The 54,259-nt window shown below is 69.3% G+C and carries 57 protein-coding genes and 1 tRNA gene (2 of these 58 running past the window's edge); 19 read left to right on the top strand and 39 right to left on the bottom strand.

Features of this window, described 5'->3' with window-relative positions:
* Positions 1 to 71: the final stretch of a tetratricopeptide repeat protein gene (locus tag J2X21_RS23780; RefSeq protein ID WP_310332609.1), read on the top strand. It extends 559 nt beyond the left edge of the window; only the last 71 of its 630 coding nucleotides appear in the window; its start codon lies off the left edge, out of view; the stop codon is at positions 69 to 71.
* Here J2X21_RS23780 and J2X21_RS23775 read toward each other — a convergent pair whose 3' ends face one another.
* The 6 genes from J2X21_RS23775 to J2X21_RS23750 are packed head-to-tail and all read right to left on the bottom strand — an operon-like array spanning position 72 to position 4,042.
* Positions 72 to 356, bottom strand: coding sequence for a DUF493 family protein (locus J2X21_RS23775; protein ID WP_310332608.1), 285 nt, complete (start codon positions 354 to 356; stop codon positions 72 to 74). It lies immediately after the preceding gene.
* A gap of 13 nt (positions 357 to 369) precedes the next feature.
* Positions 370 to 1,515, bottom strand: coding sequence for a D-alanyl-D-alanine carboxypeptidase family protein (locus J2X21_RS23770; RefSeq protein ID WP_310332607.1), 1,146 nt, complete (start codon positions 1,513 to 1,515; stop codon positions 370 to 372).
* Positions 1,516 to 1,524: 9 nt separating this feature from the next.
* The gene (locus J2X21_RS23765) at positions 1,525 to 2,148 is read right to left on the bottom strand and encodes an alpha/beta hydrolase (RefSeq protein ID WP_310332606.1); all 624 of its coding nucleotides are present in this window, start codon (positions 2,146 to 2,148) and stop codon (positions 1,525 to 1,527) included.
* Positions 2,145 to 2,471: a (2Fe-2S) ferredoxin domain-containing protein gene (locus tag J2X21_RS23760; protein ID WP_310332605.1), complete on the bottom strand. Its 327-nt coding sequence runs from the start codon at positions 2,469 to 2,471 to the stop codon at positions 2,145 to 2,147. Before J2X21_RS23760 ends, J2X21_RS23765 begins: the two co-directional genes overlap by 4 nt.
* Positions 2,472 to 2,500: 29 nt before the next feature.
* Entirely contained in the window at positions 2,501 to 3,601 is a 1,101-nt protein-coding gene (locus J2X21_RS23755; RefSeq protein ID WP_310332604.1) for a VanZ family protein, read from the bottom strand.
* A gap of 12 nt (positions 3,602 to 3,613) precedes the next feature.
* Complete coding sequence (locus tag J2X21_RS23750) at positions 3,614 to 4,042, bottom strand: CopD family protein (RefSeq protein ID WP_310332603.1); 429 nt, start codon at positions 4,040 to 4,042, stop codon at positions 3,614 to 3,616.
* Positions 4,043 to 4,325: 283 nt separating this feature from the next.
* Between J2X21_RS23750 and hemB the strand changes: the two genes are divergently transcribed.
* Positions 4,326 to 5,342, top strand: coding sequence for a porphobilinogen synthase (gene hemB / locus J2X21_RS23745; RefSeq protein ID WP_310332602.1), 1,017 nt, complete (start codon positions 4,326 to 4,328; stop codon positions 5,340 to 5,342).
* 4 nt (positions 5,343 to 5,346) lie between these two features.
* Positions 5,347 to 6,450, top strand: a complete 1,104-nt coding sequence (locus tag J2X21_RS23740) for a magnesium transporter CorA family protein (RefSeq protein ID WP_310332601.1) — start codon at positions 5,347 to 5,349, stop codon at positions 6,448 to 6,450.
* Here the strand turns inward: J2X21_RS23740 and ybeY are convergent.
* Complete coding sequence (ybeY, locus tag J2X21_RS23735) at positions 6,447 to 6,890, bottom strand: rRNA maturation RNase YbeY (RefSeq protein ID WP_310332600.1); 444 nt, start codon at positions 6,888 to 6,890, stop codon at positions 6,447 to 6,449. The two genes, J2X21_RS23740 and ybeY, sit on opposite strands and share 4 nt — an antisense overlap.
* Positions 6,887 to 7,846: a PhoH family protein gene (locus J2X21_RS23730; protein ID WP_310332625.1), complete on the bottom strand. Its 960-nt coding sequence runs from the start codon at positions 7,844 to 7,846 to the stop codon at positions 6,887 to 6,889. The genes ybeY and J2X21_RS23730 overlap by 4 nt, the downstream gene beginning before the upstream one ends.
* 87 nt (positions 7,847 to 7,933) lie before the next feature.
* On the opposite strand from J2X21_RS23730, the gene J2X21_RS23725 reads away from it, so the two are divergent.
* From J2X21_RS23725 to ruvB, 4 genes are read left to right on the top strand one after another with little or no spacing between them, the layout of a single operon-like run.
* A complete protein-coding gene (locus tag J2X21_RS23725; RefSeq protein ID WP_310332599.1) occupies positions 7,934 to 9,346 on the top strand; it encodes a sensor histidine kinase in 1,413 nt (470 codons plus the stop codon).
* A 15-nt stretch (positions 9,347 to 9,361) separates the two neighbouring features.
* Positions 9,362 to 10,015 (top strand): response regulator transcription factor, encoded by a 654-nt coding sequence (locus J2X21_RS23720; RefSeq protein ID WP_310332598.1) that lies wholly within the window; start codon positions 9,362 to 9,364, stop codon positions 10,013 to 10,015.
* 27 nt (positions 10,016 to 10,042) lie between these two features.
* Complete coding sequence (gene ruvA / locus J2X21_RS23715; RefSeq protein WP_310332597.1) at positions 10,043 to 10,612, top strand: Holliday junction branch migration protein RuvA; 570 nt, start codon at positions 10,043 to 10,045, stop codon at positions 10,610 to 10,612.
* Positions 10,609 to 11,667 carry a Holliday junction branch migration DNA helicase RuvB gene (gene ruvB, locus J2X21_RS23710; protein ID WP_310332596.1) on the top strand — a complete coding sequence of 353 codons (1,059 nt, stop codon included), beginning with the start codon at positions 10,609 to 10,611 and terminating at the stop codon, positions 11,665 to 11,667. Before ruvA ends, ruvB begins: the two co-directional genes overlap by 4 nt.
* Before the next feature lie 32 nt (positions 11,668 to 11,699).
* Here ruvB and J2X21_RS23705 read toward each other — a convergent pair whose 3' ends face one another.
* From J2X21_RS23705 to J2X21_RS23665, 9 genes are all read right to left on the bottom strand, one after another.
* A complete protein-coding gene (locus tag J2X21_RS23705) occupies positions 11,700 to 12,635 on the bottom strand; it encodes an IS1595 family transposase (protein ID WP_310332595.1) in 936 nt (311 codons plus the stop codon).
* Between the two features lie 146 nt (positions 12,636 to 12,781).
* Positions 12,782 to 13,714: a porin gene (locus tag J2X21_RS23700; protein ID WP_310332594.1), complete on the bottom strand. Its 933-nt coding sequence runs from the start codon at positions 13,712 to 13,714 to the stop codon at positions 12,782 to 12,784.
* A gap of 153 nt (positions 13,715 to 13,867) precedes the next feature.
* Complete coding sequence (locus J2X21_RS23695) at positions 13,868 to 14,509, bottom strand: histidine phosphatase family protein (RefSeq protein ID WP_310332624.1); 642 nt, start codon at positions 14,507 to 14,509, stop codon at positions 13,868 to 13,870.
* Between the two features lie 2 nt (positions 14,510 to 14,511).
* Positions 14,512 to 14,835: a DUF1840 domain-containing protein gene (locus tag J2X21_RS23690; RefSeq protein ID WP_310332593.1), complete on the bottom strand. Its 324-nt coding sequence runs from the start codon at positions 14,833 to 14,835 to the stop codon at positions 14,512 to 14,514.
* Positions 14,836 to 14,861: 26 nt separating this feature from the next.
* The gene (locus J2X21_RS23685) at positions 14,862 to 17,000 is read right to left on the bottom strand and encodes a putative bifunctional diguanylate cyclase/phosphodiesterase (protein ID WP_310332592.1); all 2,139 of its coding nucleotides are present in this window, start codon (positions 16,998 to 17,000) and stop codon (positions 14,862 to 14,864) included.
* The gene (locus tag J2X21_RS23680) at positions 16,997 to 18,325 is read right to left on the bottom strand and encodes a cyclic di-GMP phosphodiesterase (protein ID WP_310332591.1); all 1,329 of its coding nucleotides are present in this window, start codon (positions 18,323 to 18,325) and stop codon (positions 16,997 to 16,999) included. The genes J2X21_RS23685 and J2X21_RS23680 overlap by 4 nt, the downstream gene beginning before the upstream one ends.
* A 299-nt stretch (positions 18,326 to 18,624) precedes the next feature.
* Positions 18,625 to 19,983, bottom strand: a complete 1,359-nt coding sequence (locus J2X21_RS23675) for a GH1 family beta-glucosidase (protein ID WP_310332590.1) — start codon at positions 19,981 to 19,983, stop codon at positions 18,625 to 18,627.
* Between the two features lie 388 nt (positions 19,984 to 20,371).
* Entirely contained in the window at positions 20,372 to 21,409 is a 1,038-nt protein-coding gene (locus J2X21_RS23670; RefSeq protein ID WP_310332623.1) for a LacI family DNA-binding transcriptional regulator, read from the bottom strand.
* Between the two features lie 12 nt (positions 21,410 to 21,421).
* Positions 21,422 to 21,883 (bottom strand): HU family DNA-binding protein, encoded by a 462-nt coding sequence (locus tag J2X21_RS23665; protein WP_310332589.1) that lies wholly within the window; start codon positions 21,881 to 21,883, stop codon positions 21,422 to 21,424.
* Here J2X21_RS23665 and J2X21_RS23660 point away from each other — a divergent pair.
* On the top strand, positions 21,878 to 23,935 hold the full coding sequence (locus tag J2X21_RS23660) for a putative bifunctional diguanylate cyclase/phosphodiesterase (RefSeq protein ID WP_310332588.1): 2,058 nt from the start codon (positions 21,878 to 21,880) through the stop codon (positions 23,933 to 23,935). The genes J2X21_RS23665 and J2X21_RS23660 overlap by 6 nt on opposite strands.
* 173 nt (positions 23,936 to 24,108) lie before the next feature.
* On the opposite strand, the gene J2X21_RS23655 is transcribed toward J2X21_RS23660, so the two are convergent.
* The 3 genes from J2X21_RS23655 to J2X21_RS23645 form a co-directional block, all read right to left on the bottom strand.
* Positions 24,109 to 24,193, bottom strand: a tRNA-Leu gene (locus tag J2X21_RS23655).
* A gap of 55 nt (positions 24,194 to 24,248) precedes the next feature.
* The gene (gene amaB, locus J2X21_RS23650; RefSeq protein ID WP_404667401.1) at positions 24,249 to 25,781 is read right to left on the bottom strand and encodes an L-piperidine-6-carboxylate dehydrogenase; all 1,533 of its coding nucleotides are present in this window, start codon (positions 25,779 to 25,781) and stop codon (positions 24,249 to 24,251) included.
* Positions 25,782 to 25,786: 5 nt separating this feature from the next.
* Positions 25,787 to 26,881, bottom strand: coding sequence for a saccharopine dehydrogenase family protein (locus tag J2X21_RS23645; RefSeq protein WP_310332586.1), 1,095 nt, complete (start codon positions 26,879 to 26,881; stop codon positions 25,787 to 25,789).
* 120 nt (positions 26,882 to 27,001) lie between these two features.
* Between J2X21_RS23645 and J2X21_RS23640 the strand changes: the two genes are divergently transcribed.
* The 3 genes from J2X21_RS23640 (at position 27,002) to J2X21_RS23630 (ending at position 29,022) form a co-directional block, all read left to right on the top strand.
* Positions 27,002 to 27,466 (top strand): Lrp/AsnC family transcriptional regulator, encoded by a 465-nt coding sequence (locus J2X21_RS23640; protein ID WP_310332585.1) that lies wholly within the window; start codon positions 27,002 to 27,004, stop codon positions 27,464 to 27,466.
* 162 nt (positions 27,467 to 27,628) lie between these two features.
* Positions 27,629 to 28,198, top strand: a complete 570-nt coding sequence (locus J2X21_RS23635) for an NnrU family protein (RefSeq protein WP_310332584.1) — start codon at positions 27,629 to 27,631, stop codon at positions 28,196 to 28,198.
* A 68-nt stretch (positions 28,199 to 28,266) separates the two neighbouring features.
* Entirely contained in the window at positions 28,267 to 29,022 is a 756-nt protein-coding gene (locus J2X21_RS23630; RefSeq protein ID WP_310332583.1) for a substrate-binding periplasmic protein, read from the top strand.
* Positions 29,023 to 29,026: 4 nt separating this feature from the next.
* On the opposite strand, the gene J2X21_RS23625 is transcribed toward J2X21_RS23630, so the two are convergent.
* Entirely contained in the window at positions 29,027 to 29,998 is a 972-nt protein-coding gene (locus J2X21_RS23625; RefSeq protein ID WP_310332582.1) for a 2-dehydropantoate 2-reductase, read from the bottom strand.
* Between the two features lie 79 nt (positions 29,999 to 30,077).
* Between J2X21_RS23625 and J2X21_RS23620 the strand changes: the two genes are divergently transcribed.
* From J2X21_RS23620 to J2X21_RS23610, 3 genes are all read left to right on the top strand, one after another.
* Positions 30,078 to 32,270 carry a C1 family peptidase gene (locus tag J2X21_RS23620; RefSeq protein ID WP_310332581.1) on the top strand — a complete coding sequence of 731 codons (2,193 nt, stop codon included), beginning with the start codon at positions 30,078 to 30,080 and terminating at the stop codon, positions 32,268 to 32,270.
* Between the two features lie 230 nt (positions 32,271 to 32,500).
* Positions 32,501 to 32,935 (top strand): VOC family protein, encoded by a 435-nt coding sequence (locus tag J2X21_RS23615; protein ID WP_310332580.1) that lies wholly within the window; start codon positions 32,501 to 32,503, stop codon positions 32,933 to 32,935.
* Positions 32,936 to 32,945: 10 nt separating this feature from the next.
* On the top strand, positions 32,946 to 35,507 hold the full coding sequence (locus J2X21_RS23610) for a serine/threonine-protein kinase (protein WP_310332579.1): 2,562 nt from the start codon (positions 32,946 to 32,948) through the stop codon (positions 35,505 to 35,507).
* Positions 35,508 to 35,511: 4 nt separating this feature from the next.
* Here the strand turns inward: J2X21_RS23610 and J2X21_RS23605 are convergent, their stop codons facing one another.
* From J2X21_RS23605 to J2X21_RS23570, 8 genes are all read right to left on the bottom strand, one after another.
* Positions 35,512 to 36,756, bottom strand: a complete 1,245-nt coding sequence (locus tag J2X21_RS23605; protein ID WP_310332622.1) for an NAD(P)/FAD-dependent oxidoreductase — start codon at positions 36,754 to 36,756, stop codon at positions 35,512 to 35,514.
* Positions 36,756 to 37,031 (bottom strand): c-type cytochrome, encoded by a 276-nt coding sequence (locus J2X21_RS23600; protein WP_310332578.1) that lies wholly within the window; start codon positions 37,029 to 37,031, stop codon positions 36,756 to 36,758. The genes J2X21_RS23605 and J2X21_RS23600 overlap by 1 nt, the downstream gene beginning before the upstream one ends.
* A gap of 77 nt (positions 37,032 to 37,108) precedes the next feature.
* Positions 37,109 to 38,188 (bottom strand): class I SAM-dependent methyltransferase, encoded by a 1,080-nt coding sequence (locus tag J2X21_RS23595; RefSeq protein ID WP_310332577.1) that lies wholly within the window; start codon positions 38,186 to 38,188, stop codon positions 37,109 to 37,111.
* A complete protein-coding gene (locus J2X21_RS23590) occupies positions 38,185 to 40,251 on the bottom strand; it encodes a putative bifunctional diguanylate cyclase/phosphodiesterase (RefSeq protein WP_310332576.1) in 2,067 nt (688 codons plus the stop codon). Before J2X21_RS23590 ends, J2X21_RS23595 begins: the two co-directional genes overlap by 4 nt.
* On the bottom strand, positions 40,248 to 41,039 hold the full coding sequence (locus J2X21_RS23585; RefSeq protein WP_310332575.1) for a uracil-DNA glycosylase: 792 nt from the start codon (positions 41,037 to 41,039) through the stop codon (positions 40,248 to 40,250). Before J2X21_RS23585 ends, J2X21_RS23590 begins: the two co-directional genes overlap by 4 nt.
* 2 nt (positions 41,040 to 41,041) lie before the next feature.
* Positions 41,042 to 41,527: a ribosomal protein S18-alanine N-acetyltransferase gene (rimI, locus tag J2X21_RS23580; protein ID WP_310332574.1), complete on the bottom strand. Its 486-nt coding sequence runs from the start codon at positions 41,525 to 41,527 to the stop codon at positions 41,042 to 41,044.
* The gene (tsaB, locus tag J2X21_RS23575; protein WP_310332573.1) at positions 41,524 to 42,210 is read right to left on the bottom strand and encodes a tRNA (adenosine(37)-N6)-threonylcarbamoyltransferase complex dimerization subunit type 1 TsaB; all 687 of its coding nucleotides are present in this window, start codon (positions 42,208 to 42,210) and stop codon (positions 41,524 to 41,526) included. Before tsaB ends, rimI begins: the two co-directional genes overlap by 4 nt.
* 49 nt (positions 42,211 to 42,259) lie before the next feature.
* On the bottom strand, positions 42,260 to 42,781 hold the full coding sequence (locus J2X21_RS23570; protein WP_310332572.1) for a TspO/MBR family protein: 522 nt from the start codon (positions 42,779 to 42,781) through the stop codon (positions 42,260 to 42,262).
* Between the two features lie 156 nt (positions 42,782 to 42,937).
* On the opposite strand from J2X21_RS23570, the gene J2X21_RS23565 reads away from it, so the two are divergent.
* Positions 42,938 to 43,111, top strand: a complete 174-nt coding sequence (locus J2X21_RS23565; RefSeq protein WP_310332571.1) for a hypothetical protein — start codon at positions 42,938 to 42,940, stop codon at positions 43,109 to 43,111.
* 6 nt (positions 43,112 to 43,117) lie between these two features.
* Here the strand turns inward: J2X21_RS23565 and J2X21_RS23560 are convergent, their stop codons facing one another.
* Both J2X21_RS23560 and J2X21_RS23555 read right to left on the bottom strand, forming a co-directional pair.
* The gene (locus J2X21_RS23560; RefSeq protein WP_310332570.1) at positions 43,118 to 43,324 is read right to left on the bottom strand and encodes a hypothetical protein; all 207 of its coding nucleotides are present in this window, start codon (positions 43,322 to 43,324) and stop codon (positions 43,118 to 43,120) included.
* A gap of 193 nt (positions 43,325 to 43,517) precedes the next feature.
* Positions 43,518 to 44,033: a GNAT family N-acetyltransferase gene (locus J2X21_RS23555; RefSeq protein WP_310332569.1), complete on the bottom strand. Its 516-nt coding sequence runs from the start codon at positions 44,031 to 44,033 to the stop codon at positions 43,518 to 43,520.
* A 98-nt stretch (positions 44,034 to 44,131) separates the two neighbouring features.
* Here J2X21_RS23555 and lepB point away from each other — a divergent pair, with 98 nt between their 5' ends.
* On the top strand, positions 44,132 to 44,821 hold the full coding sequence (lepB, locus tag J2X21_RS23550) for a signal peptidase I (RefSeq protein WP_310332568.1): 690 nt from the start codon (positions 44,132 to 44,134) through the stop codon (positions 44,819 to 44,821).
* Here lepB and J2X21_RS23545 read toward each other — a convergent pair whose 3' ends face one another.
* Positions 44,822 to 46,102: an ABC transporter permease gene (locus tag J2X21_RS23545; RefSeq protein ID WP_310332567.1), complete on the bottom strand. Its 1,281-nt coding sequence runs from the start codon at positions 46,100 to 46,102 to the stop codon at positions 44,822 to 44,824.
* A gap of 14 nt (positions 46,103 to 46,116) precedes the next feature.
* On the bottom strand, positions 46,117 to 47,091 hold the full coding sequence (locus tag J2X21_RS23540) for an ABC transporter ATP-binding protein (RefSeq protein WP_310332566.1): 975 nt from the start codon (positions 47,089 to 47,091) through the stop codon (positions 46,117 to 46,119).
* Between the two features lie 290 nt (positions 47,092 to 47,381).
* On the opposite strand from J2X21_RS23540, the gene J2X21_RS23535 reads away from it, so the two are divergent.
* The gene (locus tag J2X21_RS23535) at positions 47,382 to 47,957 is read left to right on the top strand and encodes a GNAT family N-acetyltransferase (RefSeq protein WP_310332565.1); all 576 of its coding nucleotides are present in this window, start codon (positions 47,382 to 47,384) and stop codon (positions 47,955 to 47,957) included.
* A 6-nt stretch (positions 47,958 to 47,963) separates the two neighbouring features.
* Here J2X21_RS23535 and J2X21_RS23530 read toward each other — a convergent pair whose 3' ends face one another.
* On the bottom strand, positions 47,964 to 49,097 hold the full coding sequence (locus tag J2X21_RS23530; protein ID WP_310332564.1) for an acyl-CoA dehydrogenase family protein: 1,134 nt from the start codon (positions 49,095 to 49,097) through the stop codon (positions 47,964 to 47,966).
* Positions 49,098 to 49,200: 103 nt separating this feature from the next.
* Here J2X21_RS23530 and J2X21_RS23525 point away from each other — a divergent pair, with 103 nt between their 5' ends.
* Both J2X21_RS23525 and J2X21_RS23520 read left to right on the top strand, forming a co-directional pair.
* Entirely contained in the window at positions 49,201 to 51,012 is a 1,812-nt protein-coding gene (locus tag J2X21_RS23525; RefSeq protein WP_310332563.1) for a PAS domain-containing sensor histidine kinase, read from the top strand.
* Positions 51,009 to 51,380, top strand: coding sequence for a response regulator (locus J2X21_RS23520; RefSeq protein WP_310332562.1), 372 nt, complete (start codon positions 51,009 to 51,011; stop codon positions 51,378 to 51,380). The genes J2X21_RS23525 and J2X21_RS23520 overlap by 4 nt, the downstream gene beginning before the upstream one ends.
* 71 nt (positions 51,381 to 51,451) lie before the next feature.
* Here the strand turns inward: J2X21_RS23520 and J2X21_RS23515 are convergent, their stop codons facing one another.
* The 5 genes from J2X21_RS23515 to J2X21_RS23495 form a co-directional block, all read right to left on the bottom strand.
* Positions 51,452 to 51,925: a MaoC family dehydratase gene (locus tag J2X21_RS23515; RefSeq protein WP_310332561.1), complete on the bottom strand. Its 474-nt coding sequence runs from the start codon at positions 51,923 to 51,925 to the stop codon at positions 51,452 to 51,454.
* Positions 51,926 to 52,113: 188 nt separating this feature from the next.
* Entirely contained in the window at positions 52,114 to 52,779 is a 666-nt protein-coding gene (locus tag J2X21_RS23510; RefSeq protein WP_310332560.1) for an SDR family oxidoreductase, read from the bottom strand.
* Entirely contained in the window at positions 52,776 to 53,405 is a 630-nt protein-coding gene (locus tag J2X21_RS23505) for a LysE family translocator (RefSeq protein WP_310332559.1), read from the bottom strand. The genes J2X21_RS23510 and J2X21_RS23505 overlap by 4 nt, the downstream gene beginning before the upstream one ends.
* Positions 53,406 to 53,410: 5 nt before the next feature.
* A complete protein-coding gene (locus J2X21_RS23500; protein WP_310332558.1) occupies positions 53,411 to 54,247 on the bottom strand; it encodes an SPFH domain-containing protein in 837 nt (278 codons plus the stop codon).
* Positions 54,244 to 54,259, bottom strand: partial view of a hypothetical protein gene (locus J2X21_RS23495; RefSeq protein ID WP_310332557.1) — the 3' end only. It continues 164 nt past the right edge of the window; only the last 16 of its 180 coding nucleotides appear in the window; its start codon lies beyond the right edge, outside the window — the gene reads right to left on this strand; its stop codon occupies positions 54,244 to 54,246. The genes J2X21_RS23500 and J2X21_RS23495 overlap by 4 nt, the downstream gene beginning before the upstream one ends.

The following is a 54,259-nucleotide window of genomic DNA, read 5'->3' as shown; positions in this document are numbered from 1 at the left end:
CGGCCCGCAATGGCGACGTCGCCGCCCGTGCCAAGCTCAAGGCGATGGAGGCCGCCGACGCGTCGACCTGATCAGAGCACCACCTTGACCATCGGGTGCGTGGTCAGCGTGCGGTAGATCTCGTCCAGCTGCTCGCGGCTGGTGGCCGTGATCGTGATGGTCAGGCCCAGGTAGTTGCCGCCCTTGCTGGGGCGCTGCTCGATGGTCGCGGCGTCGAACGCCGGGTCGAACTGCAGCGCCACATGCGTGATGGCCTCGACGAAGCCCTCCACGTGTGCGCCCATCACCTTGATGGGGAACTGCGACGGGTACTCGATCAGCGACTGTTCGGGCGGGATGTCCGGAGGCAGATTCATGCGAGGTCTCCGATCACTTGATCCACAGGCGGATGGAGTCGAACGCGCGGCCGAAGATGCCGGCGACCGGCACGGCTTCCTGCACGATCAGCGGGATCTCGGCCACGGCCGCGCCACCGGTCGTCGTCACGCGCAGGGTACCCACGCGCTGGCCCTTGTTCAGCGGCGCGACCAGCGGGTCGGTGCGCTCGACCTGGGTCTGCAGCTTGGCGGCGTCGCCACGCGGCACGGCCACGTAGACGGCGTCCGAGGCGCCCAGTTTGGCCTCCTTGGCCTCGCCCTTCCAGACCGGCACGGTCGCGATGGCCTTGCCGGCGTCGAAGACCTTGACCGCGTCGAAGGCGGTGTAGCCCCAGTTCAGCAGCTTCTGGCTTTCGCTGGCACGCGCTTCCTTGGAACTGGTGCCCATGACGACCGACAGCAGGCGGCGCTTGCCGTTGGGGAAGTCGCGGTTGGCGCTGGATACCAGGCAGTAGCCGGCAGCCTCGGTGTAGCCGGTCTTCATGCCGTCCACCGATGGGTCGCGGCGCAGCAGCAGGTTGCGGTTGTCCTGGCGGATCTTGTTGAAGGTGTAGTCGCGCTGCGAGTAGTAGGCGTAGTACTCGGGGTAGTCCTTGATGATGTGGGCCGCGATGACGGCGATGTCGCGCGCGCTGGCGCGGTGGCCGGGCTCGCTCATGCCGGTCACGTTCTTGAACTCGGTGTTCTTCAGGCCCCAGGCCTGCACCTGGCGGTTCATCAGCTGCACGAAGCCTTCCACCGTGCCGCCCACGCCCTCGGCCAGCGCGACGGCAGCGTCGTTGCCGCTCTGGATGATGAGGCCGCGCAGCAGTTCGTCGACCTTGGGCGTCATCGTCGTGTCGATGAACATCAGCGACGGGTCACCCTTGCGCTCGTCCCAGGCGCGCTTGGACACGGGCAGCGTCTGCTCCAGCGTCAGCTTCTTGTCGCGCAGCGCGCCGAATACGACGTAGGCCGTCATCAGCTTGGTGAGCGACGCCGGGTCCTGCGGCGTGTCGGCATCGCGCTCGGCCAGCGTCTTGTTCGTGGTCAGGTCCACCAGCACGTAGTTGCGTGCGGCGATTTCGGGCGGTTGCGGCGCCTGAGCCTGGGCGGTGAGCGCGAGTGCGGCGAGGAAGGAGGCAAACAGTCTTTTCATCGGATGGCTTCAGGCCCGCGCCGGATCGAAGGCGCGGATCACCAGAGACTTGAGCAGCGGCAACTGCCCGTGGAAGAAATGGCCCACGCCGGGGACGACGGTGACGGGCAGGCTCTGCGGCCGCGCCCAGTCGAGCACGGAGGCCAGCGGCACCACGTCGTCGACCTCGCCGTGGATGACCACGGTGTCGGCCGGCACGGGGGCGGTATCGAAACGGCTGGTGGCGGGGCCCACCAGCACCAGGCGCTGTGCGGGCTCGGCAATGCGCTGTGCGGCGCGCGACGCCACATAGCCGCCAAAGGAGAAGCCCGACAGGATCAGCGCCTCGCCGGGCGCGCACACGGCGTCCAGCACGGCCAGCGCGTCATCGACTTCGCCGCGGCCTTCGTCCCAGCCACCCTCGGACTTGCCGATGCCGCGGAAGTTGAAGCGCACGGCGCGCCAGCCCAGCTGGATGAAGGCGCGCGCCAGCGTCTGCACGACCTTGTTGTCCATCGTGCCGCCCTGCGTCGGGTTGGGATGGCAGATCAGCGCCGTACCCACCGGTGAGGAACCGTGGGCCGGCAGGTCGATGGCCACCTCGATCTGGCCGGCCGGGCCGGGCACCAGGCGCTTTTCGGTCTGCGAATTCATCGGCCCACGCTGTCCGGCAGCACCAGGCGCTCGACGACCTGGCCGTCGCGCAGATGGCTTTCGACGATCTCGTCGATGTCGCTCTGGTCCACCCACGAATACCAGACGGCCTCGGGGTAGACGACGGCGACCGGCCCGCCGGCGCAGCGGTCCAGGCAGCCCGCCTTGTTGACACGAACGCCGTCCTTGCCCGCCAGGCCCAACTGCTTCACGCGGGACTTGCAGTGGTCGAAGGCCGCCTGGGCGTCATGGTCGGCACAACTGGCCTCGCCATTGCTGCGTTGGTTCAGGCAGAAGAAAACGTGGCGCTGGTAATAACTCATCGAGGTCGATTCTCGCACCGGCACTGGGGTCAACCCGGCCTCTGCACCAGCCGGGCCGTCAGCCAGATCAGCGACAGGAAGGGCCAGGTCCAGGCCACCCAGCGGGTCAGGCCGTACAGGTTGACGAAGCGGCCGTGTTCCCAGGCCTGCATGTTCAGCGCCAGATACGGGTCGCTGGGCGCCACACTGATGAGGCCGATCAGCGCGCACAGCGCAAAAAGTCCCAGCGCCGCCGCCACGCGCGATGGCAGCAGGCAGGCCAGCAGCGCCAGCACCAGCCCCAGGCCCACGCCGGGCCGCGTGGCCTCGCTGAGCCAGGCCCAGGCGTGGTCCGGCCCGAAGGCCATGGCGGTCGCGGTCGCCGTGCCCAGCAGGCCCAGCAGCACCGCGCCGGCGGCCAGCACGACGCGGCGCAGCCCGGGGCGCGCGACGGTGATCATCAACAGTACCGGCGCCACCAAGCCCAGCGCGATGGCCAGCGACTGCAGCCCCGGCGGCAACTCGTGCTCCACCGTGACGGCGTCGCCCCAGTCCAGCGCCCAGGGCGTGCCGGCCAGCGCATCGACCAGCGATTCGCGCCACCACGGCAGCCATTGACCGAGACCGAATGGCAGCGGCGTGGGGTACAGCAGCGCCACCGGCCACAATGCCAGCAAGGCCAGCGCCGGCGCGCTGCTGCTGCCAAACCAGTGGTCGCGCATGTCCTCCCAGCGCTGCAGCCCACCCAGGCCGCTCAGCACGACGCCCAGCAGCGCGCCCAGCGAACTGCCTGCGGAGTTCAGCGCCCAATCCGATAGCGACGGCACGCGGCCTGGCAGGAAGAACTGCAGCGTCTCCATCGTCAGCGACAGCAGCGGCCCGGGGAGGAAGCCCAGCAGCAGCGCGCCACGCATCCCCCAGCCGGAACGCATCGCCGCCGCAAATCCCAGCAGGCCCAGCGGGATGTAGCCCAGCAGGTTGGCCTCCACGTCGAAGGCCCAGAAGCGCGGCGGCCAGGGCAGGCCGAACAGCCAGGGCAGGCCCATGCCCGGCGGCCAGCGCCAGGGCCAGAACGGATAGAGGCTCGCGTAGACGACCAAGCCCATGTGGGCCAGCATCAGCCAGGTCGCGGAGCTTTGGCGGCGGCGCACGACCGGCTTCCGTCAGAAGGGTTTGACCGTCACCAGCACGACGATGGTGGCGAACAGCAGCACGGCCGCCTCGTTGTAGACGCGGAACCAGCGGTGGCTGCGGCGGTTGGCCAGTTGCTCGAAATCGCGCAGCAGACGGCGGTTGTAGTGGTGATAGCCGACGACCGCGACGACCAGCGCCAGCTTGGCATGCAGCCAGCCGCTGCCGGCGAAGCGCGTCGCGCCCCAGCCCAGCCACACCCATAGGCCCAGCAGCAGCGCCACGCCCATCAGCATGCTGCTGAAGCGATGCAGCTTGTGGGCCATCAACAGCAGGCGCTCACGTTCCGCGTGGCTGTCGGCCGGCACCATGGCCAGGTTCACGAAGATGCGCGGCAGATAGAACAGGCCGGCGAACCAGGCGGCGACGAAGACGATGTGAAAGGCTTTGACCCAGAGCATGCAGCCATTATGGGCAGCGCTCTCCGACGCCCGTGCCAGACGGGGCCACATGCGTTTCAGGAATAAAAAAGGCCCCGGTTGAAACCGGGGCCGAGAAAGCCTTATCGCTGTCATCACGCTAAGGCTCCTGCTCAGGGAGGAAAAGCAGGGAACGACCACCTTGCGGCTATCATTCGGAGACAAGTTTAGCGCGCTTGAGCGGGGGCGTCACGAATAAATGACGCCGGGATGTGTCGTCCATCACGCGCCGGGCCGCAGCCCCCCGCAGATCGAGGATACGCCCGTGAGCCGCTCACTTCTGACACCCCCCGCTTACCCTGCCGCGCGCCCGCGCCGACTGCGCCGCGACGCATTCACGCGGGCGCTGGTGAGAGAGCATGCGCTGAGCGCCAACGACCTCATCCTGCCGGTCTTCATCCATGAAGGCGAGAACCGACTGGACGCCGTGGCCAGCATGCCGGGCGTGTCGCGCCAGAGCCTGGACCACCTGCTGCGCACGGCCGAGCAGTGCGTGGAGTTGGGCGTGCCGGTCATCGCGCTGTTTCCCGTCATCGATGCGGCACTGAAGACGCCCGATGGCGCCGAGGCGCTGAATCCGAACGGCCTGGTGCCGCGCGCGGTGCGCGCACTGAAGAAGCATTTCCCGCAACTGGGCGTGCTGACCGACGTGGCGCTGGACCCGTTCACCAGCCACGGCCAGGACGGCATCATCGACGAGAGCGGCTACATCCTGAACGACCCCACGGTCGAGATCCTCGCGAAGCAGGCGCTGGCGCAGGCCGACGCCGGCGTGGACATCGTGGCGCCCAGCGACATGATGGATGGCCGCATCGGTGCCATCCGCCAGGCACTCGAAGGCGCCGACCACATCCACACGCGCATCATGGCCTACAGCGCCAAGTACGCGAGCAGCTTCTACGGCCCCTTCCGTGACGCGGTGGGCTCGGCCGCCAACCTGGGCAAGGCCGACAAGAAGACCTACCAGATGGATCCCGGCAACAGCGACGAAGCGCTGCGCGAAGTGGCGCTGGACCTGGCCGAAGGCGCCGACATGGTGATGGTCAAGCCCGGCATGCCTTACCTCGACATCGTGCGGCGCGTGAAGGACGAGTTCCGCGTGCCGACCTTCGCCTACCAGGTGAGCGGCGAATACGCGATGGTCAAGGCTGCCGCGGCCAACGGCTGGCTGGACCACGACGCCGTGATGATGGAGTCGCTGCTGGCCTTCAAGCGCGCGGGCGCCGATGGCGTGCTGAGCTACTTCGCGCTGGACGCCGCGCGACTGCTGAAGAAGGGCTGATCCCGTGCGGGTCTTCCACATCGAACCGGACCGCTTCACCGAGCTGACGGCGCTGCCGGAAGCGCTGCCCGAGACCGGCTTCCTGTGGCTGGGCTACGGCCGGCGCGAGTTCGAGGTGGGAGAGTCCGCGGCGCAGCAGGCGCTGGCGCGCTGGGGCTGCGGCAACATCGTCGACCTGCATGTGGCCGACCTGATCAACAACCAGCTGCCCTCGCATTTCGACTACACGTCCTGGTACGACATGCTGGTGTTTCGCCGCCTGGCCGCGGCGCCGGGCAGCCAGGATCTGTTCGTCGACGACGAGCACGGCACGCTGGCTTCGGCGCAGCGCGCGCTGCGCGCCATAGACACCAGCCCGGTGGGCTTCGCCGTGTTCGACCGCGTGCTGGTGACGGTGCACCCGACCGACTGCCAGGTGCGCGAGTTCTTCGCGCAGAAGCTGGACCGGCTGACCGAAGGCCGCGACAAGCGCGACCCGCGCGGTGGCGCGCGGCTGCCCGCCGGCCCGGCCGAGCTGATGCTGCGCATGGTCAACCACATGGTGGACAGCTACCTGGAGCTGCGCCGGCTGCTGACCCGCCAGCTCGCCACGCTGCAGCGCGTGCTGCTGGACCAGAGCAGCGAGTTCAGCGACTGGCCGCTGCTGCTGGAAAGCCGCGACGCGCTGCACAGGCTGGAGGACATCTGCGAAGACCAGCGCAGCGCCATCCAGGAGTGGATTGATGCGCTGGACGAATGGCCCGTTCACAGCGACCCGCAGCTGGCCCGCGACCGCGAGCTGCTGCGCGTTCGCTCGCGCGACGTGCTGGAGCATGTGGAACGCGTGCTCAGCCATGTGCGCCGGCTGCAGTCGTCGGCCGAGTCGGCCGTGCAGATGCACTTCAGCGCGCTGGGGCACCGCACCAACAGCATCATGCGCACGCTGACGGTGCTGACCGCCATCTTCCTGCCGCTGAACCTGATCACCGGCATCTTCGGCATGAACTTCGAATGGATGCCGCTGATCAAGAACCCGGCCGGGTTCTGGGAGGCGATAGGCTTGATCCTGGCGCTGGCGTTCGGCCTGTGGCTGCTGTTCCGCCGCAAGCGCTATCTGAGCAGCCGTTAGCTCCGCGGGTAGGGGTCGGCGAAGCCCAGCCCCCGCATGATCTCGGTCTCGCGCGCCTCCATGCACTCGGCTTCGTCGTCGACCTCGTGGTCGTAGCCCTGCGCATGCAGCGTGCCGTGGACCAGCATGTGCGCGTAGTAGTCCAGCAGCGGCACGCCCATGTCGGCCGCCTCCTTCTCGACCACCTCGGCACAGATGACCAGATCCGCGCCGACGACCGGCTCGTGGCTGTAGTCGAAGGTCAGCACATTGGTCGCGTAGTCTTTGCCGCGGTACTCGCGGTTCAGCGCGCGGCCCTCCTCGGCGTCGACGATGCGTACGGCAATCTCGCCCGGCAGCTCCAGCGCCGCGCGGATGAAGCGCAGCACCTTGTGGCGCGGCAGCAGCGCGCGGTGGCGCGGGTCGGCGAACTGCAGGGACAGGCTCAATTCAGGTTTCATGCTTCGCGAGCCTCTCGTTTGGCGCGGGCCTCGTAGGCCTCCACAATGCGGGCCACCAGCGGATGGCGAACGACGTCGGCGCTGGTGAAGCGGGTCATCGCGATGCCCTTCACTCGCGCCAGCACATGCTCGGCATCGATGAGGCCGGATTGCGTGCCGCGCGGCAGGTCGATCTGGCTGGTGTCGCCGGTGACGACACAACGGCTGCCGAAGCCGATGCGGGTCAGGAACATCTTCATTTGCTCGGGCGTCGTGTTCTGCGCCTCGTCGAGGATGACGAAGGCGTGGTTCAGCGTGCGGCCGCGCATGAAGGCCAGCGGCGCGACCTCCAGCTGACCTTTCTCGAAGGCCTTGGTGACGCGGTCGAAGCCCAGCAGGTCGTACAGCGCGTCGTACAGCGGGCGCAGGTAGGGGTCGACCTTCTGCGTCAGGTCGCCGGGCAGGAAGCCCAGGCGCTCGCCGGCCTCCACGGCCGGGCGGGTCAGGATGATGCGCTGCACCGTCGAACGCTCCAGCGCGTCCACCGCGCAGGCGACCGCCAGGAAGGTCTTGCCCGTGCCGGCCGGGCCCAGGCCGAAGGTGATGTCATGCGACAGGATCTGCTGCAGGTACTGGTGCTGACGCGGCGTGCGGGCCGACAAGTCGGCGCGGCGGGTGCGCAGCACCAGCGGGTCGTCGCTGGCTGGCTTGGCGGGCTCGGGCGTCTTGGCCTCCACCAGCGCCAGCTGCAAGGTTTCGGCGGCCAGCGGCCGGCGGGCGCGCTCGTACAAGCCCTCCAGCAGCGCCTGCGTGCGCTCGGCAGCCGTTTTCGCGCCGTTGACGCGGAACTCGGCGTCGCGGCGCGTGATCTTGACGCCCAGCGCGGCCTCGATCTCGCGCAGATGCGCATCCAGGCTGCCGCAAACGCGGGCCAGGCGGGTGTTGTCGGCGGGTTCGAGGGCGAAGCGCAGGATCACGGTGGTCACGAAAAGAGCGAAGCCGGGATTGTCGCTGGTGCATTCCCCGGCGCGATCCGGGTGCTGGCTCCCGCACAATGCCGCCCCATGAAAACCAAGACCGCGCCGGAGGCCGCGACAGCGCGGCGCCTGCGCCTTTTCCCGTTGATCGCCGCGGCGCTGCTGTGCCCGGCGCTGGCCCAGGCCCAGAGCCTGGCGGGTCCGGACTGGTCCGGCACCGTGCGCGGCTGGGTGGCCGCGATGCTGGCACTGATGGCCACCGTCGTGGGACTGATCTCCAGCCTGCACTCGCGCGAGCGCCCCGCCAACTTCCTGGTCGGCATGATGCTGAGCTGGGTCGTGCTGCGGGCCGCCACCGTGCCCAGCGCCGCCGGCCTGCGCCCCCTGCTGATGACGCTGCTGGTGCTGTGCGGCGTGCAATACCTGCTGCGGCAGATGAACTGGAAGCGCGACTGGATCGACTACGCGCTACTGATCCAGTGCCTGGTGGTGCCCGCCAGCCTGCTGCTGGCCGGCGGCCAGGTCGGCGTGCTGGGCTGGATCTGGCACGACGTGCTGAGCCTGGAACTGATCGCGGCGATGGGCTGGGCGCTGTGGCTGCGCTGGCAGCGCTTGAAGGAGCAGCCCGACGCCGAGTCGGCCCAGGACTTCAAGCTGATGCTGGTGCTGCTCCCCCCCACCATGCTGGCGCTGCTGGCCGACATGGCGCTGGTGCTGGTCAGCGAGCCACTGTGGCAGATCGCATCGCCCTGGCTGACGCTGACGCTGCCGCTGCTGATGCTGGCTCTGGGCCTGCAACTGGTGAACGACGTGGCGCAGGCGCGCGTGGACGCCGAGAAGCGCACGGCCGCGCTGGATCAGCGCATGGCCGATCGCATCGCCGAGGTGGAGCGCAGCCACAGCCAGTTGGCTGAGCAAAAGCTGGAGCAGGTGACCGAGCGCGAGCGCAAGCGCATCGCCGCCGACCTGCACGACGACCTGGGTGCCAAGCTGCTGACCATCGTGCACACCAGTGAGTCCGACCGCATCTCCACGCTGGCGCGTGAGGCACTCGAAGAGATGCGACTGTCCGTGCGCGGGCTGACCGGCAAGCCGGTGCATCTGATCGACGCGATGGGCGACTGGCGCGCGGAGGTTGTTTCACGGCTGGGCCAGGCCAACATCCTGGCCGAATGGAAGAGCCCGGCCGAGGACATCGAGCACACCTTCCAGGCCCGCTCCTATGTGCAGACGACGCGCATACTGCGAGAGTCGGTGTCCAACATCATCAAGCACAGCGGCGCGACGAACGCGACCATTTCCGCCGCGGTGCAGGATGGTGACTTCATCCTGACCATCCAGGACAACGGCCAGGGCATCCCGACCGAACTGGACGGACGGTTGGACAGAGGCCACGGCATGGCGAGCATGAAGTCACGCGCCAAGCAAATGCATGGCCAGTGCCTGGTTGAATCCGGGCCCGGCTGGGGTACTGTCATCCGTCTGACGATTCCGCTCTAGATTTCCGAGGCCCCCATGAACCACATCCTGCTGCTCGAAGACATTCCAGAGATCCGCGCCTGGTTGAAGGCACTGATCAAGCAGGTGTTCGCCAATGCGCAGATCACCGAGTGCTCGCGCGTGCAGGATGCGCTGTCGCTGGTCAACGGCCAGCGCTTCACGCTGGCGCTGCTGGACCTGGGCCTGCCCGATGGTTCGGGCGTCGAAGTCATCGCCGCGCTGCGCGAGAAGCAGCCCGAAGTGCAGTCGGTCATCGTCACCATCCACGACGACGACGAGCACCTGTTCCCCGCGCTGCAGGCCGGCGCCTTCGGCTATCTGCTGAAGGAGCAGTCGCGCGAACTGCTGGTGGAGCAGCTGCAGCGCATGAGCCAGGGCGAGCCGCCGCTGTCGCCGTCCATCGCGCGCAAGGTCATCGCCTACTTTGCTGCGCAGGTGAAGAAGCCGGCCTCGACGCTGCTGCACGAGGTGTCGCTGACCGACCGCGAGACCGAGGTGCTGCTGCGCGTGGCCAAGGGCTTCACGCTGCCGGAGATCGGCGTGCAGCTGGGCCTGTCCCGCCACACCATCGCCGACTATGTGAAGCAGATCTATCGCAAGCTCAATGTGAGCTCGCGTGCCGAGGCGGCGCTGGAAGCGCAGCGACTCGGGTTGTTCGGCAGAAACTGAGCCTGAGGTGGCCCGGATAATCGGGCCATGATCGGAAGACTCAGCGGCGTCATCGCCGAGAAAACACCGCCGCAGGTGGTGATCGACGTGGCCGGCGTTGGCTACGAAGTGGACGTGCCCATGAGCACGTTCTTCAATCTCGGCGCGTTGGGCGAACGCGCCGTGCTGCTGACCCACCTGACCGTGCGCGAGGACGCGCACCAGTTGTTTGGCTTCCTCACGCACGAAGAGCGCGCCACCTTCCGTCAGTTGATCAAGATCAGCGGCGTCGGCCCCAAGATGGCACTGGGCCTGCTGTCCGGCCTGTCGGTGTCCGAACTGGCCCAGGCCGTGTCGCGCCAGGATGCCGGCCGCCTGACCAAGGTACCCGGCATCGGCAAGAAGACCGCCGAGCGGCTGCTGCTGGAGCTGAAGGGCAAGCTGGGGCCGGACCTGGCCCTGCCCACCGCCGTCGCCAACGACGCCCAGGCCGACATCCTGCAGGCGCTGGTCGCGCTGGGCTACAGCGAGAAGGATGCCGCCGCCGCGCTGAAGGCGCTGCCGCTGGATGTCGGCGTCAGTGATGGCATCAAGCTGGCGCTGAAGAAGCTGTCATGACCATCCAGACCGACGACTTCGCACCGGCGCCCCGCATCGTCAGCGCCGCGCCCGAGTCCAGCCGCGAGGAGGCGCTGGAGCGCGCCCTGCGCCCCAAGCTGCTGGACGACTATGTCGGCCAGACCAAGGCGCGCGAGCAGCTGGAGATCTTCATCGGTGCCGCCCGCAAGCGCCGCGAAGCGCTGGACCACGTGCTGCTGTTCGGCCCACCGGGCCTGGGCAAGACGACGCTGTCGCACATCATCGCGGCCGAGCTGGGCGTGAACCTGCGGCAGACCTCCGGCCCCGTGCTGGAGAAGCCCAAAGACCTGGCCGCCATCCTGACCAACCTCGAGAAGAACGACGTCCTCTTCATCGACGAGATCCACCGCCTCAGCCCCGTCGTCGAGGAAATCCTCTACCCGGCGCTGGAGGACTACCAGATCGACATCATGATCGGCGAGGGTCCGGCAGCGCGCTCCATCAAGCTGGACCTGCAGCCCTTCACGCTGGTCGGCGCGACCACGCGCGCCGGCATGCTGACCAATCCACTTCGTGATCGTTTCGGCATCGTTGCGCGACTGGAGTTCTACACGCCGGCCGAACTGCAGCGCATCGTGACTCGCTCGGCCGCGTTGCTGAACGCACCCATTGATGCCGACGGCGCGCTGGAGATCGCCCGCCGCTCACGTGGCACGCCGCGCATCGCCAACCGGCTGCTGCGCCGCGTGCGTGACTACGCCGAGGTGAAGGGCGATGGCCGCATCGTCGCCGGCATCGCCGACAAGGCGCTGGCGCTGCTGGACGTGGACCCGCAGGGCTTCGACCTGATGGACCGCAAGTTCCTGGAAGCCGTCGTGCATCGCTTCGACGGCGGCCCGGTCGGCCTGGAGAACGTGGCGGCCGCCATCGGCGAGGAGGCGGGCACCATCGAGGATGTCATCGAGCCCTTCCTGATCCAGCAGGGCTTCCTGCAGCGCACGCCGCGCGGCCGCGTCGCGACGCTGGCCGCCTACCGGCACCTGGGCCTGGCACCGCCAAGCAACAAGCACGCCCCCGACCTGTTCGGGCAATAAAAAGGCTCTTTGCGCATTGTTTGGTGACGAGCTCAAGCACCGATAGCCAAAGCTAGGAATGGCGCGGGCTGGCGAGGAGCTTGGGCTGACCGGTCCAGGGCGCGGAACCAGCCCAGGCTGGCCAAGTACGAACTGGCCACACCGTTGAAGCGGCGAATCCAGTTCTTGAGCCTGGCGTGATACGCGTTGGCGTTCTGGATGTGCCAAGCGCCTTGCACGCGCTGCCCCTTGGAGAGGTTCAGCGCTTGGTGCTCGACGCCGAGATGCCGGGCCGCCGCGCCCAGCGAGCCGCTGCAGTCCGTACAAAGCACGACGTCAGGGGCCAGCACCGAGCCCAGCACTGCGATGGTCGCAGCCTTGCCGGCTCGCTGCAGGATGAAGTCAGCCGTCGCGCCCGAACGGTCGCGCGCCACCAGCACGGGCTCCTGTTCCTCAGACAAGCCCCGCTTGGCACCGCTGCCGCCGCGGTGCCGTGCCTTGCGTGCCTTCACGCGCTGGCCCTTGCTGGAGCGCAGAAAGTAGGTCTCGTCGGCCTCGACCACGCCTTGCAGCACCCGGGCCTTCACGCCCTGCGCCAGTTGCAGGAAGCGGTGACGCCAGCGGAAGGCTGTACTCGGCGCCACCGCCAGGGCGTCGGCCGCCTGATGCACGCTCAAGCCCTGGCGCAGCACTTCGGCTTGGCGCTCCCATTTCCCCTTGTGCCGCAGCCCAGCCAGCGGCGTCTCGGTCAGCGAGTTGAAGATCCTGGCGCAGTGGCGGCACTTGTAGCGCTGCAACCCGCTGGCGTGCCCATTGCGAACCACGCGCTCACCTTGGCAATGAGGGCAGACCTGCGGGCGTGATTGCACCGTCTGCACGACCCGCTCGACCTCATTGACGTCGCTCAGGACCTGTATCAGCTCCTGCCTTTGCGCCAACGTCAGCTTCAACGCCTCGGCCATCATTCTCTTGAGCTCTCGGCTGCGCATCTGTGGCTCCTGATGCCCCGACCCTCGGGGCCATGCCAGCCAATGTCTTCTCACAATGGCTCACCAGCTGAGCCATCACGAATCAATGCGCAAAGAGCCAATAAAAAAGCGCCCCGCGGGGCGCTTTTGTTTTCTGGTCGCGAGGATCAGAAGTTGTGGCGAACGCCAACTGCCAGCGAGTTGAAGTCCAGTTGGCCCGGGGCGTTGTAGTCGGTCTTGGTGTAGAAGCCGTAGACCTTGGTGCGCTTGCTCAGGTTGTAGTTGTAGCCCAGCGTGTACTGCTTGGCGCCGCCGAGGCGGAAGGCGCCGTTGCCGCCGGACTTGCTGCCGCCGACGTTCAGGTGGAACTCGGACTGGCCGACGGCGTACATGGCAGCCAGACGGCCCACGTCACGGCTCTTGAAGCCGCTGACTTCTTCGCGCTGGTAGTAACCGCCGAAGGTGAAGGCACCCAGCTCATACAGGCCGCGGACCGCGAACTGCTTGTAAATGCCAACCTTTTCGTAGCCGAAACCGGCGTGCAGGGGGCCCATGTCGTAGTTGACGGCCAGGTCCCAGGCGCGCGGCGCCGTGCCTTCGCCGGCGGCGACGCCGACTTCAGCGTTGAAACCGGACACGGTGGGCGTGAAGTACGAAACCTTGTTGTTCGTCGTGAACTGGGTGCCGTACAGCGCATCGGCCGAGGTGCCCGTGTCATGGTTGTGCATGCTCACGTAATCGGCGGTCGCGAAGTACGAGCCCGGGAACCACTTGCCCAGACGCACGCCACCGAAGGCGCCTTCCAGCTGCACCCACGAAGCGCGGTTCCAGAACGTGTTGCCGCCGCTGGCGGTGCCGCTGTCGCTGTTGACGCCGTGCTCCAGCGAGAACGAGGCCTTCAGGCCGCCGCCCAGGTCTTCCGTGCCCTTGAAGCCAAGGCGCGAGGAGTTGTTCTGGACGCGAACGATGCGATCCTGCGAACCGGTCTTCTGGCTCTCGACGGTGGTGTTGATACGGCCCCACAGGGTGACGGAGCTTTGAGCGAACGCCGGAGCGGCCGAGATGGCGGCCAGGGCGGCGACGAGAGCGATCTTCTTCATCGTTTGCCTTTACTTAAGGGTTGCGGCGGCTTGACAAGGCCACCTTGAAGGACAAGTGACAGCCAGTATAGGAGTGGCTGTCACACAGACAGAGGTTGGCGACGCGTGGATGCAACAGTGGCTTTAGGGGCCTTGCAAGACCTCAGTTAGGCCTCACGCGGTGATGTCGTCCGCACTCAACCCCGCCAAGTGCCCGTCGTCGTTCCAGCCGATCAGGCTGAAGCCCTCGGGCGTGGCCAGCAAGCGGTTGATGCTGGCGTTACCCAGCTGCCAGCTCCGTGGGGCCTCCAGCGACACCCGCGTTGCGGCACGGTACAGGCAGTCCAGCACGCCGCCATGCGCCACCAGCGCGATGATGTCGCCGCCATGGGCGGCGCAGATGCGCCGCGCCGCGGCGACGCACCGGGCGCTGAAGAGGGTCAGACTTTCGCCGCCCCCGACCGCAAAGTCCGGCTCGCGGCGGCGCCAGCGCGCGGCATCCTCGGGATAACCCTGATGAATCTCATCCCAACTCAGCCCTTCAAAGCGGCCGAAGGCGCGCTCGCGCAGCCCGGCGTCCAGCTGCACGCCGAGCCCGTGCCTGCCGGCAACGGCGTCCGCCGTCTGGCGCGCCCGGGCCAGGTCGCTTGAATAGACGGCGGCCAGCGGCTCGTCGGCCAGCGCCTCGGCCAGCCGCTGCGCCTGTGCCAGGCCCAGCGGACTGAGCGGGATGTCGGTATGTCCCTGGATGCGCGTCGCGCGGTTCCACAGCGTCTCGCCATGGCGGATCAGCACGATCCGGGTGGCCTGCTCCAGCACTAGACGCCCCACACCACGTCGGCATCCTCACGCACGCTGCGCTGCATCAGCTCCCGCAGCGGCCAGGCGCGCTGGCGCAGGCTGATGCCCTTGCGGCGCGGCTCGGGCTCGCCGGCGGCCTTGGCCTCATCGACGGCCTTCTGGAACTGCGCCTCGTCGGCCAGCACGCCGGCCTCCAGCGCCTGGATCAGCTGCGGCAGGTCGACCGCTTGGAAGATGCCACGTGGGGCAGGCTCGCGGCCCATCAGACGCAGCAACGCGTCGCCGGATTCGGCCAGCATGGTGACATCGGCCCCGGCCTTGGACCTGAAGACGTAAAGCATGCCGCCATTGTGGCGCGCAGCGGGGCTCAGCCGTTGCCGGCCAGCCCCAGCCAACCGGACACAGCCGCGTCGACCACATGCCGGCGCGGGCGCACGCGCTGTTCGAACTCGTCGGGACGCAGCGCCGGCGCGTACAGATAGCCCTGGAACTCGTGGCAGCCGGCCTGGGCAAGGAAGTCGCGCTGGGCTTCGGTCTCCACACCCTCGGCGATGACTTGCAGGCCCAGCGCCCGCCCCATCTGCACGATGGCGTTGGCGATGCCGGCGTCGCTGGGGTCGCCGGGCAGGCCCTTGACGAAGCTGCGGTCGATCTTGAGGCGCTGGATGGGGAAGCGCTTCAGGTAGGCCAGCGACGAATAGCCGGTGCCGAAGTCGTCGATGGACAGCGTGACGCCCAGGCCGGCCAGCGCCTGCATGCGCTTGAGGCCTTCATCGGCGTCGCCCAGCAGCACGCCTTCGGTCAATTCGAGCTCCAGCATGCTGGCCGGCAACGCCGCGTCGCGCAGCGCGGCGGCGACGTTTTCGACGAAATGCGGCTGCTGGAACTGCAGTGCCGACACGTTGACGGCCACAGGCATGCGCAGGCCGCGGCTCAGCCAGTGGGCCGCCTGCTCGACAGCCTCGCGCAGCACCCAGTCGCCGATGGCGACGACGAAGCCGCTTTCCTCGGCCAGCGGGATGAAATCGGCGGGCGAGATGTCGCCGCGCTGCGGGTCGCGCCAGCGGATCAGCGCCTCGGCGCCGATGACGCGGTCGCTGCCCAGTTCGACCTGCGGCTGGAAGTGCAGCCTGAAGTGACCTTCCGCCAGCGCCTGGCGCATGTCGTGGTCCAGCCGCATGCGCGACAGCAGGTCGACCTCCTTGCGCGGCACATGGAAGCGGAAGCCGGCGCGGCCGCCCTCCTTGACCCAGTGCATGGCGCGCTCGGCGCTGGCCATCAGCTCGTCGGGCGTCGCCCCGTCGCCCGGGAACAGCGCGATGCCGCAGCTGGCGGTCACCGTGAAGCTCAGCGTGTCGAAGCTGAACGGCTGGGCCAGCAGCTGCTGAATGCGCCGCGCGACCACCTCGGCCTCGAACAGCTGCGCGCCGTCGATCAGCAGCGCGAACTCGTCGCCACCCAGCCGGGCCAGCGTGTCGTTGGGGCCTACGGCGCCGCGCAGGCGCTCGACGATCTCGCGCAGCACGCGGTCGCCATAGGTGTGGCCCAGCGTGTCGTTGATCTGCTTGAAGCGGTCCAGGTCCAGGTGCAGCAGCGCGAAAGCCGGCTGTGGCTCGCCGGTGGCCACGGCCGACATCTGCTGGACGATGCGGTCTGCCAGCGCGCGCCGATTGGGCGCGCCGGTCAGCACGTCGGACCGGCCCAGTTCTTCGATGCGCTGGTGCGCGGCAAGCTTCTCGGACAGGTCGCGGAACGAGAACACGCGGCCTATGGGCTCGCCGCGGCTCATCTGCGGCAGCGAGACCTGCTCCAGCACGCGGCCGTCAGCCAGGCGCAGCACATCGCTGGAGCGCATCAACGGCGCGTCCAGCAAGGCCTCGATGCGCAGGCGGTATTGCTCGCCGTCGCGCATGACGCGCTGCAGGCTCAGCCACAGGCCGGCGTCGCCGGGCTCGTGCTGCAGCCCCCCCGGCAGGCCCCACAGCTTGGCGAAGCGGCGGTTGAAGCTGCGCACACGGCCGCCCAGGTCCACGACCAGGATGCCGTCGGCGGTGGACTCCAGCGTCGCGCGCAGCTCGGCCAGCAAGGTCTCGCGCTCGGCCTCGGCACGGCGACGACGCGTCTGGTCGTGCAGCAGCACCAGCCAGTAATGGCCGCCGTCGGGCGTGTGGATGGGGCTGATGGCGCGGCTGACCCAGCGAGGCTGGCCGTCGCTGTGGGTCAGCACGGTGTCGGAGCGGATGCGCGCGAAGGGGTCGCGCGCGGCGCCCTGCCAGAACGCCTCATCCTCCAACGACCCGCACAGCGTCGCCGGCGCCTGGCCCAATGCCCGCTCGGGCTTGAGCCCCAGCAGGCGCAGCGCCGCGCGGTTGATGACACTGACAGTCAGGCTCTCGCCGTCCACCAGCCAGGCCGGTTCGGGCAGGCCTTCAAGCAGCGCGCCGATGACGGGCGCCGCCTCGTTGACGCGAGTGCGCGCCGGGGGCGCCTCGCGGCTGGCGCTCACGCGGTCAGCTCCCCTGGCCCGGTGCTGATCGCGTCGAAGAAGTAGGCGATGCGGGCACGCGGGCTGAGGTAGTCCAGCGACGCCCGCGGCAGGAACTGCGGCTTGAGGCTGCGCCGGATGCCGAGGTCGGGCATCTCCTCCAGGTTGAGGACCAGTGCCTCTTCCTTGGGGATCTTGATGTCGTGCACCATGACCCGGGGCTTCAGCGGCCGCGCCGAGTTCACTGAAACGACCAGCGCATAGCGGTCATCGGTGAGCTGCACGGTGGAGCCCGGCGGGTAGACGCCCATCATGCGGATGAAGGCGTTCAGCATGGTCGCGTCGAAGCGGTTGCGGCCCTGCGCGAACATCAGCGACAGCGCCTCGTGCGGCGTCATCGCCTTGGATGTGATCAACGGGTTGCACAGGCCGTCGAACCGGTTGACCAGCGCGACGATGCGTGCGCCGGTGCTCATGCGGTCCATGTTGATGCGCTGCGGGAAGCCGGTGCCGTCCGCGTGCTCGTGATGCTGCGCAATGATGAGCAGCGGCGCCGGCGCCAGCCCCATGGCCTGGCCGATGGCCACGCCCTTGGCGACGTGCTGCTGGTAGGCCTGGGTCTCGGCGGCCGTGAAGCTCTCGTCGCGATGGCGCAGCCGCGCGGCGACCTCCAGCTTGCCGACGTCATGCAGCAGCGCGCCGACGCCCAGGTCCATCATCTCGTCGCGGCCCAGGCCGAAGGCGCGGCCCAGCAGCAGCGCGATGATGCAGACGTTCAGCGCATGGGCGGTGCTGCGGTCGCCGGCCGTCTCGTTCAGCAGCCGCATGTTGAGGTCGCCCTCGACCAACATCTTGTCCAGCAGCGCGGCGGCCAAGCTTTCGGCCTGGTGGCGGGCCTCGTGCGGGTCGCGTTGGACTGAATCCATGACGCCACGGAAGCCGTCGGCCGCCTCGCCGTACTGCTCTTCACACAGGCGCAGGGCTTCGCGCTGGGCGGCCAGCGCCCGGCGATGCGCCTCGCGGGCCAGATCCTCGGGCGTGGGCACCGCGGGCTGCGCCGCTTGATCCGCCGCAGCACCGTTGGCGGCCTCGGCAGCGGCCGCATCGGCGGCGCCCGCCTCATCGAGATCCGCCGGCCGCGATTGCAGCGCCAGATCGCTCTTGGCCGGGCTCCAGCGCACCTGCGTCAGACCCAGGCGGCGCAGGATGAGCAGCTGATCCGTCGACGCGATCTTGAAACTGGACAACGGAAACGGATGCGACATCCAGCCCAGGTCGAGATGAATGAACATCCCGACCGTCAATTGACTGACGTCGATCAGTGGATCGTTTGATCTATCCTGCATTCGCTCATACCCGTTGGCCGGGCACCCTCGACCGGCTCCGTTTCGGCACCGCTGCCGAACCCGGAAAACCAGCCTCCTGCTATACGTTATTTGGTTCCAAAGCGCACAAAGGCATCAGGGGAAAATCCCCTTGTGCGTCAACTCGGAGCTTAGCGCCTGATGACGACGGAAATTCTGTCGCCTCGTCGGGGCAAACGCGAAGGAATGCAGGGCAAGAAGAGCCCTTGAAGGGCTGCGAAACGGGAGGATTTCGCGAATGCGGGCACGCGAGCTGTCGCAAGCCGGGCGCCAACAGCGGCTCAGCGCCGCGCGCGATGTGCCGAGATGAGATCCCGATACCAGTGGGCACTGTCCTTCGCGACGCGCTGCTGGGTGTCGTAGTCGACATGGAACAGGCCGAAGCGCTTCAGGTAGCCTGAGTTCCACTCGAAGTTGTCCAGCATGCTCCAGTAGAAGTAGCCGCGCACGTCGGCACCCAGGCTCATCGCGGTGGCGAGCGCCTGCAGATGGCTGTGCACGTAGGCGATGCGCTGGGCATCCGGCACGCGGCCATCGACGACGCGGTCGGCGTTCGCCATGCCGTTCTCGGTGATGTACATGGGCGGCGGCGAGTACTCGCGCGCCAGGCGCACCAGGTGCTGCGCAAACACCTCGGGGACGATCTCCCAGCCCATGTCGCTGAAGCCGCGCTTGCCCGGGCCTTTGACGGTCTTGCCGTCGGCGGCGAAGAGGCTGCGCGTGTAGAAATTCAGGCCCAGGAAGTCCAGCGGCTGGCGGATACGCTCCAGGTCGCCGGCTTCGACCTGCGGCGCATCGGCACCGACGAAATCGATCGCGTCCTGCGGATAGGCGCCGCGGAAGATGGGGTCCATGTACCAGCGCACGTTCAGGCCATCGTCGATGCGCGCGGCGCGGCGGTCAGCTTCGGTCGGCGTGGCGGGGAAGGACGGCGTGTGGTTGAGCACGATGCCCAGCTTGGTTTTGGTGACCGTGCGCATCGCCGCAATCGCGTCGCCATGCGACAGCATCAGGTGGTGGGCCACCTGCAGGCTCTCAGAACGACTCTTGTGGCCTGGAGCGAACTGGGCGGTTTCGTAGCCCAGCGTGGCCGTGCACCAGGGCTCATTGTGGGTGGCGATGCTGGCCAGCCGGTCGCCCAGGCGGCGAGCCACCTCGCGGGCGTAGTCGGCAAAGTGCCCGACGATGTCGCGCGACAGCCAGCCACCGATGGTCTCGTCCAGCGCTTGTGGCAGATCCCAGTGATACAGCGTCGCATGCGGCTGGATGCCAGCCTCCAGCAGCGCGTCGACGAGCCGGTCGTAGAACGCGAAGCCGGCCTCGTTCCAGGCCCCCTGTCCCAGCGGCTGCACGCGCGGCCAGGACAGGCTGAAGCGATAGCAGTCCAGGCCCATGCCCTTCATCAGCGCCACGTCCTCGCGGAAGCGGTGGTAGTGATCGCAGGCGATGTCGATGTTGGACGCGTCGTTGATGCGGCCCGGCTGACGGCAGAACGCATCCCAGATGGACGGGCCCTTGCCATCTTCGAAAGCGGCACCCTCGATCTGGGCGGCGCTGGTCGCGGTGCCCCACAGGAAATTAGCGGGAAAGGCCTGAGCAAGGCCGGCAGCGTCGAGATGGTCGGGGTCGAGGAGGTTCATGGTCAAGGCGAGGACAACCGCGCCTTGCGGCGCGGGCGGATGAAGCCGAAGCGGATCACCGGCCGCTGCGGAATGGAACGGGGTGGGTCGCCTGCGCGGGCCATCGGCCCATGCAGGCGTCGGCGATCACGGCAGGGCCGGCCACATCGAGGTCGGGGGCGCCCCTTGGGACCGATCAGCCGCAGCGCGGCGCGGGGGGTGAGCAAGCATGCTGTCTCCTGATCTTTGTGATCTGTCGACGCACCCGCCGCATCGGAAACCAGCAGCAAGGCATCTTGAACGCATCTTGCATGACGTCTGACAACGCTGTCAATTGGAATTGACAGCGATGTCAGATCGTATTTCAGCGGCCGACGATGCATGAGCCGGCAAGCCCGGGGAAACAGATTCAGCGCGCGCGGGTGGAGTCGCGCACGATGAGTTCGTGCGCCAGCACCTTGTGCAGGTCCGCGTCATCGACCGGCGCGACGGCGTCCGCCCGGGAGGCGCCCACCAGCATCTCCACCGCCGTACGCGCCATCTCGGCGACCGGCTGGCGGACGGTGGTCAGCGGCGGCCAGACGAGGGCAGCCGTGGGTGAATCGTCGAAACCCGCCACCGACAGCTCGCTAGGCACGTTCAGCCCCAGCCGATGCGCGGCGGCGAGCACGCCCAGCGCCATGTCGTCGTTGCTGGCGAACACGGCGGTCGGCCGCTGGCGGCCGCTGAGCAACTTGTGCGCGGCATCGCGGCCGCTGGCAAACGTGAAGTTGCCGGGCTGGATCAGTTCAGGATCGGGCTGCAGGCCATGCGCTTGCAGCGCGTTGACGAAGCCCTGGTAGCGCGCCGCGCTGGCCGACTGGTCCGCCGGCCCCTTGATGAAGGCGATGTGCCGATGGCCCAGGCTGAGCAGCAGGTTGGTGATCTCCTCGGCCGCATGCACATCGTCCATGCGCACCGACTGCACGCCGCGGATGTCGCGCTCCGGGGACATCAGCACGCAGGGCGTGCCGCTCTCGCGCAGCGCGGCGAGCACCTCGGGGTTGTCGCACAGCGGCGGCGTCAGAATCATGCCGTCGGGCCGCAGCGCGAGCACCATGCGGTCGATCTGCTGGCGCAGGTCGGGTGCATCGTTGTGAAGTGACTCGACAACCAGGTGATAGCCCAGCTCGCGGCAACGCAGCGTGGCGCCCTGCTGGACGCTGCCGACGAAGATCGCGCTGGGGTCGTAATAAAGCAGGCCGATCAGGAAAGACCGTCCACCTGCGAGGCTGCGTGCCGACTGCTTGGGCCGGTAGCGCAGCGCCTCCACCACCTTGAGCACCTGATCTCGGGTGCTCTCGTGCACACCAGGCTCATGGTTGAGCACGCGCGACACCGTCTTGATCGACACCCCCGCCTCGCGGGCGACGTCGACGATGGTGGGGCTGGAGCCGCGCGCGCTCATGGGCACGAAGAATTACTTCTTCTTGGCCTTGGCGGCCGGCTTTGCAGCGGGCTTGGCAGCGGCCTTCTTGGCAGCAGCCTTGGGGTCCACGGCGGCCTTGAAGCCAGCGCCCGGGGTGAACTTGGGCAGCTTGGCGGCAGCGATCTTGATCTTGGCGCCGGTGCTGGGGTTCACGCCGTTGCGGGCGGCACGGGCGTGCTGCTTGAAGGAGCCGAAGCCCGGGATCGACACGGAGCCACCCTTCTTCACGGTGGTGACGACGGCGTCCAGCAGCGTCTCCAGGACGCGGCCGGCTTCAGCCTTGCTCAGTTCGTGCTTGGCGGCCAGGTGTTCGATCAGATCGGTCTTGTTCATGCGGGGGGTCTCGTTCAAAACGCGCCCGAACGGCTCGGGCGGGCGCGATTGTGGCGCATGCTGGCGGGCATACTCCGTTGGCAGAGTCCCGTAGCCATCGCAATGTCCCCGCCTGTGCACTTTGCCTCCGTCCTCGACGCCCTGCCGCAACAAGTCTGGAAGGCCGACGCACAAGGCCGGCTGCTTTGGATGAACGCGCGCCTCGCCGAGGCCTTGAACCGCCCCGCCCTACCCGTGGCGCTGGCGCAATGCCTGCATGAAGACGACCGCGCCGCATTCGAGGAGCGCTGGCGCGCGGCACAGGCGGCGGGCCGCTTCGAGATGGAATATCGCGTCGGCAGCCACTGGATGCTGGCGCAGGCGCAGCGCCTGCCAGACTCGCCGCTGTGGCTGGGCACGCACACCGACATCGCCGGCCGCCGCGCCGCCGAGAACCGGCTGCACGAGGCGGATGCGATCTGGAAGCTGGCGCTGGAAAGCAGCGGCGATGGCGTGTGGGACTGGCATGTGCAGGCCGGCGTGGAGTACTTCTCCGAGCGCTATCTGCGCCTGTACGGCTTCGAACCCGGCGACGTGGACGCCACGCCCGAAGCCTTCGATGCGCGCACTCACCCCGACGACCTGGCCCAGATGGCCCAGGACCGCGACGACCACTTCGCTGGCCGCACGCCCCTGTACCGCAACGAGCATCGCGTGCTGTCCAAGGACGGCCAGTGGAAATGGATCCTGAGCCGCGGCATGGTCATCGCGCGCGACACGGCCGGCCGGCCGCTGCGCATGGTGGGCACGCACACCGACATCACGGAGCGCAAGCGCCAGGAGACGCTGGTCTGGCAGCAGGCGCGCGTCGATGCACTGACCGGCCTGCCCAACCGCCGCGCGCTGCGCGAGCGCATTGAGCGCGCGTTGGCCCAGCGCACGGTGCGGGGGGAGGAACTGGCCGTGCTGTTCGTCGACCTGGACCACTTCAAGGAAGTCAACGATTCGCTGGGCCACGACGTGGGCGACGCGCTGCTGGTGCAGGTCGCCGAGCGGCTGCAGGGCTGCATGCCGGACGGCAGCGGCGTCGTGGCGCGCATGGGCGGCGACGAGTTCACCGTGCTGCTGACGGCCGCGCAGGCCGCGCCGCAGGCCGAGCGCATCGGGCATCAGTTGCTGGAGGCGCTGTCGGAGGCCTTCCAGGTTGCGGGCGAGCGGGTCTATGTGTCGGCCAGCATCGGCGTCAGCCTCGCGCCGCGCGACGGGCTGGAGATCGAAGCGCTGTTCAAGCACGCCGACCTCGCGCTGTACGAGGCCAAGGGTGCGGGACGCAACCGCATGGCGATGTTCACGCCGGCGCTGCACGACGCCGCGCAGCGCCGCGCCCGTCTGGCCGGCGAACTGCGCGAGGCGCTGCGGCTGCAGCAGTTCAGCCTGGTCTACCAGCCCATCCTGTCGCTGCGCGATCCGACGGCCGCGCCGCGCAAGGCCGAGGCCTTGCTGCGCTGGCGGCATCCGCAACTGGGCGACGTCAGCCCGGCGCAGTTCATCCCCATCGCCGAGACCAGCGGCCTCATCGTGGACATCGGCGACTGGGTGTTCCGCGAAGCAGCCGCCCAGGCATTGGCGTGGCGCGAGGCCGGGCACGGGGGCTTCCAGATCAGCATCAACAAGTCGCCGGTGCAGTTCCTCAGCGAGCGCAGCCACCGCATGCAGCCCGACTGGATCTCGCACCTGCGCAGCCTGGGCCTGGGCGGCGATGCGCTGGCCGTGGAGATCACCGAGGGCTTGCTGCTGGAGCGCGACGAAGCGGTGGCCGAGCGGCTGCGCGCGCTGCGCGACGCGGGGCTGGCGATCTCGCTGGACGATTTCGGCACCGGCTATTCATCGCTGAGCTATCTGCAGCATCACGACATCGACACGGTGAAGATCGACCGCAGCTTCGTCGCCGGGCTGGAAAACGGCGGCAAGGCGCTGGCCCTGTGCCGGGCCATCGTGACGATGGCGCGCGAACTGGGGCTGGAGGTCGTCGCAGAGGGCGTGGAGACCGAGGCGCAGATGGTCGCGCTGCGCGATATGGGCTGCGACTGGGGACAGGGGTGGTGGTTTGGGAAGGGCGTTTCGGCGGGGGAGTTTGAGGAGAGGTGGTTTGGCGCCGCCACTGCAGGCTCGGTTGCCGCCACCACGCGCTGAACGGCCCATCGAGGGCCATTCAGCGGGGACTCGGTCACGTCCCGCGACCCCGGCAGACACATGCCTTTGCCGCGTTCCGCGTCCCACTTTGGCGCCACGCGCCAAAGTGGTCGAGTCCTCTCCTGGGCCCCAAAACGCAAAAGGCCAGCACTTGCGTGCTGGCCTTTCTTGTTTGGTGCCCAGGAGAGGACTCGAACCTCCACGGAGTTACCCGCTAGTACCTGAAACTAGTGCGTCTACCAATTCCGCCACCTGGGCTTTCAGGGAGGCCGGACTATAGCCCAGTTTTTTACCCTCCCCGACGAAGTTCAACTCAAATGTCGAACTTCACGCCCTGAGCAAGAGGCAATTCGCTGGAGTAGTTCACGGTGTTGGTGGTGCGGCGCATATAGGCCTTCCAGGCATCCGACCCGCTCTCGCGGCCACCGCCCGTTTCCTTCTCGCCACCGAACGCACCGCCGATCTCGGCACCGGACGTGCCGATGTTGACGTTGGCAATGCCGCAGTCGCTGCCGGCCGCGCTCATGAAGCGCTCGGCTTCGCGGATGTCGGTCGTGAAGATGGCCGACGACAGGCCTTGCGGCACGCCGTTCTGCAACTCGATGGCCTCTTCCAGCGTCTTGTACTTCAGCGTGTAGAGGATGGGCGCGAAGGTCTCGTGGCAGACCACCTCGGTCTGCGCCGGCATGCGCACCAGCGCGGGCACGGCGTAGTAGGCCTCGGGGAAGCGCTCGGCCAGCGCGCGTTCGCCACCCGACACCTGGCCGCCCTGCTCGCGTGCGGCGCTCAGCGCGAACTGCATCGCATCAAACGCCTGCGCGTCGATCAGCGGGCCGATCAAGGTGCCCTGCTCCACCGGCGAGCCGATGGGCAGCTGCGCGCGGGCGCGGTCCAGGCGCTCGACCAGCGCGTCATGGATGCTCTCGTGCACGATGACGCGGCGCGTCGTCGTGCAGCGCTGGCCGGCCGTGCCGTAGGCGCCGAACAGGATGCCGCGCACGGCCAGGTCCAGGTCGGCGCTGGGAGTCACGATGATGGCGTTGTTGCCGCCCAGCTCCAAGAGAACCCGGCCGAAACGTGCCGCCACGCGCGGGCCGACAGCGCGGCCCATGCGCGTCGAGCCGGTGGCGGACACCAGCGCCACGCGAGCGTCGTCCACCATGGCCTCGCCCACGTCGGCTCGGCCGATGATCAGCTCGGACAGGCCGTCAGGCGCGGCGTTGCCCGCAGCGCGATAGGCATTCACGGCGCGCTCGAACAGCGCCTGCGTGGCCAGCGCGGTCAGCGGCGTCTTCTCGGACGGCTTCCACACGCAGGCGTCACCGGCCACGATTGCCAGCGCAGAGTTCCACGCCCACACGGCAACCGGGAAGTTGAACGCCGAGATGATGCCCACGACACCCAGCGGCAGCCACTGTTCCATCATGCGATGGCCGGGGCGCTCGCTGGCGATGGTCAGGCCGTGCAACTGACGACTCAAACCGACCGCGAACTCGCAGATGTCGATCATTTCCTGGACTTCGCCCAGGCCTTCACTGGTCACCTTGCCGGCCTCGATGGAGACCAGTTGCGCCAGTTGGGACTTGTGCGCGCGCAGTTCCTCGCCAAACAGGCGCACCAGCTCGCCGCGCTTGGGCGCCGGCACCACGCGCCAGGCCTTGAAGGCCTCGTGCGCACGGCCCACGGCGGCCTGCATGTCGGCGGCGCTGGCGGTCGGGATCTGGGCCAGCACGCTGCCGTCGATGGGCGAGCGCACGGTCAGGTCGCCGCCCGAGTTCGAGGTTTGCGGCAGGTGGACGCCCAGCGCGTCCAGGATGGTGAGGGTTTGTTGCTTCATGGTCGGCATTCTCTTCAGGAGATGGACTCGACCTGGCGCGATTGCTGGTACGCCGAGCCGAAGCGGTTGGCCAGGAAGTCCGGCAGCGCGACCTCCTCCTGGCGCACAAAGCCCTGCTGCGGCAGCTTGCCTTCACGGAACAGGTCCACCGCGGCGCAGATGCCGGCAGCGGTCGTGATCTGGATGGCCGACAGCGGCTGCTTGCCATCACGCGTCGCGAAGATCTTGCGCGCGAACACCTCCTGCAGCAACACGCCGTTCTTCATGCCCGACACGGTCACGAACACCAGCACCACGTCCTGCATGGTCGCCGGCATGCTCTTGCGCATGATGTCCTTCAGGTTGCCCTGGTCGCTCTTCAGGCCCAGGTCGCCCAGCAGGAACTGCATCAGGTCGCGGTGGCCGGGGTAGCGCACGGTCTTGTAGTCCAGGTTGCGCACCTTGCCCGCCCAGGTCTCGCACAGCGTGCCGAGGCCGCCGGACGTGTTGAAGGCCTCGTACTCGGTGCCGTCCAGGCTGAAGTGCTCCAGGCCCTCCAACGGCAGCGCGGCGATGGTCTCGCCCTCGTGGATGGCCTCGCAGGGGTGGCAGTACTCGTTGATGAGGCCGTCCACCGACCACGTCAGGTTGTACTTCAGCGCATTGGTCGGGAAGGCCGGCAGTGCGCCGACGCGCATCTGCACGTCGCGCACGGAGTCGAAGCCGCTGGCCAGGTGGTGGGCCACGATGCCGATGAAGCCCGGCGCCAGGCCACACTGCGGCATGAAGGCGGTTTTGGCGCCCTTGGCCATGTCCTTGATGGCCTTGGTGGCGGCCACGTCCTCGGTCAGGTCGAAGTAGTGGCAGCCGCACTCCAGCGCCAGTTCGGCGGCGGTGATGGCCAGGTGGTAGGGCAGCGCGTTGACGACGGCGTCCTTGCCGCGCAGCTGGGCCGCCAGCGCGGCACGGTTGTCGCTGTCGACTTCCGCCGTGGCGATGCCCTCGGCGGCCAGCACCTTCAGGTAGCCGGCGTTCTTGTCGAGCACGGTGACCTGGTAGTCGCCGGTGGCGTGCAGCAGGCGGGCGATGGTCTGGCCGATATGGCCGGCGCCGAGCAGGGCAATCTTCATGAGGGGCTCCAGGCTGGTTTTGTGTTGGGCCGCACTCTAGGCAGGGTGGATGACGAAAGAAAGCATTGTTCCGACGAAATCAATTGCCGATTCGTCGAATCGTCGCGATGATTCGCCGTTATGAATGAATCACGGGTAAACCCACCCCCCAGCGCCGACGACCTCGACCGCCAGCTGATCCTGCTGCTGCAGGCCAACGCCCGCGAAAGCACCGCCACGCTGGCGCGCAAGCTGGGCGTGGCGCGCACCACCGTCGTCGCGCGGCTGGCTCGGCTGGAGGCCAGCGGGCGCATCGTGGGCTACACGGCGCGGCTGGGCGGCGATGAAGCCGGGCGCAGCGTGCAGGCCTTCGTGGGCATCACCGTCAGCCCCAAGGCCGGGCGCGAGGTGGTGAAGCGCCTATCAGAACTGCCCGAGCTGCGCCAGCTCGCCAGCGTCAGTGGTGAGTTCGACTACATGGCGCTCCTGCGCGCCGACACTACGGCCCGGCTCGACGCGCTGCTCGACGAGATCGGCGACATCGACGGCGTGCTGCGCACCAACAGTTCGGTCGTGCTGGCTTTGCGCGTTGACCGACAGACCTGAAAGAAATGAAGCCCCTCGCCCAACGATTACGTTGGTCGGTCCCCCGAGGGGACGGCGATGCTTGTGGCGTTGAGCCACAAGCACATCGCCCCAGGCGGGCCGGCTTGGGAGCGGCCCGGCGCTCGGCCCGCACGGCATGAACAACTGACAAGGAGACTTTCAATGACCTGGCTTGCCCTCGGCCTCGCCCTCTTCCTCGGCATCCACCTGACCCGCGCCATGGCGCCGCGCTGGCGCAACGCACAGATCGCCCGGCTGGGCGACAAGGGCTGGAAGGGGATCTACACCCTCGTGTCGCTGATCGGCTTCGGCCTGATCCTCTGGGGCTACTCGCAGGCCCGCCTGCACCCGATGGTGTTGTGGGCACCCATACGCGGCATGAACCACGCGGCGGCGCTGCTGGTGCTGGTCGCCATGGTCCTGATGGCGGCGGCCTACGTGCCGCGCAACCACTTCAAGGCCAAGCTGCAGCACCCGATGACGCTGTCGGTCAAGGTCTGGGCCCTTGCGCATCTGCTGGCCAACAACACGCTGGCCGACGTGATGCTGTTTGGCAGCTTCCTGGTCTGGTCCATCCTGGTGTTCCGCGCGGCGCGCCGCCGGCCGGCACCCACGACGGCGGCGCCGACGCTCGCAGGCACCGCGGCCACCGTCGCGGCCGGCTTCGCGCTGTGGGCCTTTTTCGCGTTCTGGGCGCACGCCGCGTGGCTGGGCATCTCGCCCATGGGCTAACGCGTACGGCGCGCGCATAGACTCGGGCCGACATGGCCTACCGCTCCCGTCTTTCGCGTCGTTGTTGGATGCGCCCGCTGGCCGCGCTGTTAGGGCTGGCGGCGTTGACGGCACAGGCCAGCCCCATGACCGCCTGCGGCGAACCCGGCCTGGGGCCGCCCTGGCTGTACCGCACGCCGGGCCAGCCCCAGCAGCTGAAAGGCTTTCTCGTCGACCTCTGGACGCCGCTGTTCGCCCGGCACGGCGTGACGCTGAAGCTGATCGGCGACCTGCCTTTCAAACGCTGTCTGCGCGCGGTCGCGCAGGGCGAAATCGACTTCGCGCTCGCCGCCTACCGAGACGAGGAGCGCGCGCAGACGCTGGCCTTCTCGGCGCCGTACAAGACCTTCACGCCGCAGCTGTTCTTCCGCGCCGCCAGGCCGCTGCAGGTCAACAGCCGCGCCGACCTGAAGCGCTGGCGCGGCTGCGGCAAGAACGGCGCCAGCTATGCCCACTACGGGCTGGCGCCCGGCGACCTGGACCAGGGTGCACGCAACTACCAGCAGCTCATCGAGAAGCTGATGCTGGGGCGCTGCGACTACTTCGTCGAGGAGCTGGAAGTCATCGAGCAGCTGGAGCTGGGTAAGGTCAACCACCTGGCCACGCCCGGGCTGGCGCATGCGCCGCTGCCGGACGTGCCGGCGCCGGCCTTCCATCTCGTTGCCGCACGCGACAGTGCCGCGGCCGCCCTGCTGCCACGACTGAACGCCGAGTTCGCCGAGGCCCTGCGCAAGGGCGAGGTCGCGCGCCACTGGCGGCGCCACGCCGGCAACCTGCCCTACTGACGCATCAGCGGCGGCAGCTGTCCATCAACCGCGTCAGGCCCAGCAGCGCATCCATCATGGGCGTCGCGATGCCCAGCTGCTGCGCCAACTCGCGCGGCGCGGCCAGCAGCGCGTCGGTCTCGATCGCACGATGGGCCTCGATGTCCTGCAGCATCGACGTCTTGAACGCGCCCAGCGAGCGCGTGATGACATGGCGGTCCTGCGGCGACTGCGCGATCGGGCAGCCCACGCGCTCGCCGATGACCGCCGCCTCGCGCATGATGGCCGTCGTGAACTCGCGTACCAGCTCGTCGGCCAGGATGCGGTCGGTCGTCGCGCGCGTCAGCGCCGACACCGGGTTGGTGGTCATGTTGCCCCACAGCTTGTAGAACACCTCGCGCTGGATGCTGTCGACCGCCTTGGCGCCGAAGCCGGCGCCGGCGAGCAGCGCCGCCACCTCGTCCACCGACCCGCTGCCGCCACCGCAGGCCTCGCCGATCAGCAGGCCATTGCCCATCACATGGCTGATGCAGCCCGGCGCGGTCGTGAAGCAGCTGGCGTGCACCACGCAGCCGATGACGCGCTCGGGCGGGATCAGCGCGGCGATGCGGCCGCCCGGGTCTACGCAGTCCAACGCAAGACCCGGCACCGGCAGCCCGGCCGTGAACCACCAGGGCAGGCCGTTCAGCGCCGTCAGCACGCGCGTGTGCGGCCCGCACAGTGCCGCGACCTGCGCGGCCACGCCGGCGATGGCCGGGCCCTTGACGGCCAGGATGACCAGATCTTGCGGCCCCAGCGCCGCGGCATCGTCACTCACGCGCAGCGGCACGGCCAGCGTCTGCCCGCCGCTGTCCAGCCGCAACCCGTGATCGCGCACGGCGGCCAGCGTGTCGCCACGTGCCAGCGCGCTGACGTTCAAGCCGTCCAGCCGCGCCAGATGCGCGCCCATCCAGCCGCCTATGGCCCCCAGGCCCACGATGCAGACGTCCTTCAACATGGGGATCAGTCTCGCATGCGAGCTTGTCCGGCCCCCGCGGCGCGGCCATCATCCGTCGTCACCCGAGGAGACCGCAGTCATGGCCACCAAGACCAAGAAGCCCGCCGCCGCCATCATTCCCAAGCTGGACGCCCGCCCCGACCGGCTGGACCTGCGCGACCTGATCTACCGCTCGCCGCTGCGCTCGCTGCCCGCGCGTTGGCCGCTGGATGTCGACCTGAAGAAGCTGCTGCCCGCCTATGTGAAGGCCGGCCGCATCCTGAACCAGGGCAACGAGGGCGCGTGCACCGGCTTTGGCCTGGCCTGCGTGACCAACTACCTGTACTGGCTGCGCCACCTGCAACTCCCGCGCGGCCAGCAGCCCGATCTCGTCAGCCCGCGCATGTTCTACGAGTTGGCCAAGCTGTACGACGAATGGCCGGGCCAGGACTATGAAGGCTCGTCCTGCCGCGGCGCGCTGAAGGGCTGGCACAAGCACGGCGTCTGCACCGAGACGCTGTGGCCCTACCCGCTGGACCGCGACGGCCAGGGCACCTTCGCACGCCCGCTGCCGGGCTGGGACGACGACGCCACCGGCCGCACGCTGGGCGTCTACTACCGCGTCGACAAGAAGAGCGTCGTCGACATGCAGGCCGCCATCTACGAGATCGGTGCCGTCTACGTGTCGGCCGACGTGCACAACGGCTGGGGCCTGGGGCCGTCGCCCATGCCCACCAGCCACGACAAGCTGCCGCGCATCGGCGCCATGGTGCAGAAGACCGGCGGCCATGCGTTCGCGCTGGTGGGTTTCAACGAGCGCGGCTTCGTCGTGCAGAACAGCTGGGGCACCGCCTGGGGCGCCAGCGGCTTCGCCATCCTGCCGTATGAAGACTGGGTGACCAACGCCACCGACGCCTGGGCCGTGGCCCTGGGCGTGCCGCAGGACCTGTCGGACGTCAAGGCCCGCCAGGTGCCCGGAGCCAAGCCGGCCAAGGGTGCGGCGGCCAGCGGCTTCCGCGTGATGGCAGGGCGCGGCCTGTCCGACGTGGGCGCCACGCTGAGCCAGGGCGACAACCCGCGCGACGACCCCTGGCCCTTCAAGCACCAGTTCGACCACAAGCCCTACCAGCCGCTGCGCACCGACGAGGCCTACACGCACACGCTGGTGTCGGGCAACGACGGCCAGCTGATGGCGACAGATTTCACGCGCGAGCGCAGCGACCGCGCCGGCCTGGCGCGCGAGTTGATCGTCGAGCGGCCGCTGAACTGGTTCAAGGCCAGCAAGGCCAAGACGCTGAAGCTCGCCATCTACGCGCACGGCGGGCTGAACTCCGAGGTGGGCTCGCTGCAGCGCATCCGCGTGCTGGCGCCCTACTTCCTGGCCAACGGCATCTACCCGCTGTTCTTCACGTGGAAGACCGGCCCCGGCGAGACGCTGAAGTACATGCTGGAAGACCTGAAGCACCGCATCGTCGACAGCGGCGACCGCAGCGAGGGCTGGCTGGACAAGCTGCGCGACGCCGCCTCCGAGGCCAAGGACCGCAGCATCGAGGCCGTCGGCCGGCAGTTCGCGCGCGGCATCTGGAGCGAGATGCGCGAGAACGCCGCCGGCGGCGCGACGACCGACCATGTGCTGGAAGTCTCCGCCCGCATGCTGCACGAACTGCGCGACGCGCTGGCCAAGAACGGCCAGGCGCTGGAGTTGCACCTGATCGGCCATTCGGCCGGCTCCATCCTGCTGGGCCATCTGCTGGACCACCTGGCCGGCCCCAAGCCGCTGTCCGTGGCCAGCTGCGAGCTGTACGCCGCCGCCTGCTCCAGCGGCTTCGGCGTGCGGCACTATGGCGGCGCGCACCAGGCCGGCGTGCTGCCGCTGGACCGGCTGCGCCTGCACGTGCTGACCGACGCCAACGAATGCGCCGACGGCCTGCCCAGCGCCGAGCGCGACATCTACGGCAAGAGCCTGCTGTACCTCGTGTCGCGCGCGCTGGACGATGTGCGCAAGCAGCCGCTGCTGGGCATGGAGCGCGCGCTGGTCAAGCCGCTGGCCCATTGGCCGGTCGACCAATGGGCCGACGCCGCCCAGGCCGACATCAAGGCCTGGCGCAAGCTGTGGCCGGCCGGCTCGCTGCTGAACCTGGTCGACACGCCCAAGGTGCGCACCACCAAGACCGGCGACCAGATCGCCGCCAGCCATGGCAGCTTCGACAACAACATCGACGTGCTGACCGGCACGCTGGAGCGCATCCGCGGCGACAAGCTGGTGGCGCCGATGGAATGGCTGGACTACTAGACCACCCCCTACGCGCTTCGCGCGCCCCCTCAAGGGGGCACTCCCGACGGACCGGCAAAGCCGGATCCGTGGGAGTCACTGGAGGGACGGCGACGGCTGCGCCGCGCCTGGAATGCGGCAGTCACGTCTGCACGGGGTTCGCACCACGGATCGGCAAAGCCGGATCGTTTGAGCATCGCGGGCCGGCCGGCGACGGCCGCGCCATGCCTTGAACACCGACAATCGCGCCCATGAAATACCTGCACACCATGGTCCGCGTCGAGAACGTCGACGCGTCGATGCGCTTCTACTGCGACGCCCTGGGCCTGCGCGAAGTGCGCCGCCACGAGAGCGAGGCCGGCCGCTTCACGCTGATCTACCTGGCCGCGCCCGGCGATGACGACGCCCAGGTCGAGCTGACCTACAACTGGCCCGACGCCGATGGCAAGGGCGAGCAATACACCGGCGGCCGCAACTTCGGCCACCTGGCCTATGCGGTGGACGACATCTACGCCGCCTGCCAGAAGCTGGCCGACCACGGCATCACCATCAACCGCCCGCCGCGCGACGGCCGCATGGCCTTCGTGCGCTCGCCGGACGGCATCTCCGTCGAGCTGCTGCAGCACGGCCCGGCGCTGGCGCCGGCCGAGCCCTGGGCGTCCATGCCCAACACCGGCAGCTGGTGATCGCGCCTGCATGACGCAGGCGGTGGGCGCCGCACACCCCGGCCTCAGGCTGGGGCCGTGGGAGCTGCTGCGCAGCATTGGCAGCGGCGGGCTGGCTGAAGTCTGGGAGGCGCGTCGCGTCGACGGCCTGTACGACGCCCGCGCCGCCATCAAGCTGCTGCAGGGCGACGGCGCCACCGCGGCCGTGGCCCGCCGCTTCATGCGCGAGCGTGCTGCGCTGGGCCGTCTGACGCACACCGGCATCGCCGCGTTGCTGGATGCCGGCGTGCAGCCGCCCCATGCCTACCTGGTGCTGGAGTTCGTCGACGGCCTGCCGCTGGACCAATACGTACGCCGCCACTGCCCCACGGTGGCCCAGCGCGTCGCGCTGCTGCTGCAGATCGCCGACGCCGTGGAGTACGCGCACGGCCGGCTGGTGGTGCACCGCGACCTCAAGCCCGCCAACATCCTCGCCACCGCCGACGGCCAGCCCAAGCTGCTGGACTTCGGCCTCGCCGCCTCGCCCGGCCAGGATGCCGAAGACACCCGCGCCGGCCTGACGCCCGGCTATGCGGCGCCCGAACAGGTCGCCGAAGACGCGGCCAGCACCGCGGTCGACGTGTTCGCGCTGGGCGTGCTGCTGTTCGAACTGCTCAGCGGCCAGCTGCCGTTCGGCCGCCGCGGCGACAGCCGCGCGGTGCTGGACCACGCCGTGCTGCACCAGCCGCCGCACCGCCTGGCCGCGTTGCTGAAATTGGCGCCGGACGACGGCCAAGGCCCGGGCGCGCCGCGCGACGCACGCCGCGCGCTGGGCGATCTGGAAGCCATCGCCAACCAGGCGCTGGGCAAGCTGCCCGAGCAGCGCTATGCCGGCGTGCACGCCTTCATCGACGACCTGCGCCGCTGGCAGGTGCAGCTGCCCGTGGCCGCGCGGCGCGATCACGGCCGGCTGCGCCGAACCACGCTGCTGCTGCGCCGCCACGCGCTGCTGTCCACGCTGGGCGGGCTGCTGCTGGCCAGCCTCGTCGCCGGCCTGGGCGCCAGCACCTGGCAGTGGCAGCGCGCCGAGACCGCGCGGCAGCGCAGCGATGCGGTGGGGCGTTTCCTGGCCGACCTGCTGTCCGAGGACGGCCACCTGCGCGAGAACGGCCGCTCGCCCAATGTGCTGGAGCTGCTGGACGACAGCCGCGACAAGCTGGACACGGCCTTCGCCGACGACCCCGCCACGCGCCAGCGGCTGCTGGAGGTCATGTCGCGCACCTACATGGCGCTGAACCGCTTCGACCACGCGCAGCCGCTGGGCGAACAGTGGCTCGCGCTGGCCCGCCAGCAGCACGGCGAGGACGAGCGGCCGGTGCTGCAGGCACGGTTGAGCTTGGGCCAGGTGCACCAGATCAACGGCAACCACGACGCCGCCATCGCGCTGCTGGAGCCGCTGGCTGCGCCGCTGGCGCGCGAGTTCGGGCCCGACAGCGAGGAGGTGCGCCAGCAGCAGTTCATCCTCGCCGCCGACTACATGCACTCCGGCAGGCTGGACGACTCCGAGCGCGCGCTGGAGCGCGTGCGCGTGCTGACCGAGAAGCTGCATCCCCATGACGACTACGAGCGCGCCGACTACCTGCTGAACCTGGACGTGCTGCGCCGCATGCAAGGCCGCGTGGCCGAAGCGCTGCAGGTCGCGCGGCAGACCAAACCGCTGTGGAACAGCCCCGACCCGCGGCTGACGATCCCGGTGCTGGTGCTGCGTCGCCACGAGCTGTCGCTGATGGGCATGAACGCCGAGTTCGACGGCATCGACGAGCGCGGCGGCCCGCTGCTGGCCGACATCCGCCGCGCGCTGGGGCCGGGCAATGATTTCGCGCTGCAGGTCGCCAGCAACTGGGCCTATGTGCAACAGTGGGAAGGCCGCCATGCGGACGAGCTGCGCACGCGCCGGACGCTGCTGGACGGCGCCCGCGCCGACGGCTTGGCGTCGGCGCAGCTGCTGACCTTCCGCGCCGAGCTGCTGGTGGCGCAGGCGCGCGGCGGCCGGCCCGATCTGCCGGCGATGCGCGCGCTGCTGGCCGAGGCGGCCGCGCTGGACGGCGGCGGGCGGCGCGGCCGCAGCCTGATGCTGTTGGCCGAGGCCGCGCTGGCCGCCGGCGAGCCCGCGCTGGCCACCGACGCGCTGCAACGGCTGCGCGAGCGCCCGCTGCCCGGCGCGCTGGCGTTGCGCGGCAGCCGGCTCGACCAGGTCGAGGGCCGGCTGGCCCGCGCGCTGGGCGACCTGGGTCGCAGCGCCGAGCTGCTGGCCCGTGTCACGGACATCGGCGTCATCCAGCGCTGGGCGGCCCGCCTCGACCGGGCGCTGACGGCGCAGCTGCAGCGCACGCCGGACGCGGTGCAATTGCTTGAAGCCGCCCATCAGGCGCGGCCCGCGGTGCTGCGGCCTGGCCATCCGCTGGACCTCGTCTCGCAATGGCTGCAAGCACGCCAGACCGCAGGCCGCGACGACGACGCACTGGTTCAGGCCGCATGGAAGCAACTGGCCTCGGCGCGTGGCCCCGGTGCCGCGCCGCCGACGCTGGGCACCCTGGGCGGGTTGCTGCCTTAGTGCCTCAAAGCGCCAGGCTGTCGGCCCAGATGTTCTCGGCCCAGCCGCGCGCATAGGCCGCCTCGGCCGCACTGGCCGCGGCCGACACGCCGCCCGAGCCGGGCACCGTCTTCATCGTCTTGTCGGCCGCGTCGTAGCGGTGCACCGAGGCCACGTGCATGGCCTCGTCCGGCGTGACGAAGCTGTAGCAGGTGTTCATCACCAGCGGCTCGGGGTTCACGGCCTCGCCCTTCAGCAACTGCAGCACGGCCGCCGCGGCCAGCTTGGCCTGCTGGTTGGCCAGGTGGCCGGACTTGGGCATGCCTGGCGCCGACAGGATGGCGTCGCCCACCACATGCACGCCCGGTGCAGCCTGGGCCTCCATCGTCAGCCAGTCCACCCCCACCCAGCGGCGGTTCACGTTGGCGAACGGCAGCGCCAGGTCGCCGGCGCGCTGCGGCGGGATCAGGTTCAGCACATCGGCGCGGATGTCCTCGAACTCGAAGCGCGCAACGCCGTCGGCCGTCACCTCCTTCAGCTCGGCATTGGGCCGGTACTCCAGCACGCCGGCATGGTGCTGCGCGAACGCGCGCTCGAACAAGGACTTCTTGCTCTGCACCTCGGGGTTGGCGTCCAGCACCAGCAACTTGGCACGCGGCCGGGCGCGGCGCAGCCAGGACGCGATCAGGCAGGCGCGCTCGTAGGGCCCGGGCGGGCAGCGGTACGGCGCCTTGGGGATGCTCATCAGCACGACGCCGCCGTCGGGCAGCGCCTCCAGCTGGCGACGCAGGCTCAGCGTCTGCGCGCCGGCCTGCCAGGCATGCAGCGCGCGGCCGCTGGCGAACGCGGCCGGCAGGCCCGGCACGTCGTCGGCCACCAGGCCGATGCCGGGCGCCAGGACCAGCCGGTCGCTGTGGATACGGCTGCCGTCGGCCAGCTGCACGCTGCGCCGGGCCGGGTCGATCGCGACGACCTCGCCGCGCACGCGCTTCACGCCCAGCGCCTGCAGGCCCGCATAGCCGTGGCTGATGCTGGCCAGATCGCGCGCGCTGGCGATGACCAGGTTGGACATCGGGCAGGAGATGAAGCCCTCGTGGCGCTCCACCAGCGTGACGTCCACCGCCGCGCCGCCCCACAGCTTCAGGTAGCGCGCGGCCGTGGCGCCGCCGAAGCCGCCGCCCACGACGACGACGCGGCCCACCGCTGCCGTGGGCGTCACGCAGCCGGCCAGCGCCAGGCCGCCGGCTGCGATCAGGTGGCGGCGCTGCATCATGGCCTGGCCTGCGCTTCGAAATAGGCCGCGATGGCGCGCAGTTGCGCCTCGCTGTAGCCCTTGACGATCTGCGGCATCACGGTGCCGGGCTGCCTGCCGCTGCGGTAGTCGGCCAGCAGTTCCAGCATGACGCCCGACTTCATGCCCGCCAGCGGCGGCATCACGGTGCCGCGCGGCCGGCCCTGCGTGCCATGGCAGCTGGCGCAGGTGGCCGCGAGATTGCGGCCGGTGTTGATGTCCTGCGCCAGCGCAGGAAGGCCAAATGCAACCACAGAGACGCCGAGGCACAGAGAAAAGACGGAAGTTCCTCTGTGTCTCCGTGTCCCTGTGGTTGCATTCATGAGCTGGTTCAGAGTTTGTGCGAACGATCCCCGCGTTCAAAACCAATCGCATCGAACGGCGCATTCAGCGGCGCGAAGCCCACCACCTTGAACAACTCGCCCATCTCGTGCTCGGCCAGCAGGCGATGCGCCATCGCGCGCTCGCTTAAGCGAGCGCCGGTCAGCAGATCGGCGATGCCGCAGTTGAGCAGGAAATTGGCCTGGCTGGTATAGCCCAGCACGACCAGCCCCGCATCTTGCCCCGCCAGCGCGATGCCGGTGAAGTTGACGTGGGCCGTGATGTCCTTGTCGCCCACGGCCAGCAGCGGATCGGGGTCGGCCAGGTGGCCCTGGTGGCACATCAGCGTGCCGCCATGGCGCTGCGGGTGGTAGTACTCGGCCTCGGGGAAGCCGTAGTCGATGAAGAAGGCCGCACCACGCTTCAGCGCACGCGCCAGCGTCTTCGTGAAGGCCTCGGCCTGCGGGTGGATCTCGGTGACGGTGCCGGGCACGAAACCCGTGTCTATGGGCGGGCGCTGCATCGTGGCGCGATCCTCGAACGCGAAGCCCTCACCCGCGGCCACGACGCCGCGCTCGCGCCACACCTGGCCGTCGAACGAGAGCAGCTGCACCGGCATCGCGTCCAGCACCTCGTTGCCGATGACCACCGCCTCGATCTGCTCGGGCAGCGCGTCCAGCCATTCGACGCGGTCACTCCAATGCGCCAGGCGTTCGCGCTGGCGCTCGCGCAGCTCGGCCGACAGCTCCACGATGCGGTAGCGCGCCAGGCCTGCACCGAGCGCGTCCAGCTCGGCGATCAGCTGCGCGGCCAGCGCGCCGGAGCCGGCGCCGAACTCCATGACGTCGCGGCAGCCGCTGGCGTCCATGGCCTGCGCGAGCTGGCGCGCCAGCGCGCGGCCGAACAGCGGCGACATCTCCGGCGCGGTGACGAAGTCAGAGCCCTGCGAGGGCATGGTGCCGAACTTGCGCCGGCCGCCCGCGTAGTAGCCCAGGCCCGGCTCGTACAAGGCCATGCTCATGAAGCGGTCGAACGGCAGCCAGCCGCCCTCTGCGGCGATCTGCGCGCGGATCTTGTCGTTCAGATTCATCTTGCCTTGACCCAGGCCTCGAACTCGGCCGCCGGCATGGGCGCGCCCACCAGCTCGCCCTGGAACTGTTGGCAGCCCCAGCCGGACAGCAGCTGCCACTGCGCCGCGGTGCGCACGCCTTCGGCCGTGACGGTCAGGCCCAAGCCCACGGCCATCTGCACGATGGCGCGCGTGATGGCCTGCGCGCCCACGTCGTCGGGCAGCCGGGCGACGAAACCCTGGTCGATCTTGAGCTTGTCCAGCGGCAGCTCGGTCAGGTGGGCCAGCGACGTGTAGCCGGTGCCGAAGTCGTCCACCGACACGGTCAGCCCCTGGGCGCGCAGCGCGCTGAGCGTGGCGGGCGCATGCTCGATGTCGTCGATCAGCATGCGCTCGGTCAGTTCCAGCTCCAGCCACTGGCCCTTGGCGCCCGCCTCGGCCAGCACGCGGCCGACCGTGTCGGCAAAGCCGTTCAGGTTGAACTGCATGCGCGACAGGTTGACGGCGATGCGCATGGGCCCGTGCCCGCTCGTGAGCCCCTGCTCGCGCCACCGCCGCGCGGTCTGCGCGGCCTCGCGCAGCACCCATTCGCCCAGAGCGAGCATCAAGCGGTGGCGCTCGGCGACGAAGATGAAACGGTCCGGCGACAGCAGGCCACGCTCCGGGTGGCGCCAGCGCAGCAGCGCCTCGGCGCCCGACAGCTGGCCCGTGGTCGCCTCCACCTGCGGCTGGAAGAACAGCTCGAACTCGTTGCGCGTCAGGCCCTGCGCCAGCTCGGCCTCCAGCACGAGGTCGGCATAGGCCGTCTCGGCCAGCGCGGGCTCGAAGAACTGATACGTCGCGCGTCCACGGGCTTTCGCGCGGTACATGGCCGTGTCGGCATGCTGGATCAGCTCGTCGGCCTGGCGGCCGTCGTCCGGGAACACGGCCACGCCGATGGACGGCGTGACGGACAGCGAGCGGCCGTCGGCCTTGACCGGCACTTCCACGACGGACAGCAGCGCCTCCAGCACGACGATGACGTCGGCGCGGCTCTCCAGGTCGCTGAGCAGCACGACGAACTCGTCGCCGCCGAAGCGGCCCACGAGGTCGCTGCCGCGCAGCGCGCCGATGAGGCGTTCGGACACGGTGGTCAGCACCTGGTCGCCCTCGAGATGACCCAGCGAGTCGTTGACGCGCTTGAAGTTGTCCAGGTCGATGAACAGCAGCGCCAGCATCTCGCCCTTGCGCTCGGCGCGCCTGAGCATGCCGGCCATGCGGTCCATGAAAGACGCGCGGTTCAGCAGCCCGGTCAGCGCGTCGTGGTGCGCCAGGTGCTGGATGCGCGCCTCGCTCTCGATGCGGTCACGGATGTCGCGCACGATGGTCATGCGCAGCTTCTCGCCGTCGCGCTCCAGCGTGCGCACGATGAACTCGACCGGGATGCGCGTGCCGTCCTTGTGCAGCACGGCGGTCTCGTAGCGCAGCTCCCGGCCCAGGCGCATGACCTCCTTGACCTTGGGCAGCTCGTCCTCGGCGATGAAGGACAGCACGTGGCGCCCCACCATCTCGGCCAGCGTGTAGCCCACCAGCTCGCAGCACGGCGGGTTCACGTCGGTGGTGATGCCGTCCTTGTGGAACAGGATGCCTTCCACCGTGGCCTGCATGAACTTGTCCAGCCGCGCCTCGGACTCGCGCATCGCGCGCTCGGCGAGCCGGAACTTGGTGATGTCGTTGATCAGCACGCAGCTGGCCACCGGCTCGCCGTCCGGGCCCAGTTGCGGGATCAGGTGCACCTCGATCCAGCGCGGCGTGCCGTCGGCCTCGGGCAGCTCGCGCTCGTAGCTGACGGCCACGCGCTCCGACAGCACGCGGTCCACGGACGGCTGGATCAACGCCACGGCCTCGGTGCCGATGATCTCGGCGAAGGTCTTGCCGAGGATGCTCTGCTCGGTCAGCCCGAAGGCGCTGGCATAGCCGCGGTTGGCGAACAGACAGACCTGGGTCTTGGCGTCGTAGAGGGCGATCCAGGCCGGCAGGTAGTCGGCCAGCAACTTGAATCGCGCAGCCTCCACGGAGCGCGCCGCATCGTCGGCAGCGCTCATGTGTTGAAGGTCTTGCGGGCCAGACACAGGTCGTCCCAGGCTCCGGCCTTGTCGGCCGGATTTCGCAGCAGATAGCCTGGATGGTAGGTGACCACCACGGGCAGGTCGCGCCACAAATGCACGCGCCCGCGCAGCCGGCCCAGCGGGTCGGCGCTGCCGCTCAGCCGGCGCGCGGCATGCAGGCCCATGGCCAGCACCAGCCGGGGCTGCAGCAGCTCCACCAGCCGCGCCAACTGGGCCTCGCCGGCCTCCAGCTCCTGCGGCAGCGGCGGCCGGCCACGTGGTGCCCGGCCTGGCACGATGGGGGCGACGAAGGCCGTCGCGCCGTCGCCGCTCACGCGTTGACCCACGGCCGCCAGCATGCGGTCCAGCAGCCGGCCGGCGTCACCGCCGAGCAGTTCGCCGGCGCCCTCATCGGCTTCGTCCGGCGGATCGGTGACGACCAGCCAGGTCGCCTGCGGCTGCGCACCGCGCCCGAACAGGTGCACACGGTGCTCGCAGGCGCCGCAGGCGCGGCCGTCCAGCACGGCCTCGCGCAGCGCGGCCAGGTCCAGGCCGGCCAGTGCCGTCGGCACCACGGCGGCAGCACGCGGCGTGGGCGTCGGGGGGCGCGCGGCCATCGGCGCGGGCACAGGTGCGGCTGCGGGCGCGCGTTCGACGGCGACCAGCGCGGGCGCCTCGACGACGACAGCACCCGCGACGTCGGGTGCCTCGTGAGCCTCGGCCTGCTCCGGCAGCCGGAAGCCCATCTCGGCGAGCATGGCCCGCTGGCGTTGGTCCCAGCTCATCGCTAGACCGCCGCCACCGGCAGGCTCATCAGCAGGGCGTCCTCGCGCGGCCCCTGCACGACCGGGTAGTAGGCGCGGCGCCGGCCGACCTCGACAAAGCCGTAGCGCAGATAGACATCGCGCGCGCGCTCGTTGCTGACGCGCACCTCAAGCCATAGCTGCGTCAGGCCGCGCTGCCGGCAGGCGTTGACGAGGCGGTCCAGCATGACGACGGCCAGGCCGCGCCCCTGCCAGGCCGACGCGACCGTGATGTTGAGCAGGTGCAGCTCGTCCACGCCCGGCATGGCCACCCAGTAGCCCAGCAGCTCGGCGCGCGGGCCGCGCAACACCTCGGCCGGATAACCGGCGGCGAGCGAGTCGACGAAGTTGCCGTGCGTCCACGGCACCGGATAGGCCCGCCGCTCGACGGCCATGACCTCGGTCAGGTCCGGCAGGCGCATGCCGGAGGCTTCAAAGGGCGGCAGCCCCCGGTCCAGTTGCGCACTCATGCCTTGGCCTGCTCGCGTTCAGCCGTCGTCAGCGCGACCTTGTCGCGCACGTAGACGGGCACCGCTTCGGCGGCGTCGCGCGCCTCGCCGCGTTGCCAGGCGGCCAGCGCCAGCGCGCCCAAGGCGGCGGCGCGCGAGCGGGTCTGCGGCCAGGCGTGGGGCAGCGAGCCCAGCGCGTCGGCGTACTCGGTCAGCGCGGTGCCGGCCACGGCGACCGGCTGTCCCCAGTGGGCTGCCAGCGCGGCGGGGGCGTACAGCGCGGGCGCGCCGTCCACCTGCCAGCCGCCATCGGTCCAGCGGTAGTGCGCCGCGTAGATCTCGCCGATGCGCGCATCCATCGCCACCCAGACATCGTCGCCGGCGCCCTGGGCGCGGGCGTCCTCGGCCACCAGCATCAGGCTGTCGATGGCCAGCACGGGCTTGTCCAGTCCGAAGGCCAGCCCCTGGGCGACCGCGCAGGCGGTACGCAGGCCGGTGAAGGCGCCGGGGCCCTGGCCGTAGGCAATGGCATCCACGTCCGCCAGCTTCAGGCCGGCATCCGCCAGCAAGGCCTTGATCTCGGGCAGCATGCGCGCCGAGGCCTGGGCGCCCCCCGCGGCCTCGAACAGCTTGGCCGGCCCCGGGGTCACGAGGGCCAGGGCCATCGTCTCGGTGGAGCTGTCAAGGGCAAGCAGAACGGGCATCGAGGCAGTTTACCGTCCGGGGGTAAGCCGCCATGCCTCTTGGCGGCCCCTATAAAAGCCCCGGATTGCGCTGCCAGACCACGCCGGTCAGCACCGACGCGAACGCGACCCAGGCGAGATAGGGCAGCAACAGCGCGCTGGCCAGGCGGTTGATGCGCCAGAACGACGCGGCGGTGCCGGCGATGAGCAGCAGCAGCAACAGGATGTCCACCAGCGCGAAAGCGCCCTGGCGCCAGCTGAAGAACAGCCAGGACCACAGCGCGTTCGCCGCCAGCTGGATGAGGAACAGGCTCAGGGCACCGTCCACGCCCCGCGCCGAGCGCTCGCGCCACACCAGCCAGGCGGCGATGCCCATCAACAGGTACAGCAGCGTCCAGACCGGCCCGAAGACCGACGCCGGCGGCGCCCAGTCGGGCTTGGACAGCTGGGCATAGAAGGTCGGCGCGTCCGCCGAGGCCACCGAGCCCACCGCAGCGGCCACGAAAGTGATGGCCAGCCACCCCACCAAGCCCACCAGCTGATGCCGCGTCCAGTTCCTGCGCATGACCGCCTCACCCATAACGATTCTCATGAGCGGCGACGATAGTCCCAGGCACGGCAGCAGCCTGAAGGCGCGAGCCCGCAAAGGCGGTAGGAACGGGCCTACGGTGGTGAGGCGAAACGTCCGACCGGGGCGGCGCTGGCGCCGCCATAGAGTCGCTGCACAAAGTCCTCAAACGGAGCTGACATGTCGTTCGCCCTCTACATCCTTGGGCTCGCGGTGCTGCTGGGCGGCGTCGCGTGGGCCTTGATCACGGCCGGCCTGGCGGTGACCTATGTGGCCATCGTCTGCCTCATCGTGGCCGGCATCGGCATCATGATGGCGGTCTCCCGCACACGGGCCAAGGATCCACCGGCCTGACAGCCCTCAGTGCCTGCGCCCGAAGCGCAGCAGCAACAGCACGCAGACGACGGCCGAGGTCAGCGAGGCCGCGCCCGAGCTGAACAGCGGGTGCTGCGCCATGGCCCACGGATCGCCGAGCTGCAAGCCATGGCCGGCAGCCAGGCCCACGAAGGCCAGGCCGATCAGCCCTGCAAACAGGACGACTGCGACAAGGGCGTGCTGGGCTTTCATGCGACTCTCCCCGACATCCGTGGTCAATCGCCTTCGTTATAGCGCCGCGCCGGCCGGCTGTATCTCCCCCTCATGGGCTATCCGATCCCCTGCTCGCGGGAGCCCTTTCCCATCACCGCATGAACCGCCTCCGGCCGGTGCGGCCGCCTCCCCGTCGTGAGGCGGCGGGCACCAGCATCGCCTGTGGAAATGCTCAGTCTTGCGGCGAGGCGGCACGCCAGCAGCGCATCAGCAGCGCCGGCCCATCGGGCGTGACAACCTCGCCCACCGCCTTGAATCCCGCGGCCGCATAGCAGCGGATGGCGCGCGGGTTGTCGGGCGACGGGTCGGTCTGCACGACAGTGACGGCCTGGTCTGAGAACAGCCGGGCCACGAAGGCCCGCACCATCGCCCGGCCCAGGCCCCGGCCCAGCTGGTGCGCATGAGCCAGGAACTGGTCAATGCCGCGCGCGCCGGGGTCGGTTTCGTCCTCCCACCAGCCGTCGCCCGAGCCCATGACGACATAGCTCTGCACGAAACCCACCGGCTCGCCGTCGAGCAGCGCCATGAAGGCGCGCGTCGTGCCGCCGCTCAGGAAGTCCTCGCGCAGTTCTTCCACCGGTTCCGCCGGCCCCCACCGTTCGGCCACGTGCGGCCGCTGCAGCCACGCATGCAGCAGCGGCAGGTCGGGCTCGGCCAGTGGCCGGAACTTGAAATCAGCGGTACTCATGCCGGCTTTGTACCCGCCCCTGTGCCATCCACACGCCAATTCCCGCCATTCGCCGGGCCGGTGCCCCACATCGCGGCCGGGCGCCACAGCATGGCGGCATGAACACCCTGCTGCACACCCTCAAGGCCCACCGCGGCTTCATCGTCTTCCTGTTGGGTCTCGCGCTGTTCCGCACCGCGGTGGCCGACTGGAACCCCATCCCGTCGGCATCCATGCGGCCCACGCTGCGGGAGGGCGATGTGGTGCTGGTCAATCGGCTGGCCTACGACCTCAAGCTGCCGCTGACGGATGTGGTGCTGCTGCCGCTGGCCGAGCCGCGCCGCGGTGACGTGGTCACGTTCAGCTCGCCGGCGGACGGCACGCGGCTCATCAAGCGCATCGTCGGGCTGCCGGGCGACCGCGTCGAGATGCGCGACGGCCACCTGATCCTCAACGGCCATGCGCAAGCACAGGCCGGCGCGAGCCGGCACGGCGAGACGCTGACGCCGGGCTGGGTCGTTGACGCGCTGCGGTCCACCGAAGACCTGGGCGGCCGGCCCCATGCCATGCAGGCGCTGCCGGCGTTGCATGCGCGGCGCGACTTCGGCGCCATCACCGTGCCGGCGGGCCACTACTTCATGCTGGGCGACAACCGCGACCTCAGCGCCGACTCGCGTGTCATCGGCAGCGTGCCGCGCGAGAAGCTCATCGGTCGCGCGCACCGCGTGCTGGTGTCGGCCGACTGGCTGGGCGAGGACGGCTGGCGCCTGGCGCCGCGCTTCGAGCGCTGGGCCTCACCCATCCTCTGATCACTCCTCCCAGCGGAAGCGCCAGACGGCGATCAGCGCGAACGCCAGGCTGAAACCCAGCATCACCGCGCTGGGCAGCAGCGCCTCGGAGAACGGCTGGGCCCGCCAGGTCATTGCGTCCAGCGCATCCACCGCCCAGCGCGTGGGCACGGCCAGCGATGCGGTCTGCAGCCACTCAGGGAAAATGAAGGCCGGCACCCAGGCGCCGCCCAGCATGACCATCAGCAGCGTTGCCAGGATGGCCAGGCCGCGCGTGGCCTCGGGCGTGCGGCCCAAGGCGGCCACCAGCAGGCCGAAGCTGGCGGTCAGCAGCGAGAAGCACACCAGCACCAGCGCGAGGCCGGGCCAGCTGCCCAGCACCCGCACGCCGAAGGCCGCCATCGCCACCGCGTAGATCACCGCGAACACGATCAGCGAGATCAGCGCGCTGGCCAGCACGCGGCTGCCCAGCAATTGCGTGCGCGACAGCGGCGCGGCACGCAGCCGCTTCCACAGGCCCAGCCGGCGCATCAGCAGCAGGCCCACGGCCATGTCGATGCCGGCCATCAGGATGAACTGCACGCCCATGCCGGCGAACGAATGCGCATAGCTGTTGTAGGCCGCGGGCGCCGCGTTGGCGGCCGACTGCACGGCCTCGATCTCGCGCGTCGTGTACGGCATGGACAGGCCTGCGCCACCACTGCTGGCGGCGGGTGCCGCCGCCTCGCTGCGCTGCACGTCGCCGATGGCGTCGAACATCTTCGCCAGCGCGTCGCGCTGGGCGGTGGGCATGCCGCTGGCATCGCGCACCTGGCGCTGCATGTCCCCCAGCACCGCCGGGCTGAAGCTGGCGCGGCTGACCTCCTGCATCAGCGTCTGCGCCAGCAGCCCGCGCACGATGGCCAGCACGCTGGACTGCGAAGGGTCGTAGTGCAGCGCGATCTCGGGCTTGGGCGCGGCGCCGAACATCGCCCGCGAGGCCTGCTCGCCCAGCCCCTGGGGCAGCACGGCTACCGCGCGCAGCTTGCCGGCGCGCACCAACTGAAGCAACGCGGCCTCGTCGCCGATCTGCGTCTTCAGCGATGTGTCGGCCTGCAGCGCCGCGACGACACGTTGCGACAGCGGGCTGGCATCGTGGTCCACGACGCCGATGGCGATGCCGGCCGGCTTGGCCGTGTTGCCGAACAGGCTGCCGAAGAAGGCCGCGATGAGGATGGGCGCCACGATGCTGAGCAGCACGGCGCGACGGTTGGAGAAGTGCAGCTTGATCTCCGCACGGACGAGGGCGAGCAGCGCTTGCATGATTCAGTCTCCTGTCAGTCGCGAAGGGCGCGGCCGGTGAGTTGCAGGAACACGTCTTCGAGCGTGACGCGCGCGGTGGCGATGCCGCGCACCTGCAGGCCGCGCTGCGCCAGCGCCGCCATCAGCGCGCCGGCATCGCGGGCCACGTCGGCGACGCGGACCTCCAGCCGCTGGCCGCTGCGCGTCACGCCGGGCAGGCCGGCCAGCAGCGCGTCGTCGGGCTCGCCGCCAAGGTCGACCTGCAGCGTCTGCGCGGCCGGCAGCAGCGCGAACAACTGCGCCTGCGTGCCGCTGGCGACGACGCGGCCGTGGTCGATGATGGTGATGCGGTCGGCCAGGCGCTCGGCTTCTTCCATGTAGTGCGTCGTGTAGATCAAGGCCTTGCCGGCCGCCTTCAGCGCCTCCAGGTTGTCGAAGATCGCATTGCGGCTCTGCGGGTCCACGCCGGCCGTGGGCTCGTCCAGCAGGATGACCTCGGGGTCGTGCACCAGCGCGCAGGCGATGTTCAGCCGCCGCTTCATGCCACCGGAGAACGTGGCCGGCTTGTCCTTCGCGCGGTCCGACAGCCCCACCAGGGCCAACACCTCGTCGGTGCGGCGCTTCAGCACGTCGGGCGCCATGCCGTACAACGCGCCAAACAGCTCCACGTTCATGCGGGCCGGCAGGTCCTCGTACAGCGCGATGTCCTGCGGCACCAGGCCGATGCGGCGCTTGTAGCCCGCCTCGTCGGAGGCCAGGCTGACCCCATCGGCCATCGTGACCGAGCCGGCGTCGGGCACGGTCAGACCACAGATCATGCCCACCGTCGTCGACTTGCCCGCGCCATTGGGCCCCAGCAGACCCAGCACCTCGCCGGGGCGCAGCGCGAGGCTGACCTCGTGCACGGCCACGCGATCGCCATAGGTCTTGCGCAGGCCGCGGGCCGAAAGCAATTCGCTGTTGTCGTCCATGCCACCCTCGGTTTCCAGTTTCAGGCGGATGCTAGGCACGCCGGATCCATCTGGCGATGGATCGCCGACGGATGGCGTCAGCGCGGGATGCTTGGACGGCTGCGCGCGCGAACGGGGTCAGCGTTTCCATCGACGGTGCGGGAGGCGCCACCTGATGTCTGTGTGCGGCACTGAGATCAACACCAGCTGATGCGTTAGCATCTCGGCAGCGAAATCTCAAGGCAGGAAAATTCCTGCAACACACTTGTTGCGATTCTTTGTCCTGAAATCGCGCAAGTTGATGACCGTTTGAGTAAGCTGCGAAGCTGTCTGTAAGCTGGCTTCGCCCGATGTTTCTGCGCCGCCTCAATCTAGATCTGCCCACTGATCGCTGCATCGCTGACAGACTGTTCCTGGACACGCCGAACTATGAGTTCGATACGTTCGGACGTCTTCCCAGCACCAGCGCCGAACCTCTGTCCGGCCGCTTCCCAGATGAATGCAAGCTGGAAGACCGCCTGACTTTTGCCGCCTTCGAGCACGACACACCCGTCGGGCTGGCCCAGATCGCACTTCACCTGCCAACCGTCGACAGTGCCGCGCTGCTGCTGTTGCTGGTGCCGAAGAACCTGCAACAGCGTCATCTCGGCTGCGAGATCGTTGACCGATTAAGCCGGCAGGCCCGACGCTGGCCCGGCATCTCGCGCTGGTACATCAGCGTGGTCGAGTCAAACAGGGCAGCGCTGGCGTTCTGGCGCCACTGCGGATTTCGTACGACCACGCAGGGCCTGAACTGCGCCGGGTTCGGTGATCGAATCACACTGATGGCCCGCGCCATCAAGGCCAAGCCCGCCTGCCAGCACAACGGGCGCACCGAGGACCTGAACGCCCTCAACGGCCAGCACATGTTCGCCCGCTTGGGCTGATGACTTTCAACCGGCCAGCGCCCGGCCGATCAGGATCTTCTGCACCTCGCTCGTGCCCTCGTAGATCTGCGTCACGCGCACGTCGCGGTAGATGCGCTCCACGGGGAAGTCGCTGAGGTAGCCGTAGCCGCCGTGGATCTGGATGGCGTCTGAGCATACCTGCTCGGCCATCTCACTGGCGAACAACTTGGCCATGGCCGCCTCCGTCAGGCAGGGCCGGCCGGCGTCCTTCAGGCTGGCCGCATGCCAGATCAGTTGGCGTGCGGCCTCGATGCGCGTCGCCATGTCGGCCAGCTTGAACTGCACGGCCTGGTGGTCAAAGATGGGTTGGTCGAAGGTGACTCGCTCCTTGCTGTAGCGCAGCGCCGCCTCGAAGGCCGCGCGCGCCATGCCCACGCTCTGTGATGCGATGCCGATGCGCCCGCCCTCCAGGCCCGACAGCGCGATCTTCAGCCCCTGGCCTTCGTCGCCCAGCCGGTTGGCGGCCGGCACGCGGCAGTTCTCGAACACGATCTGCGCCGTGTCGCTGCTGTGCTGGCCCATCTTCTCCTCGATGCGCGCGACCTGGTAGCCCGGGGCATCGGTCGGCACGACGAAGGCGCTGATGCCCTTCTTGCCGGCGGCCTTGTCGGTCACGGCCATCACGATGGCCACGTCGCCATGCTTGCCGCTGGTGATGAATTGCTTGACGCCGTTCAGCACATAGTCGTCGCCGTCACGCGTGGCGGTGGTGCGCAGGCCGCCGGCCTCGGAGCCCACATGCGGCTCGGTCAGGCAGAACGCGCCCAGCATGTCCCCACGCGCCAGCGGCTTCAGGAAGCGCTCCTTCTGGTCGGCATTGCCGAAGGCCATCAGGATGGAGCAGACCGGGCAGTTGTTGACGCTGACCACGGTACTGGTGCCACCGTCGCCAGCGGCGATCTCTTCGAGGATGACGGCCAGCGCCAGATAGTCCAGGCCCGCGCCGTCCCATTCGGTGGGCACGGCCACGCCATAGCAGCCCAGGGCCGCCAGGCCTTTCAGCTGCTCGGCGGGAAAGTGGTGATTCTTGTCCCAGGCCGCGGCGTGGGGGGCGATCTCGGCCTGCACGAAGGCGCGGATGGCGTCCTGTACGGCGAGGTGGTCTTCGGTAAGAAGCATGGATTGGCCCGTTGATGTGGGTGGGCCATTGTCCCCGCCGGCCGCACGCGGCGGGCATGACGCCGATTCACGCGCGTGCCGCCGCTGGGCATACTCGGCCTTGGTGAGTACCACTCCCGCCCCTAACCCGTCGACTGCGCTGCCGCGCAGTGCGCGGCGCGTCGCCTGGCTGCTGCTGGCGATGGCGGCATTGCTGGCGGCCCTCGGGCTGTTCGCGGTGACGGCGTTGTCCGCCGCGCGGGCCTATGTGGCGGGCGAGAGCCAGTGGTCGCGCGCGCAGAAGAGCGCGGCGCTGGCGTTGACGCTGTATCTGCAGTCCGGCGACGAAGCGCATTACCAGGTGTTCGAGCGTGAGATCGCGGTGCCGCTCGCCGACCGGCGCGCGCGTGAGGCGATGGACCGCAGTGGCGCGCACGTCGACGAAGCGCGCCAGGCCTTCATCGCCGGCCGCAACCACGCCGACGACGTGGCCGGCATGATCCGCCTCTACCGCTGCTGCCGCGCGCTGCCCTACATGGCCGACTCGGTGGCCATCTGGCGCGAGGCCGACGGGCTGATCGCCGAGCTGACCGCACTCGCGGCTCGGGCGCGCACGCTGCCGGCCGCCGAGCGCAGCGCCCTGCAGCCGCAGGTGCTGGCGCTGGATGCCCGGCTGACGCCCATGGAGCAGCGCTTCTCGGCCAGCCTGGGTCTGGCGTCGCGCATCACGGCCGCGGCGGTCATCGCCATCTGGGTCATCTGCGCGCTGCTGTTCGGCCTGGCGGCGGCCGGCCTGGTGCTGCGCCGCGCGCGCGAGGACCTGGCCGCGGCCCAGGCCGTGCAACGCAGCGAGGCGCTGTTCCGCACGCTGTGGGAGACCAGCATCGACGGCGCCGTCATCATTGACGCGCGCAGCTGCATCCGCTTCGCCAACCCGGCCGTGCATGCGCTGCTGGGCCACGCGCCGGGCCAGCTGGTGGGCCAGCCGCTGGCCGTGCTGCAGCCCGAGGCGCTGAATGCGCAGCACCTCGCCGGGCTGGCCCGCCACCTGGCCACTGGCGAGAAGCGACTGGACTGGCGCGGCGTCGAGACGCAGGCCCGTCACGTCGATGGGCACGAGCTGCCGGTCGAGATCCGCTTCGCGCGCTTCGAGCTGGATGGCGAGACGCTGTTCGTCGGCTTCCTGCACGACATCACCGAGCGCCGCGCCGCCGAACGCGCGACCGCCGAGCAGCACCGGCTGCAGGAGCTGGACCGCACCAAGTCCGAGTTCCTGGCCCGCATGAGCCACGAGCTGCGCACGCCGCTGAACGCCATCCTCGGCTTCACCGACCTGCTGCGCAGCGGCCGCAGCGGCGCGGTCAGCCCGGAACAGGTGCGCCAGCTGGGCTTTGTGTCCAACTCGGGCCGCCACCTGCTGGCGCTGATCAACGACTTGCTGGACCTGTCCCGCATCGAGGCCGGTCGCACGGAACTGGTGGTTGCACCGCTGGACATCGCCGATATCGCCGCCGATGTGGTGGGCCAGCTGCGGCCGCTGGCCGACTCGCGCGGCCTCACGCTGACGCTGGCCGTGCCGACACCGTTGCCCTGGCGCGGCGACCGGCTCAAGCTCGTGCAGGTGCTGCTGAACCTGGTGGGCAACGCGATCAAGTTCAGCCACCAGGGCGACGTGGAGATCGCCGCGCGGCGCGACGGCGAGCGCCTCGTCGTCAGCGTGCGCGACCATGGCCCCGGCGTGCCGCCCGAGCAGCGCGCGCTGCTGTTCCAGCCATTCCGCCAGCTCGAGGGCGGCCTCGCCAGCGCGCAGGAGGGCACCGGGCTGGGGCTGTACCTGAGCGCCCAGCTGCTGGGCGCCATGAACGGCCGCATCCGCCACGAGACGCCGGAGGAGGGCGGCTCGCGCTTTGTCATCGAAATGGAGCCACTGCCATGACCGACCCCGTGCGCCTGCTGCTGGTGGAAGACAACGAGGCCAACGCCTACCTCGCGCGCTACGTGCTGGAGGCGGAGGGCTTCGAGGTCGAATGGGTCGCCGACGGCCAGCAGGCGCTGGACGCCGCCGCCGCGCGCCGGCCCGACCTCGTGCTGATGGACTTGCGCATGCCGGTGCTCGACGGCTTCGAGGCCACGCGGCGCCTGAAGGCCGACGCGGCGCTGTGCGATGTGCCGGTGCTGGCGATGAGTGCCCAGGCGCTACCGGCCGAAAAAGCCCGCGCTCTGGCCGCCGGCTGCGCGGCCCACATCGACAAGCCCGTTGACGTGGCCACGCTGGCCGCGCAGGTCAGGGCGTGGCTGAAGTGAAGCCCCTCGCCCAGCCGCGCCGCGCTGAACGCGGGCCGGCTTGTGGCGGCCCGGCGCTCGGCCCGAAACACTCAGTCCTGTCCTGACTTCACCAGCAACGTGCCGCGCCCGACGACACAGGGATGCGCGTTGCGCACCGTCGCACGGCCGTCGGCGTGGAACAGCCAGCCGCCCAGCGACGCGTTCCACTCCACGCTGGCCACGCGCCAGTGCAACACCAGCTCCTGCTCGGCGAACACCGGCGCCTTGAACGCGAAGTTGAAGTTCAGGCACAGCAGCTCGCGCTCCTGGCCGTCGTCGCTGCGCGAGAAATGGCTGGCCACCAGGCCGATCATCTGGGCCGTCGTCTGCTGGCCGCTGGCGATGATCTCGCCGTGGCGAGCGCGCTGGGCGGCCTGCACGTCGTGGTGCAGCGGGTTCGTGTCGCCGGTCAGCCGCGCGAAGGTGGCGATGTCGTCGCGGCTGAAGCGCACACTGCGCTCGCAGGTTTCTCCCACATGCACCAGCGGCGTGACCGTTTCGGCAGCGGCAAGGATGGCGTCCATCAAATCCTCCTGAAGTTCCTGTTTTGGTGCGGCTCAGCGTGTACCCGCTGTTCCGTCGGAGGATAAGCAAGCGCAGTGCCGGGATGATGACGTTAGCAGCGCCAACGCCGGATCCCGCCCGCGAGCAGCGCTCATTGGCTACACCACGTAACGGCTCTGGGCGGGTGCGGACAGCCGACCCGCGGACCTCACCAGTCCAGCCGCTGACCGTCGTAATTGAAGAAGCTGCCCGAATCGGTCGGCTTCACGGCGGCAAGCACCGTGCGCATGCCGGCGATGCTGGTGCTGGCGTCGATGTCGGCGCCGGCGCCGCCCATGTCGGTGCGCACCCAGCCGGGGTGGAAGCTGATGACGGTGGCCTGGCCGGCCAGCGCCAGCGCCGCGTCCTTCATGACCGAGTTCACGGCCGCCTTCGACGCCCGGTACAGCCAGCCGGCGGGATTGGTGCGCAACGCGATGGAGCCCATGCGCGACGACACGATGGCAAGGCGCGCGCCGGGCGCCAGCGCCTCGGCGATCTGCGGCAGCAGCCGCATGGGGCCCAGCACGTTGGTGCGCATGACGGTGTCGAACTCGGCCTCGGTGGGCGGCTGCAAGCCCTCGGTGCGCGAGCCGAACACGCCGGCGTTGATGACCACCACGTCGAAGCGCTCGCCGTCCACCTGCCAGGCCAGGCCCGACACGCTGGCCGCATCGGCCACATCCAGCTTCAGCGCACGGGCGCCGTATTCGCGCAGCCAGTCCAGCGCCGCCTCGTCGCGCGCGGTGGCCGTGATGCGGGCGCCGGCTGCGCGGTACTGGCGCACGAACTCCAGGCCCAGGCCGCGGGAGGCGCCGATGATGAGGACATTCATGGTTTGGTCAATGCAAGTTTGGCGGCCAGCGCGGTGAACAGACCGGCGCCGCCGAGGTTCAGCGTGCGTCCCACCCAGGGCCGCGGCTTCGCGCGGCGCAGCGGCGCGACGAGGGCGATCAGCACGAGCAAGAACAGCAGCCCCTGCGCGATGAACCAGCCGCCCAGGAACAGGAAGGCCAGCGTCTTGCTCGGCGCATCGGCCAAGATGAACTGCGGCAGCAGCGCCAGGAAGAACAGCGCCACCTTGGGATTCAAGGCGTTGGTCAGGAAGCCCTGGCGCACCGTGCGCCACCAGGCCTCGGGCGCCTGCACCTCGGCGGCCGCACCGGCCGGCCGCAGCCCGGCGCGGGCCATGCCCCAAGCCACGTAAAGCAGGTAGGCGGCGCCCACCAGCTTGACCACCGTGAAGGCTTCGGCCGACGTCGCCAGCAGCGCGGCCAGCCCGAACGCAGCCGCCAGCGTGTGCAGCACGCAGCCGCCCATGATGCCGATGGCCGCCGCCACGCCCTGGCGCCAGCCACCGCGCAGCGTGCTGGCCACCGTGTAGGCCATGTCGACGCCGGGGGTGGCGTTGAGCACGAAGACGGTGGCGGTGAACAGCAGCAGGTCGTGGGTGCCGAACATGGCGTCTACTTCCCGACGTTGACGAGTGGTTGCCCGCCGCCGCCCATCAGCACGGTGTTGCCCGGTTTGGCCGCAATGGCCAGCGCTGCATCGCGCTGCAGCTCGGCGAGCTTGATCTCTTTCAGTGCCGGCGTCAGCGAGGCGCTGATGATCTGATTGGCGCGCGCCTGGCCTTCGGCCTCCACGATGAGGCGCTCCGCCTCCGCCTTGGCCAGCTCCACCTCCTTGCGCTTGCGCTCGATGGCCTGGTCGGTCTCGGCGCGCTGGCGAATGGCCGCCTCGATGGCCGGGTCGGTCAGCAGGTTGCGCACGTTGACCGCGGTCACGACGAAGGCGCCCTTGTCGGTGCCGTCCAGTTCCTTCTGCAATTCGGCTCTTACGCGCTCCGACAGCTCGGCACGCTTGGTGTGCATGGTCGTCGCATCCATCTCGGCGATGGACTTGTAGACCGCCTCGCGGGCCTCGCGGGACACGCGGCTGTAGGCGATGACGAGGTCCTTGCTGCCGTCGCGCACGACGTCGGCATGGCGGACGACGTCGCCCTGGTACTTCGTGAACAGTCCGGGAATGGCCGCCGGCATGACCTTGAAATAGACGTCGATGTCGACGTCCTTCATCGTCAGGTTGTCGCGGCTCTTGGGCGTCATGTCGGCCAGCTGGAAGCTGATCTCCTTGGCCGTGAACTCATCCACCGTCTTGAACACGGTCATGTAGATGCCCGGCGGCAGCGCCTCCGTGCTGACCTTGCCCAGCGTGCGCTCGACGCCGACGTTACCGGTGTCGATCTGGGTGCAGCCGGCGAGCAGGGCCGCGAGAGTCAGCAGCAGCGGTTTGACGGTCATAGAACTTTCAGC

The organism is Roseateles asaccharophilus (genome assembly GCF_031458115.1).
GTDB classification, from domain to species: domain Bacteria; phylum Pseudomonadota; class Gammaproteobacteria; order Burkholderiales; family Burkholderiaceae_C; genus Pelomonas; species Pelomonas asaccharophilus_A.
Note: the sequence above shows the minus strand (reverse complement) of the source record. Positions and strands in the feature narration are given on the sequence as shown.

What these genes read in the sequence shown, in the direction of transcription:
- J2X21_RS23690 (WP_310332593.1), bottom strand. Translation starts at nt 14,835, where the DNA reads ATGCTTTACGTCTTCAGGTCCAAGGCCGGGGCCGATGTCACCATGCTG.
- J2X21_RS23775 (WP_310332608.1), bottom strand. Translation starts at nt 356, where the DNA reads ATGAATCTGCCTCCGGACATCCCGCCCGAACAGTCGCTGATCGAGTAC.
- J2X21_RS23760 (WP_310332605.1), bottom strand. Translation starts at nt 2,471, where the DNA reads ATGAGTTATTACCAGCGCCACGTTTTCTTCTGCCTGAACCAACGCAGC.
- J2X21_RS23675 (WP_310332590.1), bottom strand. Translation starts at nt 19,983, where the DNA reads ATGAACCTCCTCGACCCCGACCATCTCGACGCTGCCGGCCTTGCTCAG.
- J2X21_RS23700 (WP_310332594.1), bottom strand. Translation starts at nt 13,714, where the DNA reads ATGAAGAAGATCGCTCTCGTCGCCGCCCTGGCCGCCATCTCGGCCGCT.
- J2X21_RS23560 (WP_310332570.1), bottom strand. Translation starts at nt 43,324, where the DNA reads ATGAAAGCCCAGCACGCCCTTGTCGCAGTCGTCCTGTTTGCAGGGCTG.
- J2X21_RS23640 (WP_310332585.1), top strand. Translation starts at nt 27,002, where the DNA reads ATGAATGAATCACGGGTAAACCCACCCCCCAGCGCCGACGACCTCGAC.
- J2X21_RS23720 (WP_310332598.1), top strand. Translation starts at nt 9,362, where the DNA reads ATGAACCACATCCTGCTGCTCGAAGACATTCCAGAGATCCGCGCCTGG.
- J2X21_RS23510 (WP_310332560.1), bottom strand. Translation starts at nt 52,779, where the DNA reads ATGAATGTCCTCATCATCGGCGCCTCCCGCGGCCTGGGCCTGGAGTTC.
- J2X21_RS23595 (WP_310332577.1), bottom strand. Translation starts at nt 38,188, where the DNA reads ATGAATCTGAACGACAAGATCCGCGCGCAGATCGCCGCAGAGGGCGGC.
- J2X21_RS23725 (WP_310332599.1), top strand. Translation starts at nt 7,934, where the DNA reads ATGAAAACCAAGACCGCGCCGGAGGCCGCGACAGCGCGGCGCCTGCGC.
- J2X21_RS23545 (WP_310332567.1), bottom strand. Translation starts at nt 46,102, where the DNA reads ATGCAAGCGCTGCTCGCCCTCGTCCGTGCGGAGATCAAGCTGCACTTC.
- J2X21_RS23645 (WP_310332586.1), bottom strand. Translation starts at nt 26,881, where the DNA reads ATGAAGATTGCCCTGCTCGGCGCCGGCCATATCGGCCAGACCATCGCC.
- lepB (WP_310332568.1), top strand. Translation starts at nt 44,132, where the DNA reads ATGAACACCCTGCTGCACACCCTCAAGGCCCACCGCGGCTTCATCGTC.
- J2X21_RS23625 (WP_310332582.1), bottom strand. Translation starts at nt 29,998, where the DNA reads ATGTTGAAGGACGTCTGCATCGTGGGCCTGGGGGCCATAGGCGGCTGG.
- J2X21_RS23570 (WP_310332572.1), bottom strand. Translation starts at nt 42,781, where the DNA reads ATGAGAATCGTTATGGGTGAGGCGGTCATGCGCAGGAACTGGACGCGG.
- ybeY (WP_310332600.1), bottom strand. Translation starts at nt 6,890, where the DNA reads ATGAAACCTGAATTGAGCCTGTCCCTGCAGTTCGCCGACCCGCGCCAC.
- J2X21_RS23610 (WP_310332579.1), top strand. Translation starts at nt 32,946, where the DNA reads ATGACGCAGGCGGTGGGCGCCGCACACCCCGGCCTCAGGCTGGGGCCG.
- J2X21_RS23520 (WP_310332562.1), top strand. Translation starts at nt 51,009, where the DNA reads ATGACCGACCCCGTGCGCCTGCTGCTGGTGGAAGACAACGAGGCCAAC.
- ruvA (WP_310332597.1), top strand. Translation starts at nt 10,043, where the DNA reads ATGATCGGAAGACTCAGCGGCGTCATCGCCGAGAAAACACCGCCGCAG.
- J2X21_RS23750 (WP_310332603.1), bottom strand. Translation starts at nt 4,042, where the DNA reads ATGCTCTGGGTCAAAGCCTTTCACATCGTCTTCGTCGCCGCCTGGTTC.
- J2X21_RS23670 (WP_310332623.1), bottom strand. Translation starts at nt 21,409, where the DNA reads ATGAGCGCGCGCGGCTCCAGCCCCACCATCGTCGACGTCGCCCGCGAG.
- J2X21_RS23765 (WP_310332606.1), bottom strand. Translation starts at nt 2,148, where the DNA reads ATGAATTCGCAGACCGAAAAGCGCCTGGTGCCCGGCCCGGCCGGCCAG.
- J2X21_RS23705 (WP_310332595.1), bottom strand. Translation starts at nt 12,635, where the DNA reads ATGCGCAGCCGAGAGCTCAAGAGAATGATGGCCGAGGCGTTGAAGCTG.
- J2X21_RS23505 (WP_310332559.1), bottom strand. Translation starts at nt 53,405, where the DNA reads ATGTTCGGCACCCACGACCTGCTGCTGTTCACCGCCACCGTCTTCGTG.
- J2X21_RS23500 (WP_310332558.1), bottom strand. Translation starts at nt 54,247, where the DNA reads ATGACCGTCAAACCGCTGCTGCTGACTCTCGCGGCCCTGCTCGCCGGC.
- J2X21_RS23555 (WP_310332569.1), bottom strand. Translation starts at nt 44,033, where the DNA reads ATGAGTACCGCTGATTTCAAGTTCCGGCCACTGGCCGAGCCCGACCTG.
- J2X21_RS23770 (WP_310332607.1), bottom strand. Translation starts at nt 1,515, where the DNA reads ATGAAAAGACTGTTTGCCTCCTTCCTCGCCGCACTCGCGCTCACCGCC.
- rimI (WP_310332574.1), bottom strand. Translation starts at nt 41,527, where the DNA reads ATGAGTGCGCAACTGGACCGGGGGCTGCCGCCCTTTGAAGCCTCCGGC.
- J2X21_RS23530 (WP_310332564.1), bottom strand. Translation starts at nt 49,097, where the DNA reads ATGCTTCTTACCGAAGACCACCTCGCCGTACAGGACGCCATCCGCGCC.
- J2X21_RS23565 (WP_310332571.1), top strand. Translation starts at nt 42,938, where the DNA reads ATGTCGTTCGCCCTCTACATCCTTGGGCTCGCGGTGCTGCTGGGCGGC.
- J2X21_RS23680 (WP_310332591.1), bottom strand. Translation starts at nt 18,325, where the DNA reads ATGCAGGATAGATCAAACGATCCACTGATCGACGTCAGTCAATTGACG.
- J2X21_RS23585 (WP_310332575.1), bottom strand. Translation starts at nt 41,039, where the DNA reads ATGAGCTGGGACCAACGCCAGCGGGCCATGCTCGCCGAGATGGGCTTC.
- J2X21_RS23630 (WP_310332583.1), top strand. Translation starts at nt 28,267, where the DNA reads ATGCGCCCGCTGGCCGCGCTGTTAGGGCTGGCGGCGTTGACGGCACAG.
- J2X21_RS23515 (WP_310332561.1), bottom strand. Translation starts at nt 51,925, where the DNA reads ATGGACGCCATCCTTGCCGCTGCCGAAACGGTCACGCCGCTGGTGCAT.
- J2X21_RS23615 (WP_310332580.1), top strand. Translation starts at nt 32,501, where the DNA reads ATGAAATACCTGCACACCATGGTCCGCGTCGAGAACGTCGACGCGTCG.
- ruvB (WP_310332596.1), top strand. Translation starts at nt 10,609, where the DNA reads ATGACCATCCAGACCGACGACTTCGCACCGGCGCCCCGCATCGTCAGC.
- tsaB (WP_310332573.1), bottom strand. Translation starts at nt 42,210, where the DNA reads ATGCCCGTTCTGCTTGCCCTTGACAGCTCCACCGAGACGATGGCCCTG.
- J2X21_RS23635 (WP_310332584.1), top strand. Translation starts at nt 27,629, where the DNA reads ATGACCTGGCTTGCCCTCGGCCTCGCCCTCTTCCTCGGCATCCACCTG.
- J2X21_RS23590 (WP_310332576.1), bottom strand. Translation starts at nt 40,251, where the DNA reads ATGAGCGCTGCCGACGATGCGGCGCGCTCCGTGGAGGCTGCGCGATTC.
- J2X21_RS23620 (WP_310332581.1), top strand. Translation starts at nt 30,078, where the DNA reads ATGGCCACCAAGACCAAGAAGCCCGCCGCCGCCATCATTCCCAAGCTG.
- J2X21_RS23535 (WP_310332565.1), top strand. Translation starts at nt 47,382, where the DNA reads ATGTTTCTGCGCCGCCTCAATCTAGATCTGCCCACTGATCGCTGCATC.
- J2X21_RS23605 (WP_310332622.1), bottom strand. Translation starts at nt 36,756, where the DNA reads ATGCAGCGCCGCCACCTGATCGCAGCCGGCGGCCTGGCGCTGGCCGGC.
- amaB (WP_404667401.1), bottom strand. Translation starts at nt 25,781, where the DNA reads ATGCCGACCATGAAGCAACAAACCCTCACCATCCTGGACGCGCTGGGC.